Source organism: Paraburkholderia caffeinitolerans (assembly GCF_902859945.1).
Lineage (GTDB): Bacteria > Pseudomonadota > Gammaproteobacteria > Burkholderiales > Burkholderiaceae > Paraburkholderia > Paraburkholderia caffeinitolerans.
In genome coordinates this window covers 57,487-106,125 of the sequence record NZ_CADIKL010000026.1, presented here as the reverse complement: position 1 = coordinate 106,125, position 48,639 = coordinate 57,487, and the positions used below count along the sequence as shown (strand labels likewise).

General features: G+C 63.3%; 48 protein-coding genes and 6 pseudogenes (1 of these 54 only partly in view). 20 read left to right on the top strand and 34 right to left on the bottom strand.

Annotation, left to right across the window (positions count from 1 at the left end; genetic code table 11):
- Together HV773_RS23375 and HV773_RS23370 are read left to right on the top strand one after the other, a co-directional pair.
- A pseudogene (locus HV773_RS23375) lies at window positions 1-970 on the top strand (hypothetical protein); the annotation flags it as partial.
- A 2-nt stretch (window positions 971-972) separates the two neighbouring features.
- Window positions 973-2,193: a hypothetical protein gene (locus HV773_RS23370; protein ID WP_175196903.1), complete on the top strand. Its 1,221-nt coding sequence runs from the start codon at window positions 973-975 to the stop codon at window positions 2,191-2,193.
- 340 nt (window positions 2,194-2,533) lie between these two features.
- On the opposite strand, the gene HV773_RS23365 is transcribed toward HV773_RS23370, so the two are convergent.
- Together HV773_RS23365 and HV773_RS23360 are read right to left on the bottom strand one after the other, a co-directional pair.
- Window positions 2,534-2,878: a cupin domain-containing protein gene (locus HV773_RS23365; RefSeq protein ID WP_035528424.1), complete on the bottom strand. Its 345-nt coding sequence runs from the start codon at window positions 2,876-2,878 to the stop codon at window positions 2,534-2,536.
- Between the two features lie 156 nt (window positions 2,879-3,034).
- Window positions 3,035-3,421 (bottom strand): annotated as a pseudogene (locus HV773_RS23360) (LysR substrate-binding domain-containing protein); the annotation flags it as partial.
- On the opposite strand from HV773_RS23360, the pseudogene HV773_RS23355 reads away from it, so the two are divergent.
- Window positions 3,386-4,138: pseudogene (locus HV773_RS23355) on the top strand (NAD(P)/FAD-dependent oxidoreductase); the annotation flags it as partial. The pseudogenes HV773_RS23360 and HV773_RS23355 overlap by 36 nt on opposite strands.
- Before the next feature lie 73 nt (window positions 4,139-4,211).
- The gene (locus HV773_RS23350) at window positions 4,212-4,565 is read left to right on the top strand and encodes a RidA family protein (protein ID WP_175196902.1); all 354 of its coding nucleotides are present in this window, start codon (window positions 4,212-4,214) and stop codon (window positions 4,563-4,565) included.
- 46 nt (window positions 4,566-4,611) lie between these two features.
- Here HV773_RS23350 and HV773_RS23345 read toward each other — a convergent pair whose 3' ends face one another.
- The 4 genes and pseudogenes from HV773_RS23345 to HV773_RS23335 form a co-directional block, all read right to left on the bottom strand.
- Window positions 4,612-4,923, bottom strand: coding sequence for a helix-turn-helix domain-containing transcriptional regulator (locus HV773_RS23345; RefSeq protein WP_175196901.1), 312 nt, complete (start codon window positions 4,921-4,923; stop codon window positions 4,612-4,614).
- On the bottom strand, window positions 4,913-5,254 hold the full coding sequence (locus HV773_RS23340; RefSeq protein ID WP_217481933.1) for a type II toxin-antitoxin system RelE/ParE family toxin: 342 nt from the start codon (window positions 5,252-5,254) through the stop codon (window positions 4,913-4,915). Before HV773_RS23340 ends, HV773_RS23345 begins: the two co-directional genes overlap by 11 nt.
- Before the next feature lie 103 nt (window positions 5,255-5,357).
- Window positions 5,358-5,477: pseudogene (locus HV773_RS36955) on the bottom strand (integrase); the annotation flags it as partial.
- 25 nt (window positions 5,478-5,502) lie between these two features.
- Window positions 5,503-6,405, bottom strand: a complete 903-nt coding sequence (locus tag HV773_RS23335; protein WP_175196900.1) for a LysR family transcriptional regulator — start codon at window positions 6,403-6,405, stop codon at window positions 5,503-5,505.
- 98 nt (window positions 6,406-6,503) lie between these two features.
- On the opposite strand from HV773_RS23335, the gene HV773_RS23330 reads away from it, so the two are divergent.
- The 6 genes and pseudogenes from HV773_RS23330 to HV773_RS23305 all read left to right on the top strand — a co-directional run.
- Window positions 6,504-7,763 carry an MFS transporter gene (locus HV773_RS23330; protein WP_175196899.1) on the top strand — a complete coding sequence of 420 codons (1,260 nt, stop codon included), beginning with the start codon at window positions 6,504-6,506 and terminating at the stop codon, window positions 7,761-7,763.
- 47 nt (window positions 7,764-7,810) lie between these two features.
- Window positions 7,811-8,617 (top strand): 2,5-didehydrogluconate reductase DkgB, encoded by an 807-nt coding sequence (gene dkgB, locus HV773_RS23325; protein WP_175196898.1) that lies wholly within the window; start codon window positions 7,811-7,813, stop codon window positions 8,615-8,617.
- Between the two features lie 77 nt (window positions 8,618-8,694).
- Window positions 8,695-9,819 carry an alkene reductase gene (locus tag HV773_RS23320; protein WP_175196897.1) on the top strand — a complete coding sequence of 375 codons (1,125 nt, stop codon included), beginning with the start codon at window positions 8,695-8,697 and terminating at the stop codon, window positions 9,817-9,819.
- A 207-nt stretch (window positions 9,820-10,026) separates the two neighbouring features.
- Complete coding sequence (locus tag HV773_RS23315; protein WP_175196896.1) at window positions 10,027-10,458, top strand: STM2901 family protein; 432 nt, start codon at window positions 10,027-10,029, stop codon at window positions 10,456-10,458.
- A 1-nt stretch (window position 10,459) separates the two neighbouring features.
- On the top strand, window positions 10,460-10,828 hold the full coding sequence (locus HV773_RS23310; protein WP_175196895.1) for a DUF1493 family protein: 369 nt from the start codon (window positions 10,460-10,462) through the stop codon (window positions 10,826-10,828).
- Window positions 10,829-10,846: 18 nt separating this feature from the next.
- A pseudogene (locus HV773_RS23305) lies at window positions 10,847-10,966 on the top strand (alkene reductase); the annotation flags it as partial.
- 73 nt (window positions 10,967-11,039) lie between these two features.
- Here HV773_RS23305 and HV773_RS23300 read toward each other — a convergent pair.
- The 14 genes from HV773_RS23300 to HV773_RS23235 are packed head-to-tail and all read right to left on the bottom strand — an operon-like array spanning window position 11,040 to window position 24,506.
- Window positions 11,040-12,455: an MFS transporter gene (locus tag HV773_RS23300; protein ID WP_175196893.1), complete on the bottom strand. Its 1,416-nt coding sequence runs from the start codon at window positions 12,453-12,455 to the stop codon at window positions 11,040-11,042.
- 51 nt (window positions 12,456-12,506) lie between these two features.
- Window positions 12,507-13,748 carry an NAD(P)/FAD-dependent oxidoreductase gene (locus HV773_RS23295; protein ID WP_175196892.1) on the bottom strand — a complete coding sequence of 414 codons (1,242 nt, stop codon included), beginning with the start codon at window positions 13,746-13,748 and terminating at the stop codon, window positions 12,507-12,509.
- Window positions 13,745-14,707 carry a VOC family protein gene (locus HV773_RS23290; RefSeq protein WP_175196891.1) on the bottom strand — a complete coding sequence of 321 codons (963 nt, stop codon included), beginning with the start codon at window positions 14,705-14,707 and terminating at the stop codon, window positions 13,745-13,747. The genes HV773_RS23295 and HV773_RS23290 overlap by 4 nt, the downstream gene beginning before the upstream one ends.
- Window positions 14,708-14,730: 23 nt before the next feature.
- The gene (locus HV773_RS23285; protein ID WP_175196890.1) at window positions 14,731-16,224 is read right to left on the bottom strand and encodes an aldehyde dehydrogenase; all 1,494 of its coding nucleotides are present in this window, start codon (window positions 16,222-16,224) and stop codon (window positions 14,731-14,733) included.
- Between the two features lie 20 nt (window positions 16,225-16,244).
- Window positions 16,245-17,078, bottom strand: a complete 834-nt coding sequence (locus HV773_RS23280; RefSeq protein ID WP_175196889.1) for an aspartate dehydrogenase — start codon at window positions 17,076-17,078, stop codon at window positions 16,245-16,247.
- Entirely contained in the window at window positions 17,071-18,729 is a 1,659-nt protein-coding gene (locus tag HV773_RS23275; RefSeq protein ID WP_175196888.1) for a thiamine pyrophosphate-binding protein, read from the bottom strand. The genes HV773_RS23280 and HV773_RS23275 overlap by 8 nt, the downstream gene beginning before the upstream one ends.
- On the bottom strand, window positions 18,722-19,543 hold the full coding sequence (locus HV773_RS23270; protein WP_175196887.1) for an SDR family oxidoreductase: 822 nt from the start codon (window positions 19,541-19,543) through the stop codon (window positions 18,722-18,724). The genes HV773_RS23275 and HV773_RS23270 overlap by 8 nt, the downstream gene beginning before the upstream one ends.
- Complete coding sequence (locus HV773_RS23265) at window positions 19,540-20,427, bottom strand: IclR family transcriptional regulator (RefSeq protein WP_175196886.1); 888 nt, start codon at window positions 20,425-20,427, stop codon at window positions 19,540-19,542. Before HV773_RS23265 ends, HV773_RS23270 begins: the two co-directional genes overlap by 4 nt.
- Before the next feature lie 20 nt (window positions 20,428-20,447).
- Entirely contained in the window at window positions 20,448-21,350 is a 903-nt protein-coding gene (locus HV773_RS23260) for an alpha/beta fold hydrolase (RefSeq protein WP_246282372.1), read from the bottom strand.
- A 51-nt stretch (window positions 21,351-21,401) separates the two neighbouring features.
- Window positions 21,402-21,938 (bottom strand): cupin domain-containing protein, encoded by a 537-nt coding sequence (locus HV773_RS23255; protein WP_175196885.1) that lies wholly within the window; start codon window positions 21,936-21,938, stop codon window positions 21,402-21,404.
- A 41-nt stretch (window positions 21,939-21,979) separates the two neighbouring features.
- Window positions 21,980-22,756 (bottom strand): SDR family oxidoreductase, encoded by a 777-nt coding sequence (locus HV773_RS23250; RefSeq protein WP_175196884.1) that lies wholly within the window; start codon window positions 22,754-22,756, stop codon window positions 21,980-21,982.
- Window positions 22,749-23,834, bottom strand: coding sequence for an aromatic ring-hydroxylating dioxygenase subunit alpha (locus tag HV773_RS23245; protein WP_175196883.1), 1,086 nt, complete (start codon window positions 23,832-23,834; stop codon window positions 22,749-22,751). The genes HV773_RS23250 and HV773_RS23245 overlap by 8 nt, the downstream gene beginning before the upstream one ends.
- Window positions 23,835-23,878: 44 nt before the next feature.
- Window positions 23,879-24,190, bottom strand: a complete 312-nt coding sequence (locus HV773_RS23240; RefSeq protein ID WP_175196882.1) for a recombinase-like helix-turn-helix domain-containing protein — start codon at window positions 24,188-24,190, stop codon at window positions 23,879-23,881.
- A 1-nt stretch (window position 24,191) separates the two neighbouring features.
- A complete protein-coding gene (locus HV773_RS23235; protein ID WP_175196881.1) occupies window positions 24,192-24,506 on the bottom strand; it encodes a non-heme iron oxygenase ferredoxin subunit in 315 nt (104 codons plus the stop codon).
- 444 nt (window positions 24,507-24,950) lie between these two features.
- Here HV773_RS23235 and HV773_RS23230 point away from each other — a divergent pair, with 444 nt between their 5' ends.
- The gene (locus tag HV773_RS23230; RefSeq protein WP_175196880.1) at window positions 24,951-26,027 is read left to right on the top strand and encodes a porin; all 1,077 of its coding nucleotides are present in this window, start codon (window positions 24,951-24,953) and stop codon (window positions 26,025-26,027) included.
- 47 nt (window positions 26,028-26,074) lie between these two features.
- On the opposite strand, the gene HV773_RS23225 is transcribed toward HV773_RS23230, so the two are convergent.
- Window positions 26,075-27,022, bottom strand: a complete 948-nt coding sequence (locus HV773_RS23225) for an IclR family transcriptional regulator (RefSeq protein ID WP_377728751.1) — start codon at window positions 27,020-27,022, stop codon at window positions 26,075-26,077.
- Window positions 27,023-27,311: 289 nt separating this feature from the next.
- Between HV773_RS23225 and sbcD the strand changes: the two genes are divergently transcribed.
- Window positions 27,312-28,574: an exonuclease subunit SbcD gene (gene sbcD / locus HV773_RS23220; protein WP_175196878.1), complete on the top strand. Its 1,263-nt coding sequence runs from the start codon at window positions 27,312-27,314 to the stop codon at window positions 28,572-28,574.
- On the top strand, window positions 28,571-32,101 hold the full coding sequence (locus HV773_RS23215; RefSeq protein WP_175196877.1) for an AAA family ATPase: 3,531 nt from the start codon (window positions 28,571-28,573) through the stop codon (window positions 32,099-32,101). Before sbcD ends, HV773_RS23215 begins: the two co-directional genes overlap by 4 nt.
- Window positions 32,102-32,122: 21 nt before the next feature.
- On the opposite strand, the gene HV773_RS23210 is transcribed toward HV773_RS23215, so the two are convergent.
- A complete protein-coding gene (locus tag HV773_RS23210; protein ID WP_175196876.1) occupies window positions 32,123-32,767 on the bottom strand; it encodes an FMN-binding negative transcriptional regulator in 645 nt (214 codons plus the stop codon).
- 914 nt (window positions 32,768-33,681) lie between these two features.
- Here HV773_RS23210 and HV773_RS23205 point away from each other — a divergent pair.
- Window positions 33,682-34,335, top strand: a complete 654-nt coding sequence (locus HV773_RS23205; RefSeq protein ID WP_175196875.1) for a YqiJ family protein — start codon at window positions 33,682-33,684, stop codon at window positions 34,333-34,335.
- A 74-nt stretch (window positions 34,336-34,409) separates the two neighbouring features.
- Complete coding sequence (locus tag HV773_RS23200; protein ID WP_175196874.1) at window positions 34,410-36,143, top strand: flotillin family protein; 1,734 nt, start codon at window positions 34,410-34,412, stop codon at window positions 36,141-36,143.
- Here the strand turns inward: HV773_RS23200 and HV773_RS37555 are convergent.
- The 3 genes and pseudogenes from HV773_RS37555 to HV773_RS23190 form a co-directional block, all read right to left on the bottom strand.
- Window positions 36,127-36,462 carry an ATP-binding cassette domain-containing protein gene (locus HV773_RS37555; protein ID WP_425496244.1) on the bottom strand — a complete coding sequence of 112 codons (336 nt, stop codon included), beginning with the start codon at window positions 36,460-36,462 and terminating at the stop codon, window positions 36,127-36,129. The two genes, HV773_RS23200 and HV773_RS37555, sit on opposite strands and share 17 nt — an antisense overlap.
- A 46-nt stretch (window positions 36,463-36,508) precedes the next feature.
- Window positions 36,509-36,790 (bottom strand): annotated as a pseudogene (locus HV773_RS36945) (FMN-binding negative transcriptional regulator); the annotation flags it as partial.
- 154 nt (window positions 36,791-36,944) lie between these two features.
- On the bottom strand, window positions 36,945-37,253 hold the full coding sequence (locus HV773_RS23190; RefSeq protein ID WP_175196873.1) for a hypothetical protein: 309 nt from the start codon (window positions 37,251-37,253) through the stop codon (window positions 36,945-36,947).
- An 843-nt stretch (window positions 37,254-38,096) separates the two neighbouring features.
- On the opposite strand from HV773_RS23190, the gene HV773_RS23185 reads away from it, so the two are divergent.
- Window positions 38,097-39,143, top strand: a complete 1,047-nt coding sequence (locus HV773_RS23185; protein WP_175196872.1) for an acyl-CoA dehydrogenase family protein — start codon at window positions 38,097-38,099, stop codon at window positions 39,141-39,143.
- Here the strand turns inward: HV773_RS23185 and HV773_RS23180 are convergent.
- From HV773_RS23180 to modA, 3 genes are read right to left on the bottom strand one after another with little or no spacing between them, the layout of a single operon-like run.
- Window positions 39,073-39,825 (bottom strand): ATP-binding cassette domain-containing protein, encoded by a 753-nt coding sequence (locus HV773_RS23180; protein ID WP_175196871.1) that lies wholly within the window; start codon window positions 39,823-39,825, stop codon window positions 39,073-39,075. The two genes, HV773_RS23185 and HV773_RS23180, sit on opposite strands and share 71 nt — an antisense overlap.
- A 5-nt stretch (window positions 39,826-39,830) precedes the next feature.
- A complete protein-coding gene (gene modB, locus HV773_RS23175) occupies window positions 39,831-40,505 on the bottom strand; it encodes a molybdate ABC transporter permease subunit (protein WP_175196870.1) in 675 nt (224 codons plus the stop codon).
- A 28-nt stretch (window positions 40,506-40,533) separates the two neighbouring features.
- A complete protein-coding gene (modA, locus tag HV773_RS23170) occupies window positions 40,534-41,319 on the bottom strand; it encodes a molybdate ABC transporter substrate-binding protein (RefSeq protein ID WP_175196869.1) in 786 nt (261 codons plus the stop codon).
- Between the two features lie 252 nt (window positions 41,320-41,571).
- Here modA and HV773_RS23165 point away from each other — a divergent pair, with 252 nt between their 5' ends.
- A complete protein-coding gene (locus tag HV773_RS23165; RefSeq protein WP_175196868.1) occupies window positions 41,572-42,543 on the top strand; it encodes a LysR family transcriptional regulator in 972 nt (323 codons plus the stop codon).
- Window positions 42,544-42,709: 166 nt separating this feature from the next.
- Here HV773_RS23165 and HV773_RS23160 read toward each other — a convergent pair whose 3' ends face one another.
- From HV773_RS23160 to HV773_RS23150, 3 genes are read right to left on the bottom strand one after another with little or no spacing between them, the layout of a single operon-like run.
- Window positions 42,710-43,891 (bottom strand): NAD(P)/FAD-dependent oxidoreductase, encoded by a 1,182-nt coding sequence (locus HV773_RS23160; RefSeq protein ID WP_217481932.1) that lies wholly within the window; start codon window positions 43,889-43,891, stop codon window positions 42,710-42,712.
- On the bottom strand, window positions 43,888-44,058 hold the full coding sequence (locus tag HV773_RS23155; RefSeq protein ID WP_175196867.1) for a rubredoxin: 171 nt from the start codon (window positions 44,056-44,058) through the stop codon (window positions 43,888-43,890). The genes HV773_RS23160 and HV773_RS23155 overlap by 4 nt, the downstream gene beginning before the upstream one ends.
- A gap of 18 nt (window positions 44,059-44,076) precedes the next feature.
- Window positions 44,077-45,132 (bottom strand): aromatic ring-hydroxylating oxygenase subunit alpha, encoded by a 1,056-nt coding sequence (locus HV773_RS23150; protein WP_175196866.1) that lies wholly within the window; start codon window positions 45,130-45,132, stop codon window positions 44,077-44,079.
- A gap of 233 nt (window positions 45,133-45,365) precedes the next feature.
- Between HV773_RS23150 and HV773_RS23145 the strand changes: the two genes are divergently transcribed.
- Together HV773_RS23145 and HV773_RS23140 are read left to right on the top strand one after the other, a co-directional pair.
- On the top strand, window positions 45,366-45,689 hold the full coding sequence (locus HV773_RS23145; RefSeq protein WP_175196865.1) for a DUF4148 domain-containing protein: 324 nt from the start codon (window positions 45,366-45,368) through the stop codon (window positions 45,687-45,689).
- 95 nt (window positions 45,690-45,784) lie between these two features.
- Window positions 45,785-46,141, top strand: a complete 357-nt coding sequence (locus HV773_RS23140; RefSeq protein ID WP_175196864.1) for a SpoIIAA family protein — start codon at window positions 45,785-45,787, stop codon at window positions 46,139-46,141.
- Window positions 46,142-46,177: 36 nt separating this feature from the next.
- Here HV773_RS23140 and HV773_RS23135 read toward each other — a convergent pair whose 3' ends face one another.
- The 3 genes from HV773_RS23135 to HV773_RS23125 are packed head-to-tail and all read right to left on the bottom strand — an operon-like array spanning window position 46,178 to window position 47,918.
- Window positions 46,178-47,023 (bottom strand): MBL fold metallo-hydrolase, encoded by an 846-nt coding sequence (locus HV773_RS23135; protein ID WP_175196863.1) that lies wholly within the window; start codon window positions 47,021-47,023, stop codon window positions 46,178-46,180.
- An 18-nt stretch (window positions 47,024-47,041) separates the two neighbouring features.
- Complete coding sequence (locus HV773_RS23130; protein ID WP_175196862.1) at window positions 47,042-47,368, bottom strand: hypothetical protein; 327 nt, start codon at window positions 47,366-47,368, stop codon at window positions 47,042-47,044.
- Window positions 47,369-47,375: 7 nt separating this feature from the next.
- On the bottom strand, window positions 47,376-47,918 hold the full coding sequence (locus HV773_RS23125) for a sugar ABC transporter (RefSeq protein ID WP_175196861.1): 543 nt from the start codon (window positions 47,916-47,918) through the stop codon (window positions 47,376-47,378).
- Between the two features lie 162 nt (window positions 47,919-48,080).
- Here HV773_RS23125 and HV773_RS23120 point away from each other — a divergent pair, with 162 nt between their 5' ends.
- A protein-coding gene (locus HV773_RS23120; RefSeq protein ID WP_175196860.1) for a LysR substrate-binding domain-containing protein crosses the window boundary here: on the top strand, window positions 48,081-48,639 show its 5' portion. It continues 335 nt past the right edge of the window; 559 of the gene's 894 nt are visible here — the first part of the coding sequence; it begins with the start codon at window positions 48,081-48,083; its stop codon lies beyond the right edge, outside the window.

Here is a 48,639-nt window from a genome sequence, read left to right as displayed (position 1 = left end):
CGCACGGACGATCCCGGTTGGGGACACCACCACCGAGCCATGCCAGCGCACGTTGCGTGACATTCCCAGATCCACCGTCACATGGGATATGGAGAGCGGAGACTATTGGGGCATATATGAAGACGGAAGACCGTTGCTTGATCCAACGACCAAGAAGCAAACATACCTGAAGTATTCAGGCGCCCGGGGAACATTCGATATCGCGTTCGATGCTGCAAGCAGGACGATTATGCTGCGGGTGATTGTCCTTGTCGTGCCGATGCGGGTAAGAAAGGTTGATCCCCGCAATCCCAAGGTAATCGAGACCGTTCCCTACGAAACCACACGGGACACCAATGTGAATAACGCCGAGTCCTTTATAAAGGAGCGACGTCCTGCAAAGGAGATTACGAACCTGCCGAATATGAAGTCAGAGATTGAAAAATTTCTGAACAAGAACGGATACAAACTGACAATCAAGACATGTCCGAAATCTGCGGAGAATAAAGGCGCATCGAGTTGTGCAGCACAGATCGCGATCAAGTTCATTATCGATTTCGTGACCGATGCAAAGGAAACGCATCATGCTCAGGTGAATCTTTATCCAACGGCTACGCGTGCAGATTCTGGGAATTGGGGTGAGCGAAATATTCGACTCAGCAAAGACAAGGTTTCTTGGGAGCCGATTCCCAATGAGCATGTTCAGCAGCACGAGACGGGACACCTCTTTTCTTTCCCGGACGAGTATTACGATCAGGGCGGCGCGATCCACAAGAAATATATTGACAAACAGCAGAAGATCGATCTGGCGCTTGCGACTGCAAGCGCCGACAAGAACATGTGGCAGGGTATCGGCCGCACGACGCTGATGGGTCCGGGTGTCTATGATCCGGGAGTAAAAATGCCCTCGTACTACCTGAATCGGGTGAGGGACTGGTTTGGCAGGCAAACAGGCTGGGACTGGAAGGTTGTCCCCCATATCGAGGCATGAACATGAAAAGAGCACTATTGGGATTCACTGTTATTGCAGCACTATCCACTTGCGAGGCGGTTATGGCAAAAGATGAACTCATGGGGTTTAGCATTACTGGCGGCACGATGTTCAACTCGATGGATTCCATTGGTCTAAGGGGGAATCGCTTTCTGGCGGTATTCCGGGGCGATACGATGGGAGAAGGTCCATCCCTATCCGGAATTGGCGTCTTTGAGGGAGATATCTCCGACGAAGATCGCAGTACGATGCGCAACATGCGTAACACGGTGTGTGCGATGAAAGACGTGCCGAATTTGCGTCCGGGCAACCCCACTTTCTTCTCGGCAAGCGTAACGTGTCAGGATGGGCGCGAGGTAAACGTCTTCATGGATACTCCGTCAATACCGCAGGATGTCGGCCGCGCGGTGCTGACGCCCACGCGCGAACTCATCACGAAGTTCTGCAAGACCGGAACGCCCGTTGCAAAACTTGACGCGTCAGCCGAAATTGCACAGAAGGATGGAAAGCTTGTAGTGACATTCAATTTTAGGAACAGTGGCAAGAGTGTGATCACTTTTAGCAGTCCGGCTACATGGGAAGGTAAATTCAACCCAATAAGCAAGGCTTCGAATATCGAAATTGGAGGTAGGCCGGCCGGTCAGAAAGATGGCTACTTTTCAATGATATTCGGTTCAAAAGATTTTATAAATGCTAACGATTACACCAATAACATTGTGAAAATCCCCCCGGGAGAGGCCCGATACTTGAAATTCGCTGCGTATCCAAAAAATAGAATATCGAAGGGAATATATGAAATTGGCGGAACGGTCTCAATCGGCAAAATACTTGAGCCTGAACTATTGAAGGGCGCAGCGGAATTCGATATGCCGCTTTCCAAGATTGAACTTATGGAGGACTATCCTTCGAATGACGAGCAGCTCCATCAACTCGAAGCGTATCGCCGTGAACTGCTATGGGATCAGGGCAGCCCACCTGATGTGCCGGTCGAGGAAACGGGCTATTACCGTGCCTATGGTGACTATGACGAGAGCGCTCCGCGCGGTGACGATGCACAGCTACTCCGCAAGGGCGAGAAGTTTCCGGAGCGCGCGCTGTTGCGCAGTGTCGGCGGCCACAGTCTCGAAAGCGGGCCGGTAAAAACCTGGCGATGGAATGCATACCCCGATAGCAAGCTGCGCGGCAACACCGGACCGGACGGCAAACCGGAGACGGCCAAATGAACCGCCGCCCGTAACCGGCGCGGCTATCTGCGCCGCCATGTGCGATTCTCTGCGGCGAGCTGGAGCGCGAGCCATTCGCCTCTACGCTCGCCCGCGAGAATACGCACGCAGACTTTATCCGCTTCGATCCTGAAGACCTCGGCGGGCGTGCAGCGCTCCCCGGCGAATTGCAGGATTTCACCACGCCCACGATATCGCCGGGTTTGAGTTCGTCGCGGCTCACGACGTTTCCTCTACGTGTTCCCGTATCCATTCGAGCGCGGCGCGGTGCGCCTGCCTGTAGCTGGACGTCGGGTGCGTGCCGGTGACGATGCCATGCCGGTACGCGCGCCCGACCTGCTCAGGCGAACACGAAGTACTTGCGCACCGTCTCCACCACCTCCCAGGTCCCCTTCATGCCGGGTTCAATCACGAACACATCACCCGCCTTCAGGTGCACCGGCTCCTCGCCTTCCGGCGTGATAATGCAGTAGCCGTCGAGGAAGTGGCAGAACTCCCACTTCTCGTAGTTCACCTCGAACTTGCCCGGTGTGCAGATCCACGTGCCCATGATCTTGCTACCGTCCTTCGAGAGGTAAGCGTTGAGGTTCACGGTGTGCGGATCGCCGCCGATACGCTTCCACTTGGTGGCGTCAACGACCGGAGTCGGGCAGGTTTCGCGCAAAACGGTGATGAAATCGGACATGTCAGCTCCAGATGATCGGATAAGGGGTCCATCACCTTAGGTCAAAAGCGTTACTGAGGCTTGTACGCTTACGACACCAACTCATCTATTTTCGACACCGACTCATTGAACCCCGGGAAGAGCCAACCGCGTCAGACAGCGGTTCGATGAGCGGGACTACCCCCGCCCCCGCAGCTTGTTCACCGGCGTCCCCAGCGCCGCAGCATGCTCCGCCGCCAGCACCTCCACAAACGCCGAAGCCAGCCGCTCGCGCGGCCGATGCGGCGGAAACAACAAATACATCGGAAACAGAATCGCCGGCGAAAACGACTTGATCACAATATCCGGCCCGGCAAAATCGAGCGCGACGATCGGATGCGCGAGCGTCACGCCCATCCCACATCGCACCATCTCGCAGCAGATCGCCGAATACTGCGCCTCGATCGCCAGCACGCGCTCGACTCCCGCGCGCTCGAACACCTCATCCATTTGCGCGCGCGTGCCATCACCGTGGCACAACGAGATGAACGACTCGCCCGCGAGATCGGCGGGCTTGATCACACGTTGCCGTATCGCACGACCACGGCGTTTCGACTTGCCGCGCAAAAGCACGGTGCGCGATTTCATGAAGGCACGCCAGTCACGCGCATCGAGCCGCGCGGCGAACGCTGGCTCGCGCACACGCCACGCGGCCCGTTCGCGGCGCGCAAGCTGCTGGTCGCGGCGGGCGCATGGTCAGGCGAGCTCGCGCGCCAGGCGGGCGAGCCGGTGCCGATGCATCCCGAAGGCTTGATGCTGATGGTCACGCAACGCGTCGCCCCTTTCTGCCGCGCGACGTTGGGCGCGACCGGGCGGCCGCTGTCGTTCAAGCAGTTCGATAACGGCACGGTCGTGATTGGCGGCAAGCTCATCGGCATCGCGGATATGGCGGGGCGGCATGGCGAAGTCGATTTCATGCGGCTCGTGCGGAGCGCGCAAACCGTTGTCGATCTGTTTCCGCATCTGCGCCATCTGGGAATCAATCGCGCGTGGGCGGGCGTTGAAGCGTTTACCGATGATTCGTTACCCGTAATATCGGCCAGCCGCACGGCGAGCGGGCTCTATTACTCGTTCGGTTATTGCGGCAGTGGCTTTCAGCTCGGACCCGGTTGTGGGCAACTCGTTGCGGAATTGATGCTCGATGGCGCGGCCAGTGTTTCGCTTGAGGCGTTCTCGATTGATCGATTCAACCACTCCAGTCACCCGAACGCCGCAGAGCCGGTCACCGTGGCTGCGCATTGAGACCTCGCCGCGCGCCACTTTTCTCTTCACCCAACCTCAAATCCATCACCAAGGCAAAGGAGCCACCACCACCATGTCCGAAATCATCCGATTCGAAACCAACCAACGCATGAGCCGCGTCGTCAAGGCAGCCGGCCTCGTCTTCGTAGGCGGCCAGACTTCCGCCGACCCAACCCCCGACGTCAAAGTCCAAACCGCAAAAGTCCTGGAAAAAATCGACGGCTTTCTCGCTCAAGCCGGCATCGACAAAACACGGCTCGTTTCCGCGCAAGTCTGGCTTTCCAACATCGAGCGCGACTTCGCGGGCATGAACGAAGTCTGGGACGCGTGGGTGCCGCAAGGCCAGGCCCCCACACGCGCGACGGTCGAAGCGAAGCTCGCCGCGCCGCATTTGCTGGTGGAGATTGCCGTGGTGGCCGCGCAGTAAGGATTGGCGCAAATCCACACAATCCTCCCGTCGTAGCGATGAGTGATCAAGCGACGTGGGCCGGTGTAGCCAACGGCTGCACCGCCAACCGCAAACCCATCGCCTTGAGAATGGCGGACAAGCTGCTGAGCGCCGGATTCCCCTTCGGCGACAACGTGCGATAGAGCTGGGTCGGATTCAGGTGCGCCTGCTCCGCCACAGCCTGCACGCCGCCGAACGCCTGCGCCATCTGGCGCAGCACAGTCAGCAACTCGGCCTGGTCGCCATCGGCCAAGATGCTGTTGATAACTTCGAGCGCGAGCGCCGGATCGCTTCCATACAAATCGGCCATCGCTTCGTCATGGGGTCTACTTCTCATCGTCCAATCTCCGTTGCCAGTCCTGCCAGTAGCCCACTGCCCGGTCTATGTCCGTATCCTGGGTGCGCTTGTCGCCACCACACAGCAGCAGCACCAGCACCAGCCGCTGGCCCGACTGACCGTAGTACACGCGGTAGCCCGGCCCCACGTCGATACGCAGTTCCCACACACCATCGCGGCAAAACTTGTGATCGCCGAAGTTGCCTTGCTCAATGCGGGCGACGCGCCGGATGACCGCCACCTTGGCCTGCATATCTCGCAAGCGCCGCAGCCAGTCGGTGTAGAGATCCTTCTGCCCGTCGGCCGTCAGGTAGTGCTCGATTCGGTACATTGCTATTTTCGTTTATAGACGAATGCAGGTCAAGGATGAAGGAGCAACGAGTCGGATGCCGGAGTTCATCTAAGGGCTATGCCAGCACTGCGCGCGTCGGACCCGGTGCATCCTCTGTATGCAAATACATCATGAACTGCGCGACGGGCTTGTGTGCGGTCAGCCCTATCCCAACCTTGATGGAGATGCCTGAGTTGGCAATGTCGGTGGCAGCGCTATGGCGGAGGCTTCGCTCGCCTGACGACCCGCTAGCGCCCAAACTCCGTCCCCTGCACCGTCTCGATCAAATAATCCACAAACGAGGCAATGCGCGCCGAAATCGCGGTATTCCGGTAGTAAACCGCATTAATCGGCTGCCGGACCTCCTGAGTCTGGCGCGCGAAAAGCGGCACGAGCGCGCCATCGCGCCGGTCGCGCGCCGTCATGAAGTCGGATAGACAGACAATGCCGGCGCCGGCCAGCGCAAGCTGGCGCAGCGTCTCGCCGCTCGACGACCAGATGGCCGGCGCGATGCGATAGGGCTCGTTGTCCGGCCCCAGAATCGGCCAGACGTTGAGCGACTCGGGCTGATTGAACCCCAGCAGCGCGTGCTTCGCGAGGTCCTCCACGCGTTTCGGGTGGCCATGGGCCTCCAGATACGCGGGGCTCGCGAGAATGCGCACGCGGCTGCAGCCCACAAGCTTGCCGTGCAGCGTGGAGTCCTTGAGCGCGCCGATGCGGATCGCGACATCAGTGCGCCGCTCCAGCAGGTCGATGATCCCCTCATTGCTATTGAGTTCTAGTTCCACCTGCGGGTAGCGCTCGCGGTAGCCCTGCACCAGCGGCACGATCACATGGAGCATGAACGGCGTGGCCGCATCCACGCGCAGCCGGCCCGACGGCCGCTCGCGGCGCGCGGCCATCTGCTCCTCCGCGCCCTCCACCGAAGCAATGATCGCCCGCGCGTCGTTCAGAAACGCACGCCCTTCCTCGGTCAATTCCAGACGCCGCGTCGTGCGGCGCAGCAGCGTGGTCTTGAGCTTGTCCTCCAGACGCCCAAGCGTGCGGCTCGTGGCCGAGATCGTCAGGCCGAGTTGGTGCGCGGCAGCCGTGATGGAACCGCTGTCGACCACGCTGACAAAGGCTTGCAGCTCATCCAGGGTGATTTTCATTGTTGATTTCAAATCAAAACATATTCCTTTATAAGCGAGTTTTTCCGCAAAAGTAAAGGGTGCACACTACGTCCACTAAACGTAATGGAGCACCGAGCATGAGCGTGAACGCACCCGAAAAATCCGCGCTGGTTCAACCGGCAAGCGCGGGAGAAAGCGAACAAGGAAGCGCGTGGCTTTCGTTGCTGGCGCTCGCCATGGGCGCGTTCAGCATCGGCACCACCGAGTTTTCGCCGATGGGGCTGCTGCCCGTGATCGCCGAGGGCGTGCACGTGTCGATCCCGACCGCCGGCATGCTGATCACCACCTATGCAATCGGCGTGATGGTCGGCGCGCCGCTGATGACGCTCGCGTTCTCGCGCTGGTCGCGCAGAAAGGCGCTCATCGCGCTCATGAGTCTCTTCGTCATCGGCAATCTGCTTTCGGCGGTGTCGTCGAACTACACCACGCTGCTGCTCGCGCGACTCGTCACGAGCCTCAACCACGGTGCGTTCTTCGGGCTCGGCTCGCTGGTCGCGGCAAGCGTCGTGCCGCGTCACAAGCAGGCCAGTGCCGTCGCCACCATGTTCATGGGCCTGACGATCGCCAACATCGGCGGCGTGCCCGCAGCTACATGGCTCGGCCAGACGATCGGCTGGCGCATGTCGTTCGCCGCCACCGCCGCGCTGGGCGTGCTCACAATGCTGATTCTGCGCATGGCGCTGCCCAAGGGCGAAGCCGGAAAAGTGCCGCGCGTGCGCGGCGAGTTGAAGGTGCTCACCCGCCCCGTCGTGTTGATGGCGATGGCCACCACGGTGCTGGGCGCCGGCGCGATGTTCACGCTTTACACCTATATCGCGCCGACGCTCGAACACCTTTCCGGTGCATCGCCTTCGTTCGTGACGGTCATGCTGGTGCTCGTGGGCGTGGGCTTTTCTATCGGCAACGTGGCCGGCGGCCGGCTCGCGGACCGCTCGCTCAACGGCAGCCTGATCGTGTTCCTGAGCCTGCTGGTGGCCATTATGCTGGCCTTCCCGCTGCTGGCGCGCAATCACATCGGCACCGCGATTGCGGTGGTCGTCTGGGGCATCGCCACGTTTGCCGTTGTGCCGCCCTTGCAGATGCGCGTCATGCGCGCGGCTTCGGAAGCGCCGGGGCTCGCCTCGTCGGTCAATGTGGGTGCGTTCAATCTCGGCAATGCGCTGGGCGCGGCTGCGGGCGGCGCCGCGATTTCGGCGGGCTTCAGTTATGCCGCTGTGCCCATCGTGGGCGCCATGATCGCCGCTTCGGGTCTCGCGCTGGTGTTCGTGCAGATGGCCTTGCAGCGCAACCAGCCGCAGCACAGCTCGGCGCACGATCTCCCGCCGACCCATATCTGAATTCTGTTCAATCGTATTTCGCGTTTATCACTGCCCCGGAGAACCTCATGAGCAACATTCCCGCATTCGGTCTTGGAACCTTCCGACTGCAAGGCCAGGTGGTCATCGACTCGGTGCGCAACGGCCTTGAACTCGGCTACCGCACCATCGACACCGCGCAGATCTACGGCAACGAAGCCGAAGTGGGCGAAGCGATTGCCGCCTCGGGCGTCGCGCGCAAGGACCTGTTCCTAACGACGAAGATCTGGGTCGACAACTACTCGCGCGAAAAGCTCGTTCCGAGCCTTAAGGACAGCCTCAGGAAACTGCGCACCGACGAAGTCGACCTCACGCTGATCCACTGGCCCGCGCCCAACAACGGTGTCTCGCTCGAAGAATTCATGAGCGCGCTCGCCGAGGCCAAGTCGCAAGGTCTCACGAAGCAGATCGGCGTTTCGAACTTCAACATCGAGCTCACGAAGCAGGCCATCGCGGTGGTGGGCAAAGAGAACATTGCGACCAACCAGATCGAATTGAGCCCGTATCTGCAAGGCCGCAAGCTCGTGGGCTTCCTCCAGCAGGAAGGCATTCACGTGACGTCGTATATGACGCTCGCCTACGGCAAGGTGCTCGGCGACCCGGTCATTCGCGCGATTGCCGAACGCCGTCACGCCACGCCGGCCCAGGTGGCGCTTGCCTGGGCGCTGCGCCTCGGCTACTCGGTGATTCCTTCGTCGACGAAGCGCGAAAACCTCGCCAGCAACCTGCTCGCGCAAACGCTGCAACTGAGCGGCGAAGACATGGCGGAAATCGCGGCGCTGGAGCGCAATGGCCGCGAAGTGAGCCCCGAGGGTCTCGCGGCGCAGTGGGATTAATCAGCAGGATTGAAGTCTCGCAGCCCAATTTGAATGTTCGCGGCGCGTGCGCCGCGAACTAGAACAGGAAATACATCGTGAAGCATGATCCGCTGTTCCAGCCCTTCCAACTCGGCGCACTGACGCTGCCCAACCGTATCGTGATGCCGCCGATGACGCGCTCGCGCGCGAGCCAGCCCGGCGACGAAGCCAATGCGCTGATGGCCGAGTACTACGCGCAGCGCGCCGACGCCGGACTCATCGTGGGCGAAGGCACGTACATCGCGCCGCTCGGCAAGGGCTATGCGTGGACGCCCGGCATTCACACGGCCGGGCAGATCGAAGGATGGCGCAAGGTGACGGATGCGGTTCATGCCAAAGGCGGCCACATCTTCGCGCAGCTCTGGCACGTGGGCCGGCTGAGCCACACGAGCCTGCTCGGCGGTGAGCAGCCGGTGTCGTCGTCGGCGCTTCAGGCTAAGGGCGTGAACGTGTTCATCGCCAGTGACGACGATGGCGTTCCGGGTTTTGTTCAGGCATCCGAACCACGTGCATTGAGCGTCGATGAAATTCGCGAGATCGTGGACCAGTACCGCACGGCGGCGCGCAATGCGATCGAAGCCGGTTTCGACGGCGTCGAGCTGCATGCGGCGAACGGCTATCTCGTGAACCAGTTCATCGACTCGAACGCGAACACGCGCACCGACGAATACGGCGGCTCGCTCGACAACCGCCTGCGCTTTCTCGGCGAAGTGGCGCGTGCGCTTGTCGAAGGCACGGGCGACGCACTGCGCGTCGGCATCCGCCTCGCGCCGCTCACGACGCTCAACGGCTGTGAAGACGCCGATCCGGAAACCACCTATCTCGGCGCGGCCAAACTACTCGGCGAGATTGGCGTGGCCTATATCCATATCGCCGAAGCCGACTGGGACGACGCGCCCCATATGCCGCTCGAATTCAAGCGCCAACTGCGCGCGGTGTATCCCGGCGTGCTGATCTACGCGGGCCGCTACACGGGCGAGCGTGCACGCGACGCCATCGATGCGGGCTGGGCCGATCTGATCGCGTTTGGTCGTCCGTTCATCGCCAATCCCGATCTCGTGCAGCGTCTGCGCATGGGCGCGCCGCTCGCGCAGCATCAGCGCGAAACGCTGTTCGGCGGCAACGCCAAAGGTCTTACGGACTATCCCGCGCTCGACGACGAGGCTGCGGCGGCTGCGTAAGCGCAGCGCGCTATCGGGTCCTTAAACGCATCGGCCTATATACAGTTGTCGGCGTAGCCGCCAGCCCGTAACGTCTGCAATGTGTTTGCCGCGACATGAACGCTCCTGAAGCCGCGCCAGATGGCTTTCGCGCAGGCTTCCCTAACGTCTTTTGAGATGTATGGCGTTACGGTAAAGTGACGGCACTTAAAACCGTATATCCCAGATATGAGCGTGAATTTATATTCATACGGCATACACCGAAATATCAGTGCTGGTGAACTGTTTTTCTACGTCGCACTCGATCAAACCCGCAAAGAATTGGGCATGGACGATCTAGCCGCAGCAGCGGCTATTCTCTTGGGTCAAAACAATGTGCCCGTTGCCGGCAAACTGGCCGGGGCCGTCGCCGGCACGTCTGTTGTGTCGATGGCCGCGCGTAGGCTTTTGCCGTTTAACGTGGCGGTTCGGTTGCCAACCATAGTAAGGGCGGGAGCGGGAGGGCTTCGCATCGCCATGACCCGGAGTCTAGGTGCGTTTGTGGGCCGCACTATTCCGGTAGTTGGGACGGTAATGCTGGGCCGAGACGCGTTCTTGATCATGCAAAACACGATTTCCACGTACAACCGCCTGGCGAAGGCTGAAGACCGGGTTCTTTGATATGGCAGACCAGATTTGGGAGCAGCTTGAGGCTTTCGCGCGCGGAGAACTAGGCCGTCCATTGTTCGGACGCCTTGAGCTAAAGCCGGAATCCCGGATTGAAGAGGATTTACGCCTTACCGGCGTGGATGCCGTTGAGTTTATCGACAAGTGGGCGGAAAAGTTCAACATCGAAGCTCCGGACGGTTTTCCGTATGCCCGATACTTCGGCCCAGACTCATTAGACGTTGTGCGCGCTGTTGCTGGGCTATTCTCAAAGAAGTTCCGCGATGCCCCGCTTGTGCCAATCACGCTAGGGATGCTCGCTGAGGCGATGCGGCGAGGCAAATGGAATACGGCGGAAATCGAAGCGGCAAGCGCGCGTAATTAATTGCACAGAATTCGCGTGCAGCGTCTGCGCATGGGCGCGCCGCTCGCGCAGCACCAGCGCGAAACGCTGTTCGGCGGCGACGCCAAAGGTCTTACAGACTATCCCGCGCTCGACGACGAGGCCGCGGCGGCTGCGTAAGCGCAGCGCCGAAGCCCAACGTGTCGAGCGCGGTTCAAGAAAGCCTACCGGCTGGAGACAACGGGCTGGAGGCTCAAGCCTCCAGTTGCTCCAGCACCTTGCCCTTGGTCTCGATGCCGAGCAAGTGCACGGTGATGGCCGCGAGAAACGGCACGGCGGCAAGAATATAGAAGGCCACGTCCAGATTGCCCCCGATCATCGTCTTCGAAACGATGGTGGGCGCGAAGATGGCCGCCACCTTGAGCCATGCGCCGCCCATGCCGCAACCCATCGCGCGGATACTGGTGGGATAAAGCTCCGGCGTGTAGACGTAGGCGGTAATGAAGCCGCATGCGAGCAAGCCGAGCGACAGCGCGCAGAACGTCGCCACCACGTAGACCGACATCGCGTGGCAAATGCCGGCCAGCGCGAGCGACACGGCGCACAGCACGAACGAGACGTTGATGATGGGCTTGCGGCCCACCTTGTCCACCAGCAGCGCGCAGGTGAGCGAACCCAGCACGCCGAGCACCGACGCAGCCACCGCGAGATTGAGCGCGAGTTGCAGCGGCGCGTGATAGACGTTGCGGTAGATCGTGGGCAACCAGGTGGACAGCCCGTATTGAATGAAGCCGCACGTCATCCACAACATGGCCACCGCAAGCGTGCGCTTGAGGTACGCGGGCCCGAACAGATCCTTCATGCTGCGCTTCGGATGGCGCTTCACGAGGGCGTCGAAATCAGCGGCGTTCGTGACCGGGTCGAGCGGCCCCTTGGCGGTGCGCTCGAATGCATGCACGGCGTGGTCGGCATCCTGCAGGCGGCCGCGTTCGGCCAGCCAGCGCGGCGACTCGGGCACGAGCTTGCGCAGCACGAAAAACAGCACCAGCGGCATCGCGCCGATGAAGTACATCGTCTGCCAGCCGAAGCGCGGCACGATCCAGGCACCCAGCGCATTCGACGCCAGCAGGCCGACTGGGAACACGATCTCATAGAGGAGAACGAAACGTCCACGGCCATGAGCGCGGCTAACCTCGTTGATATAGGTTGCGGCCACGGGCAGTTCGCCGCCCAGCCCCAAGCCCTGAATCACGCGCAGCGCGGCGAACACCATGAACGACGGCGCGAAGCCACACGCAATGCTCGTCACGCCGATGATGCCGGAGCTCCACGCGATCGCGCGCACGCGGCCCTGGCGCTCCGCGAACCACGGGAACAGGAACGCGCCGAACAGTTGGCCGACCGAGCCCGAGGCGATCAGAAAGCCGATCTCCCACGGCGTGAGATGCCACTTCTGGATCAGGATCGGCAGCGTCGTGGCAATCGCGATCACATCGAAACCGTCGAAGAAAGTCGCCAGGCCGATCAGGAGACGCGCGCGCACCTGCATGGCATTGGCCGGCAGCCGCTCGAGCCGCGCAATGATCGAGCCGCGCGTGAGCGGTCCGCTGTACGGCTCGACGACCGTGGCGCCGCCGCTCTGACCGAGTGTAGTGTCGAAAGTTGTCATGCCTGTCGTCCCGTCTCCGTGTTGTCTCTTGTGTGCTGCCGTAGTGTTGCCTTAAGCGAGCGCCTTGCTGGTGTCCGTGAGCGCCGCGATATCGACCGCGCGCCCCTGGCTCATCCATTTACGCGCGAGCTTGAGGTCGCGCGCCGAGTTGATCGCGATGACACCGCGCAGATGCCCGTCCACCACGAAGAACAGCGTCGCGCGCTTTTCTCCGAGGCTGCCGCGCAGCGCCGGTGCGACGCCGGCCGGAATATCGCCGAGAATCTGCAGATTCACGTCGTACTGGTCGGACCAGAACCACGGAATTTCCGCATAGGGCGCTTTCACGCCCAGCACAGCCTTGGCCGAGGCAATCGCCTGGTTCTGGGCATTGGCCCACGACTCCAGCCGCACGCGGCGCTTGAGCCACGCGTTCGGATGGTTTGCGACGTCGCCGCACGCAAAAATGCAGGGGTCCGAAGTTTCACCGAATTCGTCCACGACGATGCCGTCTTCCACGGCAAGCCCCGCTGCCTCGGCCAGCGCCGTATGCGGCGCGAGGCCAATACCGGCGACGGCGAAATCCGCGTCGAGCGTGCTGCCGTCGGCAAAGGTCGCGCGTACACCGCCCTGGGCGCTGTCTTCCAGCGAAACCAGCGACGCGTTCAGCCGCACGTCCACGCCGTTCGCGCGATGCAGATCGAGCAGGAAGTCCGAGACGTCCTGCGGCAGCGAACGCGCGCACAAACGCGGCGCGCCTTCCACCACGGTGGCCTCCACGCCGAGCTTGCGCGCCGTGGCGGCCACTTCGAGCCCGATCCAGCCGCCGCCCACCACCAGCACGCGCTGGCTGCGGCGCAGCCGCTCGCCCAGCGCCATCGCCTCGTCGAGCGTGCGCAGGTAGGTCACGTGCGCGCTCTTCGCCACGCTCGCGGGCAGCTTGCGCGCCGCGCCGCCCGTGGCGATCACGAGGCGGTCGTACTTCACTTCGCGGCCCGAGCGCGTGGTCACCACGCGCGCCGCGCGGTCGATGGCCGTCGCGCAGTCGGGCTGCCAAGCTTCGACATTCAGCGCCGCGAATTCGTCGGGCTTCGCAATGCGCACCGTTTCGATATCGGCCTCGCCCGCGAGCACGGCCTTCGAAAGCGGCGGGCGCTCGTAGGGCAGATGCACTTCGTCGGCGATCATCACGAGACGGCCCGCGTAGCCTTCCTTGCGCAGCGTCTTCACGATCCAGCCCGCGGCCTGGCCGCCGCCGATCACAACAACCGTGCGCGGCGCATCCTGTGCGCTGTTTTCCTGTGCGTCGCTCATTGCTTACGCTCCGTCATGAACTTGCCTTGCGGCGCTTCGGCGTTCTTCTGGCGGCGCGTATTGCCGTCGAGGCCGCCGTCGATGGCCCATTCCGCGAACACGGTCGGGCCCGGCTCGAACTCGCGCGGCTGCCATTCGGGCGTGAGCACGTCTTCATCGGCGTAATACTCGATCAGGCCGCCCGCCGGGTTCTTGAAGTACCAGAAGTACGCCGACGAAACCGGATGCCGGCCCGGACCGAGTTGCGTGGTCCAGCCGCAACGGCTGATATGCAGGCCGCCGCCGAACACCTCGTGGATGTCGCGCACCGTGAACGCCACGTGATTGAGGCCCTTCTTGCCGTCGGGCAGCGCGAGCAGGAACAGGTCGTGGTGACCGCCGTGCGGCGCGCAGCGCATGAACGCGCCGCGATTCGGATAGCGGTCCGAGGTCTCGAAGCCGAGCAGTTCGTGATAGAACTTTTCCTGTTCCGCGAGGCAGTTCGTGAAGAACACCACGTGGCCCACTTCCACCGGCTCCGCGCGTTCATAGATGGGCGACGGCGTATCCACGCGCAGCGTCTGGCCCCACACGTTCGACAGCGAGCCCTTCAGGTCGATCTCGCGACGGCGCGTGACTTCCACGCGAATCGCCATGCCGGCCGGGTCGAAGCAGCCCACCGCGTCGGCGTCGCTGTAGTAGCCGGGTTGGTCCTTCAGGCGCTCGCGCAGCGCGTCGAGTTCTTCGCGCGTGGCCACGCCCCACGTCACTTCGCGCAGCGTCGGGCCCGCTTCGAATGCAGTGGGCAGCGACGCGTCGTTCGCGTCGGCCACGAGCACGGTGCAGCCGTTGAGCGTTTCGAAGCGCGCGCGCGTTTCGTCATGCGACGTCTCCTTCAAACCCCAGTCCGCGAAAAAGCGGCGGCAGGTTTCAAGGTCGGTCACGCCGTAGGTAATCTGTTCGATGCCGAGAATCGTCATGTTCATTGCTCCGTTGCGCGCGCTCAGGCGTTGGCCCAGGGTAGCGGCGCGTCGTTCAAGCCCCAGTAGAGGCTCTTCTGCTGCATGTATTCGCGAATGCCGAGCCGCCCTTTCTCGCGGCCCATGCCGCTCTCCTTCCAGCCCGAGAACGGCGTGGAAATCGAGAACAGCTTGTAGGTATTGATCCAGACCGTGCCAGCTTCGAGCTTGCGCGCCACGCGCCACGCGCGCTTGTAGTCGCGCGTCCAGATGCCGGCGGCAAGACCGAACACGCTGTCGTTGGCTTCTTCGATGAGCGCGGCTTCGTCGTCAAACGGCATGGCCACCAGTACCGGTCCGAAGATTTCTTCCTGGCAGATGCGCGCACTGTTCTGGAGTCCTTCCAGAATGGTCGGCTGATAAAAGAAGCCGTTCTCGCGACCGTCGCCCACAGGACGCTCGCCGCCGCACAGCAGTCGACCGCCCTCTTCCAGACCAATCGCAACGTAGCGCTCCACCGACTCGCGATGTTTCGCGGTGATGAGCGGCCCCATCTGCGTGTTCTCGCGCGTCGGGTCTCCCACGCGCAGCTTGCGCGCACCTTCCACAAGCCGCTGCATGAACGTGTCGTAAATCGAGCGCTGCACGAACAGGCGCGACCCGGCAATGCATGCCTCGCCCGACGAGCTGAAAATGCCGTACAGCACGCCGTTCACGGCGTGGTCGAGATCGGCGTCTTCGAACACGATGGTCGGCGACTTGCCGCCCAGTTCGAGCGACACAGGCATAAGCTTTTCCGCAGCGATGCGTGCGATGCCGCGGCCCACTTCGGTGCCGCCCGTGAACGAAACCTTCTTCACGAGCGGATGGCGCACCAGCACGTCGCCGATCACCGAGCCCTTGCCGGGCAGCACGCTCAGGATGCCCGTGGGCACGCCCGCTTCCTCGCAGATGCGCGCCAGCGCAAGCGAAACCAGCGGCGTGACTTCGGCGGGCTTGAGCACCACCGCGTTGCCGGCCGCGAGCGCGGGCGCGAGCTTCTGGGCATCGGAGGCAATCGGCGAATTCCACGGCGTGATTGCCGCGATAACGCCGATGGGCTCATGCACGCTCATCGTCAGGTAATCGCCGCGCGGCGGCGTGAGTTCGTCGTCGAGCGTTTCGAGGCAGGCCGCGAAGTAGCGGAACGTGTTGGCGGCGCTCGCCACCAGCACGCGCGTTTCGCCGATGGGCTTGCCGTTATCGCGGCGCTGCAATTGGGCGAGCGCTTCGTGGCGCTGCATGATGAGGTCGGCGATGCGGTAGAGCACGAGCGCGCGCAGATGCGGCTTCATGCCGGCCCATTCGCTGTGCTTCCACGCCGCGTGCGCTTTCTCGACCGCCTCGCTGGCATCTTCGGCGCTCGCCGTCGAGACCTCCATGTTCACCGACTGGTCGGCGGGATAGAGGCTCGCGAAGGGCGCGGCGCGCCCCTGGCGCCACTCGCCGCCGATCAGGATATCGCCGGTCGGCACGAGGCTGGTATCGAATGGAGTCATGTCTGAGGTCTCTTCGTTCGTTAAATCACGCAGCGCGCGGCCCGGTTGCGTAGCGCGCGAATCGCGCTGTACGCGGTGAGTGCCGAGGTCTTCGGGTTGTCGGGCAGCGGCTTGCCGCACATCTCCAGCGACATTTCGCCGAACATGCCGCGCGCCACGATGCGGTGCACGTTGCGCTCTACCGCCGGATCGGCAATCAGGCGCACCTTGGTCTGATCGAGCCCGAGACCCGCGAGCGCGATGGTAGCCGCCACGTTCGCGTTCTTCGGAAAGAGCCGCGCCGCTTCGCGTGCGCTGCCTTCGAAGATCACTTGCTCCTTCGTGAGCGTGCGCAGATCGCAGACCTTTTCCGCCGGCGTGTCGAGCCAGCCGAGCGGCGGCTTGCGGCCCGTGTACAGCACTTCGTCGAGGCCGCCGAGCTTGGCCGCCGAAAGCGCGTCGATGCCGCCGATCGCGCCGGAGAGCAGCGTGACGGTGGCGCCGCCTTCGTCGGCGGCGAGCGACAGGCGTTCGAGCAAGTCGACATCGGAGAGCGCGCCGATCGAGTTCACCGCGCAATCGGTGCCGCTTTGCAACAGCGGCACGACGTGATCGATCAGCGCCGCATGGCCCGCGCATTCGAGCGCGAACTGCGGCCTGGTCGACAGCGCCCGCACCGACGACACCACTTCCACTGCGCCGTCCACCTGCTCGCGCACGGCGGCGGCATGCTGCTCGGGCACGATCACGTGCGAGACGTGCACGAGCGGGTCCGCCGCGACTGCGCGATACACCGTCTGCCCGATCGCGCCGAAGCCGATCATTGCGATGTCGATAGGTGCGTGTGGCATGGGGTTCGCCTGGTTGTTATGCATTCTGGGGCTCCTCTTTGCGCACCGGCGGGCCCGCAAAAACCGTCTCGAAGCTGCCCACGGATTTCATGTCCACTTCGAGCAGCACCGGGCCGTCGAATGCCATGCCTTCCTGAATCAGGCGATCGGCGTCGTCGAGCGACGACAGGCGGAAGTGCTTCAGCCCCAGGCTCGCGCAAAACTGCGAGAACTCCGGCTGATGCAGATCGACGAACATGCGGCGGCCGCCGTACTGCGCGTCCTGAATGTTGCGGATCACGCCATAGCACTGATCGTTCATCAGCACGATCATCACGTTGGCCTTTTCCTGCACGGCCGTAGCCAGCTCGCCCACGTTCACCATCAGGCCGCCGTCGCCCACGAGGCACACGGTCTTCGCGGCAGCGTTCGCGAGCGCCGCGCCAATCGCCATCTGCATGCCCTGGCCGATGCCGCCGCCGAGCGCATGCACGCCCGCACGCGGCGAGAAAATCTTCAGCAGGCGGTTGCCCCACGTGCTGTTCGAGATCGTGACGTCGCGCACCCAGTTGTAGTCGCGGCCCACGGCGTGCTGCAGCGATTCCACGAGGCGGCGGTACGGGCCGAGGCCCTTCGCCGTATCCGACACGGCGACTTCGCGCGCTTCAGCCAGATCGGCGGCGAATTGCGGATCGACCTTGATGCGGTTTTCGAGGCGCGTGGCGAGCGCATCGAGCACGCGCGCAGAGTCGCCGTGCACGAACAGCGCGTTGCGGTAGCCGCGGTTGTCGGCGAGCGCGTCGGCATCGATGCGGTAAAGCGGCTGCGGCAGGCCGAGCTTGTACTTGAGCGTTTCGTTGCCGCGCAGGCGCGAGCCCACCACGAGCATCGCATCGCAGGTCTTGTAGAAGCGCTCGACCGAGGGGCTCACGTTGAACGCGCCCAGCGTGGCCGGATGATCTTCGGGCAGCACGCCGCGGCCTTGCACGCTCGTCACCACGCCAAAGCCCAGCGCCACCAGACGCTCGACCGCCGCGCGTGCATGGCGCGTGCCGCCGCCGAGCCACAGCAGCGGACGCTTGGCCTTTGCGAGTTCGTTCGCCAGTTGCTCCACGCGCGCTTCGTCATGCGTGAGCGTCGTGAGGTGCGGGGCGCTCAGGTCAACGGGCCACTCGGTCAGCGCGGCCTGAATGTCGATGGGAATCTCCACGCTCACCGGGCCGCTCGGCGCGGTTTGCGCGATGCGCACGGCTTCGCGGATAGTCGGCAGCGCGGTCTCGACCGAGCGCACGCGGAACGCGGCTTTCGAAATCGACTGGAGCATGGCGAGCTGGTCCGGCGCCTCGTGAATATAGGCGAGGTCCTGATCGAGGTATTCGGTTTCAATCTGGCCGGTGATGTGCAGCACCGCCGTGCCTGCCGTGAGCGCTTCGACCATCGCGCCCGCTGCGTTGCCCGCCGCCGTGCCAGTGCTCGTGAACGCCACGCCGAGACCGCCCGAGACGCGCGCGAGACCGTCCGCCATGTTGAGCGCGCCCGCTTCGCCGCGCGCGCCCACATAGCGGATATTGCCGCGCCGGCCGATGGCGTCGAGAATCGGCATATTGTGAATCGAGATCACGCCGAAAGCGGTTTGGACTCCGCACTGTTCGAGGAAGGCGGCGATCAGTTCGCCGACGGTGGTTTGATTAGACATGACGTGCAACGCCTCCAGATACATCGATATGACTGCCCGTCGTATAGGACGACAGGGACGTGGCCAGATAAAACAGCGCCTGGGCCGCTTCTTCGGGACGGCCGAAGCGGCCGAGTGGAATGTGTTTCTTGCGTGCGAGCTCGCGGGTCCAGTCTTCCCAGCTCTGGCCGGCGGCCTGTGCCTCTCCGTCGGCTTCGTAGCGGCGGCGCCATTGGCCCGACTCCACGATGCCGATCAGGATCGAGTTCACGCGAATGTGCTCGGGCGCGAGTTCCACCGCGAGCGACTTGATGAGGCTGAGCACGCCCGCGCGCGCCGACGAGGTCGCCACCATGTGCGGCTCGGGCTGCAAAGCGAGCAGCGAGTTCACGCAGACGATTGCGGCGTTGCCATCACCTTGATTCGCGGCATTGCGCAGCATCGGCAGGAACGCGCGCGTCGGGCGGATGATGCTGAAGTACTTGAGGTCCAGTTCTTCGCGCCAGGCTTCGTCGGTGGTATTGGCGAAGGTGGAGACGCGGCCCTGGCCCGCGTTGTTCACGAGCATGTCGGCGCGGCCGAAGCGCTTTTCGACTTCGCTGGCGAATGCAGCCACGTCGGCGGCGTCGAGCACGTCGCAGCGCGCGGCCAGCAGTTGCGCTTGCGGATGCCGCTCGCGCAGTTCGCGTTCGGCGCGCGCGAGGCGGTCGCTGTCGCGGCCACAGATCGCGACCGATGCGCCCGCATGCAGAAAGAGTTCGGCGGTGGCGAGGCCGATGCCGGATGAGCCACCCGTCACCACTGCAACCTGGCCGGTCAAGTCGAGTTGAATCATTTGATCCCCAATGCCTTCATGTAGTCCGTACCCTTGCTCTTGCTCGTGCCCTTCAACGCCTGCGGACGATAGTTCAGGCGCTTCGAGAGTTCGTCGGCGGTGTGGCGCACCTTGTCGATCAGGCCGCTGTCGAGCAGTTGTGTGTCGATGCCGGGGCGCGGAATGGTGGTCGTCACCACGGCCGCGATGCGGCCCGTGTCGTTGCGCACCGGTGCGGACACCACCGAAATGCCGCGCTCGAACGACGACTCGCTCACAGCGTAGCCGCGCTCCGCATCCTCGCGAATACGCTCGTACAGCGCTTCGACTGTTTCCGGCGTGGAAGGCGTGAAGCGTTCGAGTTGAGGCTCCGGATAGATCTCGCGCAATTCGTCGAGCGTGAGATCGCCCATCAGCACTTGGCCGTGCGTCGTGGCGTACGCGGGCAGTCGCGTGCCCACATTGACCTTCACCGAGCTGAAAATGGGCGCGTGGCTTTGCGCCTTGGCGACGAACACGATGTCGCGTCCGTCACGAATCACGATATGCGAGGTCAACCCGGTGGCGTCGCGCAGCGCCTCGATCAACGGCAGGCCGAGATCGGTCAGTTCGAGCGAGCTCAGGTATTCGAAGCCGAGCCGCAGCACGGCCACGCCGAGGCGATAGTTGCGGTCGCGGTCGGCGCGCTCCAGAAAGCCGAGCGATTCAAGCGTCTGCAACAGGCGAAACACCGTGGTGCGCGGAATGCCAAGGCGACGCGACAGTTCGGGCGCGCCGAGCACCGGCTCGCGCGGCGAGAACTCGGTCAGAATGCGCAAACCCCGCTCCAGACCCGGCACGCGATAACTCGTGTCGTTGCGGTCTGCGTCAGCGTCGGGGGACGCGTTGGCCACGTCGGGTGTCATGCCTTTAAGCTCCGTAGTACTTAATGTTCAGCGCAGAACATATCGATCAGTGCGCTGTATGCGTCGGGCTGCTCGATATAACCTGCGTGGCCCGCGTGCGGCACGATCTGGAACGGCGCTTGCGCGATGCGCGCAAGCCGCTCGCAAGCCGGCGGCGGGGTAATCGTGTCTTGCGCGCCCACGGCAACGGCGATGGGCAGCTTGCCCGCGCAACGCGCGAGATCGGCGGCCAGATCGGCGTTCGCGAGCAGATGCGTGGCCTGCGCATAGCCATGCGGGACAACGCGCGCCATGTTCCAGCGCACCCACTCGCGCGCATCGGCGCTGGCGTGCGGCGAAAGCATGTTGGCGCTGCGCTTCTCCGCGAGGCCTTGTGGGCCGAGTTCGGCCAGCATCGCGAGGCGCGCATCGCGCTTTTCTTCGCGCACGGCCGCATCGGCCGCGCCATAACCCGCGGCGGGAGAAATCAGCAGCAGGCCCGCCACGCGTTCGGGATGCGCGGCCGCAAACGCGCCCGCGATGATCGCGCCGAGCGAATGCCCCACCAGCACGCAGCGCTCGATGCCGAGCGTGTCGAGCCAGCCGGCCAGTACACGCGCATAGTCATCTGCAACAGGAGACGCGTTCGCGACCGGTGTGGAAGCGCCATAACCCGGCGCGTCCCACGCGAGCACGCGGCGCGGTTTTCCGGCCGCCTCGCCCAGCGCTTCGAACTGCTGCACCCACGAAGCCGCGCCGGAGCCAATGCCATGCAGGAGCACGAGCGGCAGCGCCGCTTTGGCGTGCTCGCTACCTGCCTCGCGATAGCTCACGCGCGCCTCGCCCACCTGAGCGTCGCGCAGCGCGAAGCGCGCGAGACGCGTTTCGAGCGTGGCGGTTGCCGGGGTGGCTGATGATGCGGCGGTGTGCATCGCTTCGTTCATGGCTTCGGTGTCTGCTGCAGTTTCATGGGTGATGGGCTTGACGCTGTCGCTTTACTTCGCTTCGCGCTTGATCTTCGCGAGCGGCGAATCCGGCGGGTACGTCGGCGTGATGGGCTTGGGCGAACCGAGCATCACGCACATCAGCGCGTCTTCTTCGCCGATATTGATTTCCGTGCGGTACACGCCGGGCGGCACCGAGATCAGATCGCGCTCGCCGAGCACGGCTTCCCAGGTCTCGCCGTCCTTCTCGCAGATCACCTTCATCTTGCCGCGCAGCACGAAGAAGATTTCTTCCACGTCCATATGAATGTGGCTCGGGCCAATGTTGCCGGCTGGAATCACCATGGTCGAGAACGTGAAGTTGCCTGCCGGCACTGTGTTCACGTCCTTCGCGACGCCCGTGCCGCCCGTGCCCACATAGCGCATTTGCGCGCGGCGGTACTTCGGGTCGTAATCGGCCTGGAACTTCAGGGCGTCCCAGTCGTAGCGGCGCGTTTCGTAGCGCGCCACGCGGCTGCTCATCCAGTCGTCAAAACTCGCATCGGCGGGACGGTCCCACGAGTTGCTTTCGATTTCGACATCGGCCATCGTTTTCTCCTTGGATTCCTGCAAACTCATAATCGACGTATTCAATTCATCACGAAGCCGCCGTTCACCGGCAGCAGTTGTCCGGTCACGAATCGCGCCGCGTCGGACAACAGGAACAACACCGGGCCCGAGACGTCCTCCGGCACCTGGGCGCGCTGCAACGCGCGCCCTTCGAGGTAGTACGCGTGGCGTTCGGCCGGCACGTAGGCCGTGGCCTCCACTTCAGTCAAACCCGGCGCAATGGCGTTGACGGTGACGCCGTCCGCGCCGAATTCGCGCGCGAGCGAGTGCGTCATCGCAATCACGGCGCCCTTGCTCGCGACGTAGGCGAGCAGCTTCGGCGCGCCCCATAGTGCGGTATCCGAAGCGATATTGACGATGGCGCCGCGGCCCGACTCGCGCAGCCAGCGCTGCGCCGCCGCGCACATGAGCCAGGTGCCGCGCACGTTCACGTCCATCACAGCGTCCCAAGTGGCCACGCTGATCTCGTCCGCAAACTTGCCGCCCGAGTTCGTGATGGCCGCGTTGTTGATGAGCGCGTCCACGCCGCCCATGCGCTGCGCGGCGCCATCGACGAATGCCGTAATGCTTTCGGGTTGCGCGAGGTCGAGCGGCGCGAACGCCGCGTCATGGCCGTCGGCTGCGAGCGACTTCGCGAGCGCCTCGCCTGCTTCGTGCAGTACGTCGCCGAAGGTCACGCGTGCGCCGGCTTGAACTAGCGCGGTGACAAACGCCGCGCCCAGGCCACGTGCTCCGCCCGTGACGATCACACGGCGGCCGACGAGCGAGGCTTGCGCCGCAAGCGTGGCGTCATGCATGGCTATGCCCTGCTTCTTGCGCGGCGCTGGCTTGCTGGGCGCGCAGCGCATCGAGTTCGGCGAAGTGCTGCTGGGCGCGCTGGCGCAGCATCCGGCGCACGCGCGTCATGCCCACGTCGTGCTGATAAAGGAATTCGTGTTCGCGCGCGTTAGGCGCCATGCTTTCCAGCACGTAGCGGTCTTGTTCGAGCACGTCCCAGTGCAGACCTTCGAGACGGTTGCGATAGAGGAAACGCCATGCGTCGCGCTGCCAGCCCTGCACCTTGCGCGTGCGCCAGAAGTAGACCTGGCAGTTGTCGCCGTCGACCGGCACCGCGAAGCCGATGATGCCGAAGTTGCCGCCCGGCCCGAACTTCTTCTTGTACGGAATCGCGAGGCGCATCCACAGGCAGCCGGTTTCGCCCAGTTCGACCCAGTCGAAGTTCACATCGCGCTGGCCGACTTTTTCGAACATCAGGCCCGACTCGGTCTTGCGCACGCGCATGTCGGCCTGCTTGTCGCCTTCGGCCATCGAATGCGAAGTCGCGTGCAGATACGCGCCGTGCATCGGGTCCATCACGTTGTCTATCGCGTACTGGTAATTGCACTTCCAGTTCGACATGCAGAGGAAGCTAGCGTATTCCTCACCAACCAGCTCTTCGGGCAATTGCAGCGGAGCCGGTTCCTTGTGCGCTTCGTCGCCGAACCACAGGAAGACCGCGCCGGCATGCTCTTGCGCCGGATACGACTTCACGCACTTCGTGCCTTCGAGCGGGCAGGCCGAAACAGCGGGCACGTTCTGCACGGTGCCGCTGCCATCGACTTCAACGCCGTGATACCAGCACGCTACGCGGTTGCCGAGGTTCCAGCCGAGCGAGAGGCGCGCGCCGCGGTGCGGGCAGCGGTCTTCGAGTGCGTGGACCGAGCCATCCTGATCGCGCCACAGCACGATCTGCTCGCCAAGCCGCGTGATGCCGATAGGCGCGTTGCCCACTTGCCAGCCAGGCGCAACGGGATACCAGTAATTCTTGATGCCGCGGTCGAGATAGGCGCGAATCGGGTCGGCGCCGCCGGCGGCTTCAGGCGTGGGGGACGTCATGTGGGGTCTCCGTGTTCAGTGTGTCCGTGTTTCCGGGCGCTGGCTCATTCGGCCAGCAGGCGGAATTCGGCGGCGAGGCGCTCGGCGTTCCATACAGCGCCTTCAGGCGTGCGAAAACCGATGCGGTTCAGGCCCGCAACCACTTCATCGAGTTCGGCGGCGCCCGCTTCGAACACCTGTTCGAGTGCGTCGCCGAAATCGTTCTCGTATTGCGTGGGCTCCGCCTTGCGCGTTTGCCAGACCATGTTTTCGGTCTTGCCCGGCTGCTCGATCACACCCTTGCCGGCGACGTTGTTCGGTTGCGGCGCGAGCCAGGGCTTGAGCCACGGATTGAATTTCACGGGGACTTCTCGCATGTCATTCCACCTTGATCTGGATTTCTTCGCCGGCGAGTCGCACCGCGTACGTCTTCAGATCGCGGCCGCCCGGCTCCTTGAGGCACTTCCCGGTTGGGATATGGAACACGGCTTCGTGCAGCGGACATTCGACGGTGTCACCATCGACGAAGCCCTGCGTCAGCAACGCGTATGCATGAGGGCAGACGTTTTCGAGCGCGTAAAGCGCGTCGCCCACCTTGTAGATGCCGATTTCCGTGTCGTCGAGCTTGTACTCGAGCGGCGCGTCTTCGGACAGATCGCCGGCATGTCCGGCGCAACGCCATTCTTCAGCCATTTCTCACCTTTCCCGATCCACCGTGTTCCACATACGGAACGTTGGTTTATGTATGGAAAGTATAGGACCGTTCTCGGCGAGAGAAAACAGAAAATCGATGCGCCTGGGGAAAACACCGAGCGCATCCCTGAAAGGGACATGAGCGACGCCGTTCCGCAGCCCGCTCCGGCTGGCAAAACGCTTACAGTGCGGGCACTTACGCGCGTATTCGACTGATCTTCGGCTGGCCGCACCTGGGGGAACTACGGTCCCAAAAAAGTATTTTGATGTCGCGTCAGAGTCACTATACTTTCCGAAACGTTCCACCCACAGCACATTTATCCATAGGCGGAACAAATAACAAAGCATGCGGGACGGCTCTAAAAGCACACCGCATCCGCTCGAGGAAATTGGGTCTGCCGGACGATCAACCCGGCTTTTCGTCATACGATCAGGAGTCCAAACTTGAAACACTTCATTGCCGCGGGGTTAACAGGCATCTGCGCCGTCTCGTCCGCATGGGCGCAAAGCAGCGTCACGCTATATGGCAGTCTGGATGCGGGCGTGGCCTACATCAGCAACGTGGGCGGCCAGTCGAAGTGGATGATGGAACAGGGCAACACGCAGCCCGACCGCTGGGGCCTGCGCGGCCAGGAAGATCTGGGCAGCGGCCTCAAGGCGATCTTCCAGTTGGAAAACGGCTTCTATACGAACACGGGCGCGATGGCGAAAGCCAACACGCTGTTCAACCGCCAGGCGTTCGTGGGTCTTACCTCGGACAAGTTCGGTTCGCTCACGCTCGGCCATCAAACGCCGTTCTCATTCGACGTGCTCGACCCGTTCAGCACGGCGTATCTGGGGCAGAGCTGGTATGCCTTCCATCCGGGCAATATCGACGAGCTCGCGGATACCGGCGTGGTGCCTTACGACAACTCAGTGAAATACCGCTCACCCACCTGGTACGGTTTCTCGGCGGGTGCGATGTTGGGCTTCGGCAACACTACGAACTTCTCGACCGGCCGCACGATGGGCTTTTCGCTTAGTTATGCGAATGGTCCGTTCAAGGCCGGCGCCACGTGGTCCAACGAGCACGACCGCTCGGTGGCGATAGCCACCACGGGCATCGTCCCGACCTTCCAGGGCCAGCCTTCGGCCACGTATATGGCCGACAAGGTGGAGAACATGGGCGCCGGCGCGTCGTATTCGTTCGGCAAACTGCTCGTGCACGGTCTCTATACGCGCACGAAGCTGGAATCCAACGGCCACTCGGACACCTTCCAGAGCTACGACGCCGGCGCGAACTACCAGTTCACGGCATTCAATAGCGTCGTGGGCGGCGCGGCCACCTCCACGCTGGACGGCCGCCGCTGGACTCAGGTGATGATCGGCGACGTGTACTCGCTTTCGAAGCGCACGCAGGTTTATGTGAACGCGCTCTACGAGCGCGCCAACTCGGAGGCGAACGCCGCCTTCTTCACCGCGGGCGTATCGAGCGGGCGCAATCAGGCCATCGTGCTCGCCGGCATCCACCATTCGTTCTGATGTTCTGATGGCCGGGCGTTGGCGCGCAACGCGCGCGCCAAACCCCATCAGGGCGCGTGAACGCCCCGGCTGCGCGCGGCGGCGGCTAGCGCCTGAGCGGCCTGAACCGCCCGAGCGGCCTGGGCTGCGGTGGGGTCGCCGGGCGCGGGCCGGTAGTTGAGCCGCGTCGACAAATCCAGGGCAGCCGCGCACACCGCGGCCACTAGCGGCACGCGCTCGGCCTCGCCAATGTCCGAGCGCGGCACGGTCGCCGTGAGCGCGGCCACGATACGGCCCGACTGGTCGCGCACCGGCGCGGTCACAACAGAGATGCCGGTCTCGAACGAGGCTTCGCTCACCGCATAGCCCTGCTGTGCGAACTCGCGTACGCGCGCGTGCAAATCGGCCACGCTCGCGGGCGTGAGGTCCGTATAGCGTTCGAGCTGCTTCTCGGGATAGAGCGCGCGCAAATCGGCTAGCGTGAGATCGCCCATCAGCACCTGGCCGTGCACGGTTGCATGCGCGGGCAGGCGCGTGCCCACATGAACCTTCACCGAGCTGAACATCGGCTCGCGCGTTTGCGCCTTGGCCACGAACACCACGTCGCGCTGGTCGCGTATCAGCAGATGGGTGCTCAGGCCGGTCGCGTCGCGCAGGCGCTCCAGCACCGGCGTGCCGAAGTCGGTGAGTTCGAGCGAGCTCAGATATTCGAAGCCCAGGCGCAGCACCGCCACGCTCAGCCGGTACTCGCGGTCGCCGTGGGCGCGTTCGATGAAACCCAGCGCTTCGAGCGTCTGCAAGAGACGAAACGTGGTCGTGCGCGGAATGCCGATGCGCCGTGACAGTTCGGGCGCGCCCAGCACGGGTTCGCGCGCCGAGAATTCGGCGAGGATGCGCAGTCCGCGCTCGAGGCCCGGCACGAGATAGGTGGACGCCGCGCCTTCTGCATCGGCATTCGCGTCCGCGCTGTTGCCCGCATTGATGTCCGCATCGGCGGCATCGGCTTCGGCGCCCATCTCCTCGGGTGGCAGCGCGGTGCGCTTGCCAGTCGTTTTCTTTGTGGCCATGGTGGCTTGGATCGGCTGAATAATCGGCTTGAATCGAGTGGCTTCCGGCGAACCCGCTTCAAGCATTCGGTAATGGAAGCAATGATAGCGCGAAGCGCTCCCCGCTCAGCCGTCACGCCATCGGGTTCTGATGCCTCCCCGTCGAACTCCAGTGTGGCGCCTGCACTACAATTGCCCACTTGCGCCCGCTTCGAGCCGCACCGCGCGGGCCGCCTCTCCAACGAAATCCGCCCCCCGCATGCGCCTCCTTCACACCTCAGACTGGCATCTGGGCCAGAACTTCATGGGCAAGAGCCGTCAGGCCGAGCACCAGCAACTCATCGACTGGCTGATAGCCCAAGTCGACGCGCACGCTGTCGATGCGGTCCTGATTGCCGGCGACATCTTCGACACCGGCACGCCCCCGAGCTACGCGCGCGAACTCTATAGCCAGCTTGTCGTGCGCCTGCACGCGGCCGGCGTGGCGCTGCTGCTGCTCGGCGGCAATCACGATTCGGTGGCGACGCTGCGCGAAAGCAGCGCGTTGCTGGAGCAGCTTTCGGCACGCGTGGTTCCAGCCGCCGACGCGCCCGCGAACCAGGTGCGCGTGTTGCCGCAACGTGGGGTCGGCAGTGCGGGCTCGACGCCCGGCTGCGTGGTCTGCGCGGTGCCATTCATTCGCGCGCGCGACGTCATGCAGAGCGAATATGGTCAGAGCGCCGAGCAAAAGCAGCAATCGCTGCAACTCGCGATCCAGGCTTACTATCAGGCCGTCCACGCGGAAGCGGAGAGCACGCGCCAACAATTGAGCGCGCAGCTTGGCCGCCATGTGCCGCTCATCGCCACGGGCCATCTCACCACGGTGGGCGCGAGTGCGAGCGAATCGGTGCGCGAGATCTACGTGGGCGCGCTCGATGCGTTCCCCACCAGCGCTTTTCCGAGCGTGGACTATCTCGCGCTCGGGCATATCCACCGGCCGCAGAAGGTGGGCGGGCTCGAGCATATCCGCTACAGCGGTTCGCCCATCGCGCTGAGCTTCGACGAAGCCGCGCAGCAAAAGGAAGTCTTGCTCGTCGATCTGGGCGAGGCGGGCCTCGAAGCCGTCACGCCCGTGCCGGTGCCGGTGTTTCAGCCGCTGGTCGCGCTGCGCGGCAACCTGAAGTCGCTGCCCGGCGCGTTTGCTCAGGTCGCGCGAGTTGCTCATGCCGCGAGCGACGCCACGCCGGAGCGGCCCGTCTGGCTCGAAGTGACGGTGGCCGACGACGACTATCTGGTCGACCTGCCCGCGCGCATTCAGACGATGACCGAAGGCCTGCCGCTCGAAGTGCTGCGTATTCGCCGCGAGCGCGGCAACGCCGTGGCGCAGTTGTCGGGCGACGCGGGCGTTACGCTCGACGAGCTCGATCCGCTCGACGTGTTCGAGCGGCGTCTCGCACACGAAACGCTGGAAGACGACGTACGCACCGCACTCACCGAGCGATACAAGAGCGTGCTCGCTGCCACTGAGGAGGGCGAGGCATGAAGATCCGCAGCCTGCGCCTGAAGAACCTGAACTCGCTCAAGGGCGAGTGGCATATCGACTTCACCCAGCCGCCGTTCGCCGATAACGGTCTCTTCGCCATCACCGGGCCCACGGGGGCCGGCAAGTCCACGCTGCTCGACGCGATCTGCCTCGCGCTCTATCACGAGACGCCGCGCTTGAAGACGGTGTCCGCATCGGCGAACGAGATCATGACGCGCCATACCGCGGACTGCCTCGCGGAAGTGGTCTTCGAAGTCAAGGGCGGCGTGTACCGCGCGTTCTGGAGCCAGCGCCGCGCGCGCGACAAGGTCGACGGCGCCTTGCAGGCGCCGCGCGTGGAACTGGCGAGCGTGTCGCCCAGCGGCGAAGGCGGCGACACGATCCTCACGACTCACATCAACGAGAAGCTCAAGCGCGTGACGGAAATCACGCGCCTCGATTTTCCGCGCTTCACGCGCTCGATGCTGCTCGCGCAAGGTGGCTTTGCGGTGTTTCTCAACGCCACCGCGAACGACCGCGCGGAATTGCTCGAAGAGCTTACCGGCACCGAGATCTACGGTGAAATCTCGCGCAAGGTATTCGAGCGCGCGGGCGAGGCGCGCGACGCGCTCAAGCAGTTGCGCGCGAAAGCGGAAGGCATGGACCTGCTGAGCGCCGAGCAGCGCGCGGCGATGGAACAAGAAATCGGCACGCTCACGGGACAGGTAAACGCGCTCGCCACGCAGACGAAATCGCTGCATGCGCAGCGCCAATGGCGTCGCGAACTCGCGCAGGCCGAGACCGATGCGCAGTCGGCGCAGACGCGCCTGGCCACGGCAGCAGGCTCACTTGCAGCCGCCGCGCCCGAACTCGCGCGGCTTGCGGCCAGTGAGCCGGCAGAAGCGCTGCGCCCCGCGTTTCAAGGCATGCAGCAAGCGGAAACAGCATGCCGGCAATCGAGCGCGGACCTCGTTGCATTGCGCCGTGAACGCACGGAGAAACTCACCGCGCAACGGCGCGAGTACGGCAAGACCGCGGCGCTTGCTGCGAGCCTCGCGCGCGGCGCGCAAGCGCAGCTCGATACGCTCGATGCGCAGAAGCAGCAACTCGATGCTTTTTGCCGCGCCAACGAAAATCTCGCGCAGCTTGGCGAACGGATTGGCGCGTGGCGTCAACAATTCGACCAGCGCCGGCGCATGCAGGCCGACGTTGCCGCGCGTGAAAAGGCGCGCGCCGATTTGGAGCGGCAACAGGGCGAGCAGAGCGCGCAGCGCGAAAAGCATGCCGCGACGCTCACCGCCGCCGAGCGCGCCAAGGTTGAATCCGACGCAGCGCTGAAAAACCTGCTCGCCGCGCAGGAACAGCGGCTTGCTGGCCAGACGCTCGCGCAACTGCGCGACGCATGGCAAGCGGGACAAGCAACATTCACCCGCTGGCAGCAACTGGAAGCCGTGGCGGAACGCCGCCGTGCGCTCGCCGACGAAGAGCGCGCGCTCGCGTCCAATCTGGCGCGCGTGGAGCAAGAGATCGTCGCGCAAGACGCTGGGCTCAAGGCGCTGCAGCAAACGCATGCGCAATGCCAGGCTCGCGAGGCCGACAAACAGAAGCTGCTAGAACAGGAACAAGTCATTCGCAGCCTCGCGCAGCACCGCGAGCAGTTGCGGCCTGGCGAAGCCTGCCCGCTCTGTGGCTCGCACGAACACCCGGCAATCGAAGCGTACAGCGCACTCGATGTATCGGCGACGCAAACTGCGTTGCAGGCTATTCGCGCGGAACTGCAGGCATCGGAGCGGCGTCTGCGCGAAGCTGTGGAGGCTCTGTCGGCCTTGCGCGCCACCCAGGCGCAACAACGGGCGCAGCACGAACGGCTCGCCACGCGCGTCGTTCAGGGCCGCGAAGAATGGGAGGCTATCGTCGCGATGCTCCCCGCTGAACCCACCATCGGCGAGACGGGCTGGCGAGGTGCAGAGGACATCGCTGCGGCGCGCGAAGCGGCCGGGCAAACCGCGCTGCAGATCAAGCAGCACCTGGACGCCGCCGAGCAGGCCGAGGAAGCGCTCGCCCACGCACGCGAGGCACACAACCGTTGCTCCGACGCATTGCAGGCCGCGCGCGCTCATGCTGCATTGCTGGATCAGTCGATCAACGCCATGCAGGAGCGGCTTGCCGAGATCGCAATGGAACGCGACACGCTGCAAGCCGATCTCGACCGCGAGGCCAGCGCCTTGCTCGAAGCGGTGCGCGCGGGCGGCTATGCGCTCGATGCCGTCCCCGAAGACAGCGCCTCGTGGTTGCAAGCGCGCGACGCCGAATGGCGCACGTGGCAAGACACCCAGCGCCGCCTGCAAGCGCTCGAACAGGCGGTCGTGCGCCAGCGCGTGCAATGCGACGCCGCGCAGGCGCAAGTCCAGGCATGGCGCGAGCGCTGCAAGACCATCGGTGTAGAAATTTCGGCATCCGTATCAAACGATTCAGCACGCGGCCAGCAAACGGGGTCCCTATTTGACGACTTCGATAACGAAGACGATGGCAATGAAGACGCCTCGCCGGAAACGTTCGAAGCCGGCGTGGCGCGTGCCGATGCGCTCACGCGCGAACTGGCCACGCTCGACGGCCAGCTCGCGCATCTCGAACGCACGCTCGCGCAGCAGCGCACGGCGCTCGACGAAGCCACGCAAACCTGGCAAGCGGCGCTCGCCAACAGCCCGTTTGCCGATCAGACCGCATTACTCGCCGCGCTGTTGCCGGCCGAGACGCGCAAGCAGCTTCAGACGCTCAAGCAGCAACGCGAGCAGGAACACCAGACAGCTGGCGCGCTGCTGCAAGGCGTGCGCGAACGGCTCACGCGCCTGCAAACGCAAGCCCTCACCGAGGCAAGCGCCGACGCACTGGACGCACAACTCGAAACGGTGGAGAAGGAAAGCGCCGCGCTCACCGAGCGGCTGGGCGAACAGCGCGGGCTGCTCGCGCGCGACGCCCAGCAGCGCGAAAGCCAGCGCGCGCTGTTCGAGCGGATCGAAGCGCAAACCCATGACGCCGATCTCTGGCAACGGCTCGACGCGCTAATCGGCTCCGCGAAGGGCGACAAGTTCCGCCGCTTTGCGCAGGGGCTCACGCTCGACCATCTGCTCGCGCTCGCGAACCGCCATCTCGACCGGCTGCACGCGCGCTATCTGCTGCGCCGCAAGTCCACGGGCGAACTCGAACTGGAGATTGTCGACGGCTGGCAGGCCGATGCCACGCGCGACACGCGCACGCTCTCGGGCGGCGAGAGCTTCCTCGTGAGCCTGGCGCTGGCCCTCGCGCTTTCGGATCTGGTGAGCCACAAGACCTCGATCGATTCGCTGTTCCTCGACGAGGGCTTCGGCACGCTCGACGGCGATACGCTGGAAATCGCGCTCGATGCGCTCGACACGCTCAACGCGAGCGGCAAGATGATCGGCGTGATCAGCCACGTCGACAGCCTCAAGGAGCGCATCGCCACGCAGATCCGCGTGGAGAAAGGCGGCGGAATCGGCCATTCGCGGCTGACGATCCACGCGCGCTAAGGCCGGTTCACACGGCGCGCTTCAGCCTTGCTCGGCTTTGCGCGCCGCAATTTCGAGCATCTGCAGGCCCAGGTCGTCGTGGCCGCGCGCCACAAGCGCATCGCCCGCGCCGTGTATGTCGCGCGCCTCCTTGTTCTGGCCGAGCTTGCGCTTGCCCACGAGGCGCGTGATTTCGATCTCCAGGCCCACAATCGCCTTGAGCATGGTGTCGAGATACTCCGGCGGCGCGTCGCCCATTTTCCAGGGCTGGGCCTCGTTGGCCTCGTGGGTGCGTGTGAGGCGCGCGACCACGCCGCGCACGAATTTGTCGTCGTCGCGAATGCGGATGCGCCCGTGCGCGTGCACCACGACGTAATTCCAGGTGGGCACCTGGCGGTGCGTTTCGTGCTTGCTCGGGTACCAGGTGGGCGAAACGTAAGCGTCGCCCGCGCGGAAGATGGCGAGCACTTCGTCGCCGTCGGCCACTGCTTGCCAGAGCGGGTTTGCGCGCGCGACGTGCGCGTGCAGCGTGCCAAGCGCGCCTTCATTGGCAAGGAGTTCGAACGGAATGTGATTGGCGTCCAGGCCGTTTGTGCCGTGCGTGACGAGCGTGCCGAACGGATGTTGCACGATGAGCGCATGCAGGACATCGGTGCGGGACTCGTCGAAATGGGCTGGGACGTACATGGCGGCTCCACGGGTGGGTGGGCGCTAACGGTGGACTAGCCGCGCGCCCTGCGAGAATAATCTGTCCATTGTCGCGCCAAACCGGTCCGGGCTGTAGAGCCAGCGCGGGAAAATCATGAGGAACCAGCCTGGTAAACAGAGGATTTCGCCCTGGTGCCTTCTCGCCCAAACGAGACGCCTGATTCTTTTGGGTGCGCCCAATTAGATAAATTCGATTTTGAGTAGATTCGGAGTTTATGATCTGTTGACACAACGTGATTTTTGATGGCACAAGGCGTAAAGGTAATTCTCAATCGCTCAGTTCCTTTATAGCCTGCGAATGACGTTCGCAGCCATTCCCACTCTAAGAGAAATCCTATTTTTCGAAGCGTGGTGAAAACGATTACTACGATGACCATACACTACGAGGTACCGATAGCGTTCAATCTCTTCGCGCGAGGCGGTGCCACCCCGGTATCGACAACCATCTAGCACCGTGTGCGGCTTCCACAGGCGCAACGGAGGCATTCTCACTCGCACGATGGACGATCGAGTTTCAGACAAGGGCGTTCTAGTCAAAACCCAGAGCCAACCGTATATGGCATTCGATCTTCGAAACCGCAACGTACGCCCCGAGCGTGATTCATTGTTCTACCGGCTTCGGGACTGGATCGTTTGGCCGTTCAGGATGTTGGGCATAATCGTCGCTACTGTAATTATCATCTGTACGTTATGGCTGTGAATTCTAGTTCAAATAAAAAATATATTACCTGCGCATAATTTATCCTGAAAACTCAATGAATCACTTATGCGCAACAAATATTGTTGCTTCTTGACAAATTCATTTAATAAAACTGATAAACTCCCGAACCCAGCGCCAGCCATCAATTCGATACAATCTCGAAACCAACTACTTTAAACAAAAAAAACGGCCCATGATTTCACTGCTTCAACCGGGGTACGCGCCATTCATCGCGGCAATCGGAATAATGATTATGGTCGGTGCGCTGGAAGGCCTGACGCTGTTGTTCGGTTTCAGCGCCACCGGGCACGCAGGCAATTTGATTGCGCACCACTTCGAAATCGATTCCACCGGAACCGGCGCCGAAACGGGGCTCGCCGCGCAGTTCCTCGGCTGGTTGCATATCGGCCGGGTGCCGTTTCTGATCCTGCTCGTTCTCTTCCTCACGGGATTCGCTGTTAGCGGCCTATTGCTGCAATCGATCATGCAAGCGCTGTTCCACTTCATGCTGCCGCCTTCGATAGCCGCCTGCCTGGCGTTGCCCCTCTCGCTGCTATTCGTGCGCAAGGCGGGCAAGCCAATCGGCCGTCTCGTGCCGCAGGAAGAATCGAGTGCGCTATCGGAAATCGACTTCATCGGCAGAGCGGTGCGGGTCGTGACGGGAGAAGCGTCGCAAGGCAACCCGGCCGAGGCGCGTTTCGTCGATGAATTCGGTCAGGCGCACTATGTCCGGATCGAGCCGGACGACGCCGGACAAATATTCGTACGCGGGCAAACGGTATTGATTGTCACCCGCGTCTCGGGATCCCTGTATCGCGCCATCAAGAGTCCACGCCATGAGCTCTGAAGCGCGAAACTACACCCGGCGTCCTACCCGCCGGATTTTGTTGTCGTCATTTACGTTGAGAGTCGAATAAAGCAATGGACACGATCATATTCTGTGGGGCCATCGCACTGGCGGTGGTCGTTGGGCTGTGCCTGATCGGACTGATCTTCGCGCGTCTCTATGTGCGCGCATCGGCCGAGCGCGCGTTTGTCCGCACGGGGTTAGGCGGCCAGCGGGTCATCATGAGCGGCGGCGCCGTGGTGCTGCCAGTGTTTCACGAGGTTATTCCGATCAACATGAACACGCTCAAGCTCGAGGTCAGCCGCGCCTCGCGTGACAGCCTGATCACGAAAGACCGTATGCGCGTCGATGTCGTGGTGGCGTTCTTCGTGCGCGTCAAGCCCACTGCGGAAGGCGTTTCGACCGCCGCGCAAACGCTCGGCCAGCGCACACTGGCGCCCGAAAATCTGCGCGCGCTCGTCGACGACAAGTTCGTGGATGCGTTGCGATCGACCGCCGCGCAAATGACGATGCAGGATCTGCAGGATGCGCGGGAGAAGTTCGTACAAGGCGTGCAGAACACGGTCGCGGAAGATCTGACCAAGAACGGGCTGGAGCTGGAAAGCGTTTCGCTCACGAACTTCAATCAGACCTCCAAGGAGTATTTCGACCCGAACAATGCGTTCGACGCGGAGGGCCTCACGAAGCTCACCCAGGAAACGGAGCGCCGCCGCAAGGAGCGCAACGAGGTCGAGCAGGATACCGAAGTTTCCGTGCGTGAGAAAAACCGCGACGCGCTCGCCAAGCGGCTTGAGATCGAGCAGCAGGAAGCGTTCATGAAGCTCGAACAGGAACAGCAGGTGAAGACGCGCACAGCGGAGCAGAACGCGCGCATTACCGCGTTCGAGGCGGAGCGCCATCAGGAAGCCGAGCAAAGCCGCATTGTCGCGGAACGTCAGGTGCAGGAATCGGAAATCGACCGGGAGCAGGTGGTGCGTTCGCGCAAGGTGGAAGCCGAGCGCGAAGTGCGCGTGAAGGAAATCGAGCAAGCCAAGGTCACACAGATCGCAGAGCAGGAAAAGGCGATCATCATCGCGCAAAAGTCCGAGGCGCAGTCTCAGGCCCAGGCACGCGCGAACGAATCCCTTGCCGAGGCAGTGAAGGCGGAGCAGCTCGTCGAAACGACGCGCCGCACGGCCGAGGCCGACCGCGCCAAGCAGGTCGCGCTGATCGAAGCGGCGCAGGAAGCCGAAACGAATGCCGTGCATGTTACGACCAAGGCGCGAGCTGAACGCGAAGCGGCACAGATGCAGGCCACCGCGATCGTTGAACTGGCAGAAGCGCAACGCAAGAAGGGGCTAGCCGAAGCCGAAGCACAGCGCGCGCTGAACGATGCAATCAATACGCTCTCGTCGGACCAGACAAGCCTGAAGTTCAAGCTGGCCTTGTTGCAGTCACTGCCGGCGATCATCGAACAAACAGTCGAGCCGATGAAGTCGATCGACGGCATCAAGATCATTCAAGTCGACGGGCTGAACCGTCAAGGCGGTTCGTCAACCGATGGCTTTGCGGGCGCGGGCGTTGCCAACGGCGGCGGCAATCTCGCCGAGCAAGCGATGTCGGCTGCGCTGTCGTATCGGGCACACGCTCCGCTCGTCGATTCGCTGCTCAAGGAAATCGGTTTATCCGGTGAATCGCTACAGTCGATGCTGCCCGGCATGCCAACGGCCTCACCCGTCTCTCACGCAACCGAAGCGCCGCAGCCGGTGCTGAAAGAGACGCTCTCCCATGTCCCGGGCGAATCCCCCGCGATCAACGGCGCGGCTTGAAGTGATGTTCCCAAGCGGCCTTGAAGCTCAGGAAGTCGATTAGAATTCGTCGGCTTTCCTGACCTTGAACATGCGCAGGATCTGTGCGCGCAGCAACAGATACATGCTTGGTGCGCAAAGTACCTATCGTGCAGCCCACCGCCTTCAGCCGTTCGAGAATCGCGAACACCTCCTGCACCATCACGGGCGCTAGCCCGAGCGACGGCTCGTCGATCAGCATCAGTTGCGGCGCGGACATCAGGCCGCGCCCAAGCACGAGCATCTGCGCCTGGCCGCCCGAGAGTGTGCCCGCCGGCAGCGCGCGGCGCTCTTTGAGCAGCGGAAAGAGCGTGTAGACCTCCTCGATCTGCCGGGCGGCCCCGGCGCGGCGCGTCGCCCATTTGCCAAGGCTGGGCCTCGTTCGCCTCGTGGGTGCGTGTGAGGCGCGCCACCACGCTGCGCACGAATTTGTCGTCGTCGCGGATGCGGATGCGCCCGTGCGCGTGCAGCGTGCCAAGCGCGCCTTCATTGACAAGGAGTTCGAACGGAATGTGATTGGCGTCCAGACCGTTTGCGCCGTGCGTGACGAGCGCGCCGAACGGATGCTGCGCGATGAGCGCGTGCAGGACATCGGTGCGGGACTCGTCGAAATGGGCTGGGACGTAAATGGCGGCGCCACGGGTGGGTGAGCGCTAGCGGTAGACTGGCCGCGCGCCTTGCGAAAATAATCTATCTATTGTCGCGCCAAACCGACCCGGGCTGTAGAGCCCGCGGAGGCCATCTTCGGGGGACCAGCGGCAGGTTACAGACCACTTGCGTTCCTCACAACGCGCACCAGGCGGCCGTCGCCGTTTCGACAGTACCGCCCTGCCTGTCGTGCTTGCCGCGCTCGAGCATTTCGAACAGCCGGGCCATGCGCTGGCGCTGCGTCGCCACGAGGTCATAGGTCTGTTCGAGCGCGCGCAAGCGCTTGTTCCAGTAGCCGGCGTCGATCCCGCGCGGCGAACCAGCACCCTGCGTGCGGGTCACGAACTGGATCATGCGCTCGATGTGATCGAGCTCTGTGTCGGCAAGGCTGGCCGGCAGCAAGTTGCCGGCGTTCGGTTTCTGTGGTTGCTGGATGGAACGCATTATTTTTCGCCCGTGGTCGTATGATCCGGCCGCCCCTCGTCCGGCAATGCACCGAACGCGGCCTGGAACCTTATTTCCTGTGACGATACCCAGGCTTGCCCGGCCAGGTTGACCGTGCGTCTCAGTTTTGCGCCCGCCAGCAGCAACCGTCAACGCGCATGCGAGGGAGGCAATAGCTGCGCCCACGCCACCCGCCGCGATAACGGGAAACACGGGCCAGCCCGTCTTCAGCGCAAGCAGCGCCTCGAGGGCGTTTGTATGGGGTCTACCGTCTCGTTTTATTTCGCATATCGAATCATTTAGCAGTAGCCTCAGCGCGACAAACCCGCTGACGCACTGAGTTTGCCACTATCGAACAGGCGCCAGCGCGGTCGAGCGCCACCGGGCTAACAGTTGGTTTTCGGAAAAGTCGGCGTTCGGCTCGGGGGAAGTCCGCAATTGCCCCTAGGTGCGCGCCTGTAGGTGACCGCCGCGCTGGACAGACAAGGGAAAACCCTTATCTGCAATCGGCCCACCCATCGACACCGACGATCAATTGCATATGCAACTACTGCAACACATGTGACGTCATTTCCAATTTCGAAATGAACTGATGCGCGAATCGGGACAGCCTCGGCGTATACCCCGAAGATACGGGGCGAAGAGCAATTTCCCTTTGCTAATCAACGAGAATTTAATGGCTCGGCAGCGATAGAAGGCCTGAAGCAAAGTACGAATCGCAGCTGCGCCAATTTTTTCATGTTGCCTCGCCTTGACCGCGCTCCTAGAATCGGACGGACCCGGGCAGCGCTCGCGAGCCTCCCGTAAAAAAAGCTGGAATACGCCAAACCAGGGGAGCAACAAATGGACGACAGGCTGACCGCTTCGGCGCAAGCGGTGCTCGCCAACCTCTGCACGCCGCAATTCGTGCGCGGCGTGGAGGCGGCGCACAACCGCCGCGCGGGTCGCGAACTCTGGCGGCAACTCGAAGCACTCGGACTTCTGGACGCGCTCGTGCCCAAAGCGCAAGGCGGCGCTGACTTGCCGCTCGCCGAGGCAGCGGGCGTGCTGTTCGCGTTCGGCCAGCACGCCGTGCCGCTGCCCGCCGCGCACACGATGCTCGCGCGCCATCTGCTGGCCGCCGCGCAACTGGACGCGCCACGTGGCCCCATCGCGCTGGCGATTGCCGACTCCACGCAACGCATGGCCTTCGTGCCTTATGGGCAGGTAGCGGACGCGGTCGTGGTCGAGACTTCCGCGGGCGTGTACCTCGTCTCGCTCGATACCGCCTGCGTGGAGAAGCACGGCGACGGACTGGACGCCACCGTGCGCTTCGACACGCGCAAGGCTCACGCGCTGCCCGTGCGCGGCATCGCCGAACTGGGCGCGCTCGTGACAGCCGCCACGATGGCAGGCGCGATGCAGCGTGTGCTCGACATCACGGTCGACTATGTGAATGGGCGCGAGCGGGTTGTTGATTCATCCACGCAATTCGAAGCGGTGCAGCGGCAACTGAGCGCGATGGCCGAGCACGTTGCCGCCACGCGCACGGCTGCGCAGATGGGCTGCGCCGCGCATCGCAGCGGCCAGCAGCGCCTTGCCACCGCGATTGCGAAGGCCCGCGCAAGCCGGGCGGCGCCGCTGGTCGCGAACGGCGCGCAAGCACTGGTGGGCGCAATGGGCGTTGCCGCGAAGTTCGATCTTCAGCTTTATACGCGGCGCTTGCATGCGCAGCGCCTGCAATATGGTTCGGAATCCTTCTGGGATGAAATTGTCGGGGCCCAGGCGGTCGATCGCTGCGGTGATGCATCGGGGATTTTCGATGCGCTCGATGAAGCGGCTACGCCTTTGGCGCTCTCGCGAACGCTTTCAACGAATCTGCCGCAGCAAGGTCTGTCTGTGCGGTCGTGAATGAAGCGGGCACGGCCTGTTGTTCGACCCGCCCGTCCACGAGCCGCACCACCTCGTCGCCGAACGCGGCGACGTCTTCCGGATCGTGCGTGATAAGCAGCATGGGAATGTCGAGGCGCGTCTGCAATGACAGCAGTTCGCTGCGCATGCGCTCACGCAACGCGTGATCGAGCGCTGAAAAGGGTTCGTCGAGCAGCAGCAACTGGGGCTTCGAAACGAGCGCACGCGCGAGCGCCACGCGCTGCTTTTGCCCGCCCGACAGATGCACAGGATGACTGCCCGCCACACCACGCAAATCCAGCGCGTCGAGCCAGTACTCGACATCGGGGTGCGCGTCGCCGCGCGCGGGGTTGCGCCATCCCTTGCGCAGCCCGAATGCGATGTTCTGGCGCGCGTTCAGATGCGGGAACAGCGCGTAATCCTGGAACAAATAGGCAACGTGCCGTAGCTGCGTTCTGAGGTCGATGCCCGCGGCGCTATCGAACAGCGTGCGTGCGCCGAGACGAATCGTGCCTTCGTCGGGCCGCAGCAGACCCGCGACCGCCTGCAGGGTCATTGTCTTGCCCGATCCCGAAGGCCCGAATAGCACGACGCGCTGCGCTCGAGTCTCGAATGCAACGTCAAGCAGGAAGCGGCGGCCCGCCGATTCGAGCATCTTGCGGATGGCGACGGTCAGGACCATGTCAATCAGCGTGAAGTGAGCAGCGAGTGCTGCGGCACGATGCGCCCGGCAAGCACCAGAATCACAACGCAGGTAATGGAGGTGACCAGCACGAGGAAATTCGCCGTGCTGTCGTCGCCGGCCTGCACGGCCGAATAGATCGCGACGGAAAGGGTTTGCGTACGTCCCGGCAGATTTCCCGCGATCATCAGCGTCGCGCCAAATTCGCCCAGCGCGCGAGCAAAGGCGAGCAGCGTGCCCGCGACAATGCCGCGTGTGGCGAGGGGCAGCGTCACGCGAAAAAAGATGGCCGCCTCGCTAATGCCAAGCGTGCGCGCGGCACGCTCGAGCTGCGGATCGACCGACTCGAACGCGGCGCGCGCCGACTTGAGCACCAGCGGAAACGCCACGACCATCGACGCCAGAACCGCGCCCTGCCACGTGAACACGAGCTGGATGCCGAGGCTGTCGAGCCAGCGGCCAAACACACCGCGCCGTCCGACCAGCACGAGCAGGTAATAGCCAAGGACGGTGGGCGGCATGACGAGCGGCAGCGTCAACAGCGAATCGAGCAGATCGCGCGCGCCGGAACGCCAGCGCGCGAGGCCGTATCCGGCCGCCACACCGAATACGACGTTCAGCGCGGTCGCCCAGCCGGCGACCTTCAGTGAAAGCAACAACGGAATCCAGGTCTGCTCCATGACGCAGCGCTCTCCAATTGCACCGGGCTCAATGCGCCGTGCCGGCCGGCTTGAAGCCATACTTCGCGAGCACGGCCTGCCCCTCCGGTGAGAGCACGTACGCGATGAAACCCTTCGCGTCGGCGGCGTGGCGACTCCCTTCGACCAGCGCGAGCGGATACGTCACGGGAGTTTGCGTGGGCACCGTCATCGCGACTTTCACGCGGTCGGGCATGATCGCGGCATCGGTTGCGAACACGAAGCCCGCATCGACCTCGCCGCGCGCCACGTAGTCGAGACTCTGGCGCACGTCGCCGGCCAGCACGCTTTTTGCGTTGACCGCGTCCCATTGGCCTGCCGCTTCGAGCGCGCCTTTCGCGTAGCGTCCGATCGGCACCGACGCCGGATCGCAATACGCCACGCGCTTCACGCCCGGTTGCGCCAGTTCGGCCAGCGACGCCGGCATGAACGGACTATCCTTCGGCACGATCAGCACGAGCGCGTTGGCGGCGAAATCGCGGCGCGTGGCAGCATCCACCACCTTCTCAGAAACGGCCTTGTCCATCGCCTTCTGGTCTGCCGAGGCGTAGACATCCGCGGGAGCGCCCTTCACGATCTGCTGCATCAGAACATCGGACGCGCCGAAATTCAGCAGGACTTTGGTGCCCGGATGCTGCTGCTCGTACGCTGCGCCCATGGCCTTGAACGCATTGGTCAGGCTCGCCGCGGCGGACACAATGAGTTCGTCGGCGCACGCGTTGACGCTGACGGCGAGCATGGCGACGCCGATGGCGGTCAACGCCTGCTTCAGGGGACGACGGAAGGGATTGCGCATGGTCTGTCTGGCCTCGCTGAAAGAAATGTAATTGAACGACCGCGAGATATTACACTGGATATTACGGGTGCGTGCTGCCATACCGGTCATACGGCATTTGCAGCCGTCATCGATTCGGTCCGGCATGGCTGGCCATACATAGTCGGGATGTTCACCGTGTTATGAACCCGGCACCGCAAGGCGCTCACACGGACACAAGCCGTTTTCCAGAGTTGACGCATCGTTATATCTGATCGTATATAGCAAGCCACAATGCAACAAAAGACGGCGGTTCATATGTCACGGGAAGCCATCGACTCCTGGCTGCTCAAGGTTCTCCACACCCTCATCACCGAAGCAAGCGTTTCGCGCACGGCGGCGCTGCTCGGCCAGTCGCAGCCCGCGATCAGCGTCGCGCTGCGCAAGCTGCGCACCATGACGGGCGATCCACTCCTGGTGCGCAGCGGCAGCCACATGGTGCCCACCAGCCACGCGCTCACGCTGATCGAGCCGGCCGCGCAGGCGCTCGCGGGCATCGCCGCCGTGCTGCACCCCACGACCGCTTTCAATCCGGCCACGACGCGCCGGACCTTCCAGATCGGATCGCCCGACTACCTGGACGTGTTCTTCCTGCCAGCCGTCGTCGATGCGTTTCATAACGAGGCGCCGCGCGCGCGCATCGAATTCCAGCATCTGATGAGGGTGGACGGCGGCTACGAGCACGGCCTCGAAAGCGGCACGCTCGATCTCGTGATCGGCAACTGGCGCACGCCGGCAGAGCATCTGCATCTGCAGCCGCTGTGCAACGACGATCTCGTTTGCCTGCTGCGCGCGCAGCATCCCATCAAGCCCGGCAATCTGAGCCACGCCAACTACCAGGAAGCGGAGCACCTGGCGGTCACCACGCACAACGTTACCGGGCTCGGCACCATCGATGTAGAACTGGCGCGCAACGGGCTTTCGAGGAACGTGACGACCACGCTGCCTTACTTCGGCATGGCCCCCTATGTGCTGATGCGTTCGAACTTGCTGTTCACGACCACGCGGGCGCTCGCGGCGCATTACTGCGATCTGTTGCCGCTCCGAATGGAGCCGCTGCCCGGCGCACCTCAAGCACTCACGTATTACCAGCTTTGGCACGACCGCACGCATCGCAGCGCGGCGGCGATCTGGCTGCGCAAACTTGTGGCCGGTGTCGCGAAGGGGCTGACCGGTCGGGAAGCGGTGGTGCGCAGCCGCAAGTGAAAAAGCACCGCGAGCGAGGCTCGCGGTGTGAAAGCGTCCAACGCCCGATGACCGGGGGACAGGAAGCCGGCCATGGACGTTGGCGCACAACAGGGGTCGGTCAGCGAAGCTGCCTGTTGCCGGACACGCCATAACGGTGTCCGGTTGAGTTGAGCCGTGCCTGCGGCTATCCCGCCGCCATTTGCTTCAGGAACGCAGCCTTCTCGGTCGTCGCGGCGCCCAGCAGCGCAAAGCCCGTCATGCGCTTCGTCTCGCTGTCTTCGCAGATCGCGCGCAACGTATGCGGTGCGTCCTGCCCGGCCGCGTCAATCGTCCAGCGGCCATCGGGCGCGGCAGGCGTAACCACCACGGCCGGCACCGCCGGCGTCTTGACGACGACCGGCATCACCGGAAACTCCACCCGCGTAGGCGTCCCGCAGAGCGTGCGAGCCAGCGCGCGCGACGCATGCATGATGGGCAGCACATACGGCTGCACGCGGCCCTCGATCGCCGCGCAGTCGCCGAGCGCGTAGACATCCGGTGCGCTCGTGCGGCACCAGGCATCCGTGCTGATGCCGCCTTCGATCTGCAACCCCGCCGCGCGTGCGAGCGCCGTTCTCGGCACGAGACCGATTGCGGACACAACTAAATCGGCGTCGATCACCGTGCCGTCGTCGAGCGTCAGCCGGTAGCCCGGCTGGCAACGCGAGACCCATTCGACCGCGCGGCCGAGACGCACCTCCACGCCTGCGCCGTGCAGCGCGCGAGCAAACGCGGCGCCGGCCTCTTGCGGCAGCAACCGCGCGAGCGGCGCGTGGGCCGGATCGATCAGACACACGGCGTGACCCGCTGCGATCAGGTCGTTGGCAAACTCGCAGCCGATCAGGCCCGCGCCGAGTATGGCCACAGAATGGCACGACGCCAGCGCCTCGCGAAAGCGCGCGTAATCGCCAAGGTCGTTGATCGACAGCACGTCGCCCGCGCCATCACCCTGGATGGGCGCTTGCCGAGGGTCGGCGCCGGTGGCAAGCACCAGTGCGCGGTAGCGCAGCGGCTGCCCGTCTACAACGATCGCGTGCTCGCCGGGCACGATCCGCTCGACATGCCGATGCGTCCAGACGCGCGCGCCCAGTTGCGCGGCCATGGCCGGCGCGTCGAAGCTCGCGAGCTCGTGCGGCTTCTTCTTCAGCGCCAGCGCGTTCGAAAGCGCAGGCTTCGAGTAGAAGCGGCCATCGTCGCGGCTGACGATCACCAGCGGCGTTTCGGGGTCGAGCTTGCGCAGTTCGCGCGCCACCGTATAGCCGGCGAGGCCCGATCCGACGATTACCACGGGATCGGTCCGCATGACGTTGAGTGCGGTTTGAGTCATGCCGTCACCACCTGCATGTCGAAGTCGTGCTTGCCGGTCGCACAGTCGGGACACAGCCAGTCGTCCGGCACGTCCTCCCAGCGCGTACCAGGCGCAATGCCCTCGCCGGGCAACCCTTGAGCCTCATCGTAACGAAACCCGCAAATCACGCATTCCCAGATCTTCATCGCGATTCCTCCGCCCCATTAGCGCACGTACGACTGGCCGAGCCCGATCTCCGCGAGCGAGCGCCGGTAGGCACCCGACGAACGGTCCGCGAGTATCGGCGCCTCCTGCGAGCGGTCGATCGGCAGATCCTCGGGACACTGCAGCTCGACGATGGCGCGATCTTCTTCGAACACCTGACGATTGAACGCATAGACGTCGTCGAGCGGCAGGTCGTGATCGAAGTTGCGCGCAATCGGCACGAACAGGCGCGTGTGCCGCGCGGACACCGGGCTTGCCGCGTTGAGGATCGCCAGCCGTCCGCTCTCGGGAAAATGCACGGTGAGCCGAGCGAAGAACGGGACGTCAACTTCGAAGATGCGCCGCCACAGGAAGCCCTCCGGCGCGCGCTGCTGCATCGATTTCGGGAAGTTGCTCACCGTGCTCACATACTCGGCGCGCAAGCCATTGGGGCGGCGCTCGACCGAGTATTGCGGCACGACGGGATTGCGGCGGTCAGCGAAGCTGTCGTGATGAATCCACGCGAAGTGCGCGACGTCGATGAAACCCTCGGTCTGTCTGCCCGCCGACGCACGGATGTCGATCGAAGGCGGAAGGATCTGCTGATAGCCATCCGTATTCCACGCGGGGAAGTCGGGCAAGGGCAGTTCGCCGCCGCCAAGCGACACCCAGACGAGCCCATAGGCTTCCTGCGCTGCATAGGTGGTCAGGCACAGACGTTCGGGAATCAGGCCTTCGGGCTGCGAAGGAATGTAATTGCACTTGCCGTTGGCCGCGTATTCGAGGCCGTGATACGGACACACAAGGTTGCCGTTGTGCACCCAGCCGCGGCTCAACGGCGCGCCGCGATGCGGGCAGACATCGCGCGCCGCCACAATTCGGTCTCCTGACCGGAATACCACGAGCGGTTCGTCGAGCAGCGTAACGGCCAGCGGCTTGTCGCGAACCTCGCCTGCAAACGCGACGGGATGCCAGTAGCGGCTCAGAATCTCCCAATCGCGGGCGTCGAAAGTGCAGTTGCGGGGCATGGCCGGCTTTCCGGCGCGGGTCAGAACGGCAACCTGGGGTTGAGTCATTCGCGTCTCCTGATGCGTAGGCGTTGGTCACAGCGGTGCGCAAAGTTCATTCGGCACCGCCATGTGCACAACGATATTCAGATGCGAGCGCTCTTCCCATCCCTCATTGATCATGTAGTCCATGTATCGATCAGCATGGGCCGTTCAGTCAGCGGTGCGTCTACAATTTATGAAAAGACGCCCCCACCCGCCAGCGCCCCGCGCCAGTGCGATCAAAGCAAAGGACACGCGCCATGAGAAAGCCGCATCTGCCAGGAACATGTTCCATACTTGCCGCTCCAGTGCTGCTACTCGCCGGTTGTGTCTACAGCGGCATGCCGCCGCCCTATACCGGCCCGCACCTCAGTCCAACGGAGTGCCGCGACCTTGCATCGCTGAAGAGCAACGCGCCGCCTACGATGGCGCAACACCAAAGCGAACTCAACGCACTGAGAAAAGCGGGCTACGACCCATCACCGTGGTATGACGACCCGTACTATCCGGATGATCTGCAAGCGGCACAGCGCCTGGTCGACTATTGGTTCCAGACAGAGTGCCCGCATATTCAACCCGGCTGAGCTCCGCATGGGAAAGGGGTACCATGAGAGCGTTATCGAACGCCAGGTGCATCCGCGCTTGAGCATGTAACGCCTCCCAAGCCAGGAGTCCCGCCATGATCCTCTACCACAGCACCCCCGATTCCCCGGTCGTCGAAATATCCGTCGAAGGCAAAATCACCGACCACGAATTGCGCGACGCCATCGAGCGCATGCGCGGCGATATCGAACTGAATGGCAAGACCCGTGTGCTCGAACGCATCGAGCATTTCAGCGGCATCGAACCAAAGGCGCTATGGACCGACATGACGCTCGGCATTCCCCTCGCCCGCAGGATCACGCGCGCCGCCGTGGTGGCCGACGCCGGCTGGATTCACGCCTCGATGCATTTGGCGCGGTTCTTTACCAAGGCCGAAATCAAGGCCTTCCACGTCAACGAACTGGAACAGGCGCGAGCCTGGATCAACGCCTGATAAGCCGGTGGTCACAGCATCGCCGCGTGCGTGGTTTCATGCATCGGTCTCGTAATGCAGACCGTATTCGCCCTTGGTTCGCTTGATTCGAGCGAAACCCAACTCCCCCAAATGCATGCCAGCGATCAAGAGCCCGTCCGAGCTGACCCTGTCCAGAAGCCGCGATCGTGTGGTGGCCGCGAGTGACGGGTCTTGATCGAATGCGATCGATACGTCCGGCCGTTTAATCTGGATGTGAGGAAAGTGAACAATATCCCCCCAGACAAGCACGCCCTGATCGCTTGATTCAAGGAGATATCCGGTGTGGCCGTCCGTGTGTCCTGGCAACAGCACCGCGCTTATACCGGGAAGCACTTCCCCATCACCGATAGTACGAAGCTTGTCTCTGTAGCACTCGAACACCTGGCGCGCGATCAGAAAGTTTCCGCGCGCCCGTTCGCTGGCGCGAGTCAGATTGCCATCGTCCAGCCAAAACTTCACCTCTTGCTGATGAACCACTAGCTCAGCATTCGGAAAAGCCACTTCTCCGGCGGCATTCACCAGCCCTCCGACATGGTCGGGATGGGCGTGCGTGAGCAGGATAGTGTCGATCGTTGGGGGTTCAATACCCGCCAGCAACAAATTGCGCTTCAGGTGGCCGCCCCACTGCTTGATGCCTCCCGCTCCACCGTCGATGAGAATGGTGCGGCCCGCTGCGCGCACGACGTAGCAGTTGATATGCACAGCAGTGGGCTCCTTCTGCCCTGCATCACGCTGCATTCTGGAGGCGTCAACCGTGTCGATATTCGAAAGAAAGTCGAGGCTGGCGTTGAGGTAACCATCGCTGATTGCGGTAATCGTGAAATCACCGACTTGCTGACCCGGAAAGGTAAGGGTGGACACCATGGTTCTTCAGACCTGTTAATTGCGGGCGTGAATGTTCGGCGCGGCGTAGCCAAAACAACGAATCCGCGCCATGAGCCCCGTGCGGCGAACGATTGCGTTCTCCAGCGCTTCCATGAACTGGTCGATTACCGCGGACGTACGAGACGCCGCGAGACGATATAGGACTTCCACGAAAACGGGATGCCCATGCCCGTGCCGAACATCCACATAGATGACGTGCACGTTTTTGAGTTCCGCTTCAAGCACACTCGTACAAAGCTCGACGCAATCGCCGGAAAGCTCGGCAAGGCGCTCATCAGGCGGCATGTGCCCCGCATGAATATAGAAAGTCACGTTTGGCATCGCAGACCTATTTTTCCTGCTCAGTTGAAACGCCGCGCGCGCTTGCCAGTTGTTCCGTTATCGGCGCGTAAAAATAAAGGCCTTCAAGGTTCGCGACGCGCTGAGCGTTTCTCCGAGGCAGTTTTGCGAGCCAGCGATGTGCCGGAAACTTCTCCAGCGCAACCGCTTGCATGACCAACGGTTCGAGGCCCATCTGGATCAGCGGATCGGGGCCGCTTGTACAAAGCACGAGAAGTTCGTCGGCACTGACCGCGGGCGCCAGACCGATATCGCTGTAGAGATTCCGGTGCCAGTCGGTGATGTGCTGCTGCCATCTTGCGAAATTGCCGCCGCCTTTCTGGCGATATTCGTCTCCAGTCAGGACATCGAGACCGTCAATCGTGTGAATGGCGAGGTAGACGGGGCATCCGTCACTGATCGCCCTGAAGCGCTGCGACGTGTGAAAGCCGGTGACCGAGATAAGGGCGGGCAGCTTTTCAAGGCTGTAGAAGTCATTCCATTCGGCTTCGCTGTTGGGATCGGCGAAGCTGCATTCCACGGTGTAGATCATCGGTTTGTGCCTCGCGACGGATGGGCATCCGCCTGCGAAGGGATATTCATTGCGGTAATGTAATGCTAATCTCGCGTTCACGGCGCACATAACGAAATAAAGTCACGCTTCAGTGACATTTACTCAATCTGGCGTCGAGCACATCTAAACGGCGAGATTCAAATGCGACGCAAGATTCCAAGCAATTCCGCACTGCTGGCGTTCGAGGCGGCGGCTCGGCACGCAAGCTTCGCCCGTGCCGCCGAGGAGTTGGCGTTGACCGAAGGCGCGGTCAGTCGACAGATTGGCCGGCTGGAGGCGTTTTTGGGTGTTGCGCTATTCGAGCGGGTGGGAAATCGGGTTCGGCTCGCACCCAACGGCACGCGATACGCCGTGCAGGTTCGCGAAATTCTCGAACGGCTGGAACGCGACAGCCTATATCTGATGGGGCAACCCGTTGAAGGCGCAAGCATCGATATCGCCGCCATTCCGACCTTCGCCACCCGTTGGCTGATCCCCCGGCTAAAGCGATTTCAGAACAAGCATCCGAACATCACCGTGCATATCGCCGAGCGCATGGAGCCGTTCATTCTTGCGGGCAGCGGTTTCGACGCGGCCATTCATTTTGAGCACCCGGCGTGGGCCGGCATGCATCGACATCGCCTGCTGGAGGAAGTGCTGGTGCCCGTCTGCAGTCCGGCGCTGCTCGGAGACGCCGGTGCCGATGTGTCGCTGGATGATC

Excerpts from the sequence above, each read along its gene's own strand:
- HV773_RS23300 (WP_175196893.1), bottom strand. The coding sequence starts at position 12,455 with ATGACAACTTTCGACACTACACTCGGTCAGAGCGGCGGCGCCACGGTC.
- HV773_RS23340 (WP_217481933.1), bottom strand. The coding sequence starts at position 5,254 with ATGTACCGAATCGAGCACTACCTGACGGCCGACGGGCAGAAGGATCTC.
- sbcD (WP_175196878.1), top strand. The coding sequence starts at position 27,312 with ATGCGCCTCCTTCACACCTCAGACTGGCATCTGGGCCAGAACTTCATG.
- HV773_RS23240 (WP_175196882.1), bottom strand. The coding sequence starts at position 24,190 with ATGCGAGAAGTCCCCGTGAAATTCAATCCGTGGCTCAAGCCCTGGCTC.
- HV773_RS23345 (WP_175196901.1), bottom strand. The coding sequence starts at position 4,923 with ATGAGAAGTAGACCCCATGACGAAGCGATGGCCGATTTGTATGGAAGC.
- HV773_RS23280 (WP_175196889.1), bottom strand. The coding sequence starts at position 17,078 with ATGCATAACAACCAGGCGAACCCCATGCCACACGCACCTATCGACATC.
- HV773_RS23275 (WP_175196888.1), bottom strand. The coding sequence starts at position 18,729 with ATGTCTAATCAAACCACCGTCGGCGAACTGATCGCCGCCTTCCTCGAA.
- HV773_RS23315 (WP_175196896.1), top strand. The coding sequence starts at position 10,027 with ATGAGCGTGAATTTATATTCATACGGCATACACCGAAATATCAGTGCT.
- HV773_RS23250 (WP_175196884.1), bottom strand. The coding sequence starts at position 22,756 with ATGCATGACGCCACGCTTGCGGCGCAAGCCTCGCTCGTCGGCCGCCGT.
- HV773_RS23210 (WP_175196876.1), bottom strand. The coding sequence starts at position 32,767 with ATGTACGTCCCAGCCCATTTCGACGAGTCCCGCACCGATGTCCTGCAT.
- HV773_RS23310 (WP_175196895.1), top strand. The coding sequence starts at position 10,460 with ATGGCAGACCAGATTTGGGAGCAGCTTGAGGCTTTCGCGCGCGGAGAA.
- HV773_RS23290 (WP_175196891.1), bottom strand. The coding sequence starts at position 14,707 with ATGACGATTCTCGGCATCGAACAGATTACCTACGGCGTGACCGACCTT.
- HV773_RS23370 (WP_175196903.1), top strand. The coding sequence starts at position 973 with ATGAAAAGAGCACTATTGGGATTCACTGTTATTGCAGCACTATCCACT.
- HV773_RS23330 (WP_175196899.1), top strand. The coding sequence starts at position 6,504 with ATGAGCGTGAACGCACCCGAAAAATCCGCGCTGGTTCAACCGGCAAGC.
- HV773_RS23205 (WP_175196875.1), top strand. The coding sequence starts at position 33,682 with ATGATTTCACTGCTTCAACCGGGGTACGCGCCATTCATCGCGGCAATC.
- dkgB (WP_175196898.1), top strand. The coding sequence starts at position 7,811 with ATGAGCAACATTCCCGCATTCGGTCTTGGAACCTTCCGACTGCAAGGC.
- HV773_RS23255 (WP_175196885.1), bottom strand. The coding sequence starts at position 21,938 with ATGGCCGATGTCGAAATCGAAAGCAACTCGTGGGACCGTCCCGCCGAT.
- HV773_RS23295 (WP_175196892.1), bottom strand. The coding sequence starts at position 13,748 with ATGAGCGACGCACAGGAAAACAGCGCACAGGATGCGCCGCGCACGGTT.
- HV773_RS23245 (WP_175196883.1), bottom strand. The coding sequence starts at position 23,834 with ATGACGTCCCCCACGCCTGAAGCCGCCGGCGGCGCCGACCCGATTCGC.
- HV773_RS23285 (WP_175196890.1), bottom strand. The coding sequence starts at position 16,224 with ATGACTCCATTCGATACCAGCCTCGTGCCGACCGGCGATATCCTGATC.
- HV773_RS23235 (WP_175196881.1), bottom strand. The coding sequence starts at position 24,506 with ATGGCTGAAGAATGGCGTTGCGCCGGACATGCCGGCGATCTGTCCGAA.
- HV773_RS23365 (WP_035528424.1), bottom strand. The coding sequence starts at position 2,878 with ATGTCCGATTTCATCACCGTTTTGCGCGAAACCTGCCCGACTCCGGTC.
- HV773_RS23350 (WP_175196902.1), top strand. The coding sequence starts at position 4,212 with ATGTCCGAAATCATCCGATTCGAAACCAACCAACGCATGAGCCGCGTC.
- HV773_RS23180 (WP_175196871.1), bottom strand. The coding sequence starts at position 39,825 with ATGGTCCTGACCGTCGCCATCCGCAAGATGCTCGAATCGGCGGGCCGC.
- HV773_RS23270 (WP_175196887.1), bottom strand. The coding sequence starts at position 19,543 with ATGATTCAACTCGACTTGACCGGCCAGGTTGCAGTGGTGACGGGTGGC.
- HV773_RS23130 (WP_175196862.1), bottom strand. The coding sequence starts at position 47,368 with ATGCCAAACGTGACTTTCTATATTCATGCGGGGCACATGCCGCCTGAT.
- HV773_RS23140 (WP_175196864.1), top strand. The coding sequence starts at position 45,785 with ATGATCCTCTACCACAGCACCCCCGATTCCCCGGTCGTCGAAATATCC.
- HV773_RS23150 (WP_175196866.1), bottom strand. The coding sequence starts at position 45,132 with ATGACTCAACCCCAGGTTGCCGTTCTGACCCGCGCCGGAAAGCCGGCC.
- HV773_RS23215 (WP_175196877.1), top strand. The coding sequence starts at position 28,571 with ATGAAGATCCGCAGCCTGCGCCTGAAGAACCTGAACTCGCTCAAGGGC.
- HV773_RS23145 (WP_175196865.1), top strand. The coding sequence starts at position 45,366 with ATGAGAAAGCCGCATCTGCCAGGAACATGTTCCATACTTGCCGCTCCA.
- HV773_RS23335 (WP_175196900.1), bottom strand. The coding sequence starts at position 6,405 with ATGAAAATCACCCTGGATGAGCTGCAAGCCTTTGTCAGCGTGGTCGAC.
- modB (WP_175196870.1), bottom strand. The coding sequence starts at position 40,505 with ATGGAGCAGACCTGGATTCCGTTGTTGCTTTCACTGAAGGTCGCCGGC.
- HV773_RS23160 (WP_217481932.1), bottom strand. The coding sequence starts at position 43,891 with ATGACTCAAACCGCACTCAACGTCATGCGGACCGATCCCGTGGTAATC.
- HV773_RS23165 (WP_175196868.1), top strand. The coding sequence starts at position 41,572 with ATGCAACAAAAGACGGCGGTTCATATGTCACGGGAAGCCATCGACTCC.
- HV773_RS23260 (WP_246282372.1), bottom strand. The coding sequence starts at position 21,350 with ATGAACGAAGCGATGCACACCGCCGCATCATCAGCCACCCCGGCAACC.
- HV773_RS23190 (WP_175196873.1), bottom strand. The coding sequence starts at position 37,253 with ATGCGTTCCATCCAGCAACCACAGAAACCGAACGCCGGCAACTTGCTG.
- HV773_RS23225 (WP_377728751.1), bottom strand. The coding sequence starts at position 27,022 with ATGGGCGCCGAAGCCGATGCCGCCGATGCGGACATCAATGCGGGCAAC.
- HV773_RS23265 (WP_175196886.1), bottom strand. The coding sequence starts at position 20,427 with ATGACACCCGACGTGGCCAACGCGTCCCCCGACGCTGACGCAGACCGC.
- HV773_RS23155 (WP_175196867.1), bottom strand. The coding sequence starts at position 44,058 with ATGAAGATCTGGGAATGCGTGATTTGCGGGTTTCGTTACGATGAGGCT.
- modA (WP_175196869.1), bottom strand. The coding sequence starts at position 41,319 with ATGCGCAATCCCTTCCGTCGTCCCCTGAAGCAGGCGTTGACCGCCATC.
- HV773_RS23200 (WP_175196874.1), top strand. The coding sequence starts at position 34,410 with ATGGACACGATCATATTCTGTGGGGCCATCGCACTGGCGGTGGTCGTT.
- HV773_RS23125 (WP_175196861.1), bottom strand. The coding sequence starts at position 47,918 with ATGATCTACACCGTGGAATGCAGCTTCGCCGATCCCAACAGCGAAGCC.
- HV773_RS23185 (WP_175196872.1), top strand. The coding sequence starts at position 38,097 with ATGGACGACAGGCTGACCGCTTCGGCGCAAGCGGTGCTCGCCAACCTC.